The organism is Pseudomonas sp. S06B 330 (genome assembly GCF_002845275.2).
Lineage (GTDB): Bacteria > Pseudomonadota > Gammaproteobacteria > Pseudomonadales > Pseudomonadaceae > Aquipseudomonas.
The window spans coordinates 4973947-5030260 of record NZ_CP088149.1 but is presented as its reverse complement, the minus strand read 5'-3'; the positions used below and the strand labels follow the sequence as shown (position 1 = coordinate 5030260).

54 protein-coding genes and 2 tRNA genes (2 of these 56 running past the window's edge) are annotated in these 56314 nt (G+C 59.4%); 27 read left to right on the top strand and 29 right to left on the bottom strand.

Features of this window, described 5'->3' with window-relative positions; all coding sequences use genetic code 11:
• A protein-coding gene (locus CX511_RS22690; protein WP_101292797.1) for a methyltransferase crosses the window boundary here: on the bottom strand, positions 1 to 332 show its start. Its footprint begins 793 nt before the window's first position; the window shows 332 of its 1125 coding nt (coding positions 1-332); its start codon is at positions 330 to 332; its stop codon lies beyond the left edge, outside the window.
• Between the two features lie 87 nt (positions 333 to 419).
• The gene (locus tag CX511_RS22685; RefSeq protein WP_101292795.1) at positions 420 to 1127 is read right to left on the bottom strand and encodes an autoinducer binding domain-containing protein; all 708 of its coding nucleotides are present in this window, start codon (positions 1125 to 1127) and stop codon (positions 420 to 422) included.
• 187 nt (positions 1128 to 1314) lie between these two features.
• Here CX511_RS22685 and CX511_RS22680 point away from each other — a divergent pair, with 187 nt between their 5' ends.
• A complete protein-coding gene (locus CX511_RS22680) occupies positions 1315 to 2091 on the top strand; it encodes a ferredoxin--NADP reductase (RefSeq protein WP_045187936.1) in 777 nt (258 codons plus the stop codon).
• 51 nt (positions 2092 to 2142) lie between these two features.
• Here the strand turns inward: CX511_RS22680 and mscL are convergent, their stop codons facing one another.
• Positions 2143 to 2556 (bottom strand): large-conductance mechanosensitive channel protein MscL, encoded by a 414-nt coding sequence (gene mscL / locus CX511_RS22675; protein WP_045187938.1) that lies wholly within the window; start codon positions 2554 to 2556, stop codon positions 2143 to 2145.
• A gap of 176 nt (positions 2557 to 2732) precedes the next feature.
• Between mscL and radA the strand changes: the two genes are divergently transcribed.
• Positions 2733 to 4100, top strand: coding sequence for a DNA repair protein RadA (gene radA / locus CX511_RS22670; RefSeq protein WP_045187939.1), 1368 nt, complete (start codon positions 2733 to 2735; stop codon positions 4098 to 4100).
• A 69-nt stretch (positions 4101 to 4169) separates the two neighbouring features.
• On the opposite strand, the gene CX511_RS22665 is transcribed toward radA, so the two are convergent.
• Positions 4170 to 5690 (bottom strand): nucleobase:cation symporter-2 family protein, encoded by a 1521-nt coding sequence (locus tag CX511_RS22665; RefSeq protein WP_101292793.1) that lies wholly within the window; start codon positions 5688 to 5690, stop codon positions 4170 to 4172.
• A gap of 261 nt (positions 5691 to 5951) precedes the next feature.
• Complete coding sequence (locus CX511_RS22660) at positions 5952 to 6317, bottom strand: PilZ domain-containing protein (protein ID WP_045187943.1); 366 nt, start codon at positions 6315 to 6317, stop codon at positions 5952 to 5954.
• Positions 6318 to 6499: 182 nt separating this feature from the next.
• Here CX511_RS22660 and CX511_RS22655 point away from each other — a divergent pair, with 182 nt between their 5' ends.
• The 3 genes from CX511_RS22655 to yjiA all read left to right on the top strand — a co-directional run bounded on the left by CX511_RS22655 (position 6500) and on the right by yjiA (position 9835).
• Positions 6500 to 8566, top strand: coding sequence for a carbon starvation CstA family protein (locus CX511_RS22655; protein WP_045187945.1), 2067 nt, complete (start codon positions 6500 to 6502; stop codon positions 8564 to 8566).
• 18 nt (positions 8567 to 8584) lie between these two features.
• Positions 8585 to 8782: a YbdD/YjiX family protein gene (locus CX511_RS22650; RefSeq protein WP_028944033.1), complete on the top strand. Its 198-nt coding sequence runs from the start codon at positions 8585 to 8587 to the stop codon at positions 8780 to 8782.
• A gap of 87 nt (positions 8783 to 8869) precedes the next feature.
• Complete coding sequence (yjiA, locus tag CX511_RS22645) at positions 8870 to 9835, top strand: GTPase (protein ID WP_045187947.1); 966 nt, start codon at positions 8870 to 8872, stop codon at positions 9833 to 9835.
• 150 nt (positions 9836 to 9985) lie between these two features.
• On the opposite strand, the gene CX511_RS22640 is transcribed toward yjiA, so the two are convergent.
• From CX511_RS22640 to CX511_RS22630, 3 genes are all read right to left on the bottom strand, one after another.
• Positions 9986 to 10384: a hypothetical protein gene (locus tag CX511_RS22640; protein WP_143527726.1), complete on the bottom strand. Its 399-nt coding sequence runs from the start codon at positions 10382 to 10384 to the stop codon at positions 9986 to 9988.
• Between the two features lie 317 nt (positions 10385 to 10701).
• Positions 10702 to 11955: a serine hydroxymethyltransferase gene (gene glyA, locus CX511_RS22635; protein ID WP_045187951.1), complete on the bottom strand. Its 1254-nt coding sequence runs from the start codon at positions 11953 to 11955 to the stop codon at positions 10702 to 10704.
• A gap of 175 nt (positions 11956 to 12130) precedes the next feature.
• Positions 12131 to 15958, bottom strand: coding sequence for an EAL domain-containing protein (locus tag CX511_RS22630; RefSeq protein ID WP_101292789.1), 3828 nt, complete (start codon positions 15956 to 15958; stop codon positions 12131 to 12133).
• A gap of 266 nt (positions 15959 to 16224) precedes the next feature.
• On the opposite strand from CX511_RS22630, the gene ettA reads away from it, so the two are divergent.
• Positions 16225 to 17889 carry an energy-dependent translational throttle protein EttA gene (gene ettA, locus CX511_RS22625; RefSeq protein ID WP_028944037.1) on the top strand — a complete coding sequence of 555 codons (1665 nt, stop codon included), beginning with the start codon at positions 16225 to 16227 and terminating at the stop codon, positions 17887 to 17889.
• A gap of 185 nt (positions 17890 to 18074) precedes the next feature.
• Positions 18075 to 19412: an NADP-specific glutamate dehydrogenase gene (gene gdhA / locus CX511_RS22620; RefSeq protein WP_045187954.1), complete on the top strand. Its 1338-nt coding sequence runs from the start codon at positions 18075 to 18077 to the stop codon at positions 19410 to 19412.
• Here gdhA and CX511_RS22615 read toward each other — a convergent pair.
• From CX511_RS22615 to CX511_RS22600, 4 genes are all read right to left on the bottom strand, one after another.
• Positions 19409 to 19906 carry a GreA/GreB family elongation factor gene (locus CX511_RS22615; protein ID WP_045187956.1) on the bottom strand — a complete coding sequence of 166 codons (498 nt, stop codon included), beginning with the start codon at positions 19904 to 19906 and terminating at the stop codon, positions 19409 to 19411. The genes gdhA and CX511_RS22615 overlap by 4 nt on opposite strands.
• Before the next feature lie 66 nt (positions 19907 to 19972).
• A complete protein-coding gene (locus tag CX511_RS22610) occupies positions 19973 to 20329 on the bottom strand; it encodes a hypothetical protein (RefSeq protein WP_101292787.1) in 357 nt (118 codons plus the stop codon).
• A gap of 105 nt (positions 20330 to 20434) precedes the next feature.
• Positions 20435 to 22288, bottom strand: a complete 1854-nt coding sequence (locus tag CX511_RS22605) for an Lnb N-terminal periplasmic domain-containing protein (RefSeq protein WP_045187960.1) — start codon at positions 22286 to 22288, stop codon at positions 20435 to 20437.
• Between the two features lie 76 nt (positions 22289 to 22364).
• Positions 22365 to 22853: a DUF3015 domain-containing protein gene (locus tag CX511_RS22600; RefSeq protein WP_045187962.1), complete on the bottom strand. Its 489-nt coding sequence runs from the start codon at positions 22851 to 22853 to the stop codon at positions 22365 to 22367.
• A 280-nt stretch (positions 22854 to 23133) separates the two neighbouring features.
• Between CX511_RS22600 and CX511_RS22595 the strand changes: the two genes are divergently transcribed.
• The 5 genes from CX511_RS22595 (at position 23134) to bamJ (ending at position 27831) form a co-directional block, all read left to right on the top strand.
• On the top strand, positions 23134 to 25572 hold the full coding sequence (locus CX511_RS22595; protein ID WP_045187964.1) for a Lon protease family protein: 2439 nt from the start codon (positions 23134 to 23136) through the stop codon (positions 25570 to 25572).
• Between the two features lie 160 nt (positions 25573 to 25732).
• Entirely contained in the window at positions 25733 to 26074 is a 342-nt protein-coding gene (locus CX511_RS22590) for a PA4575 family protein (protein ID WP_045187966.1), read from the top strand.
• A gap of 126 nt (positions 26075 to 26200) precedes the next feature.
• Complete coding sequence (locus CX511_RS22585; protein WP_045187967.1) at positions 26201 to 26689, top strand: TIGR00645 family protein; 489 nt, start codon at positions 26201 to 26203, stop codon at positions 26687 to 26689.
• A 132-nt stretch (positions 26690 to 26821) separates the two neighbouring features.
• Complete coding sequence (locus CX511_RS22580; protein WP_045187969.1) at positions 26822 to 27127, top strand: DUF6482 family protein; 306 nt, start codon at positions 26822 to 26824, stop codon at positions 27125 to 27127.
• A gap of 86 nt (positions 27128 to 27213) precedes the next feature.
• Entirely contained in the window at positions 27214 to 27831 is a 618-nt protein-coding gene (gene bamJ / locus CX511_RS22575) for a BamJ family beta-barrel-assembly machinery protein (RefSeq protein ID WP_045187971.1), read from the top strand.
• 98 nt (positions 27832 to 27929) lie between these two features.
• Here bamJ and CX511_RS22570 read toward each other — a convergent pair whose 3' ends face one another.
• From CX511_RS22570 to CX511_RS22560, 3 genes are all read right to left on the bottom strand, one after another.
• Positions 27930 to 28178 carry a PA4570 family protein gene (locus CX511_RS22570; protein ID WP_045187973.1) on the bottom strand — a complete coding sequence of 83 codons (249 nt, stop codon included), beginning with the start codon at positions 28176 to 28178 and terminating at the stop codon, positions 27930 to 27932.
• Positions 28179 to 28311: 133 nt separating this feature from the next.
• A complete protein-coding gene (locus CX511_RS22565; protein ID WP_045187974.1) occupies positions 28312 to 28653 on the bottom strand; it encodes a zinc ribbon domain-containing protein YjdM in 342 nt (113 codons plus the stop codon).
• A gap of 100 nt (positions 28654 to 28753) precedes the next feature.
• Positions 28754 to 29722: a polyprenyl synthetase family protein gene (locus CX511_RS22560; protein ID WP_045187976.1), complete on the bottom strand. Its 969-nt coding sequence runs from the start codon at positions 29720 to 29722 to the stop codon at positions 28754 to 28756.
• Between the two features lie 251 nt (positions 29723 to 29973).
• Between CX511_RS22560 and rplU the strand changes: the two genes are divergently transcribed.
• The 5 genes from rplU to CX511_RS22535 all read left to right on the top strand — a co-directional run bounded on the left by rplU (position 29974) and on the right by CX511_RS22535 (position 33652).
• Positions 29974 to 30285 (top strand): 50S ribosomal protein L21, encoded by a 312-nt coding sequence (gene rplU / locus CX511_RS22555; protein WP_010225695.1) that lies wholly within the window; start codon positions 29974 to 29976, stop codon positions 30283 to 30285.
• 33 nt (positions 30286 to 30318) lie between these two features.
• On the top strand, positions 30319 to 30576 hold the full coding sequence (gene rpmA, locus CX511_RS22550) for a 50S ribosomal protein L27 (protein ID WP_045187979.1): 258 nt from the start codon (positions 30319 to 30321) through the stop codon (positions 30574 to 30576).
• 192 nt (positions 30577 to 30768) lie between these two features.
• Entirely contained in the window at positions 30769 to 31992 is a 1224-nt protein-coding gene (gene cgtA / locus CX511_RS22545; protein WP_045187980.1) for an Obg family GTPase CgtA, read from the top strand.
• A 75-nt stretch (positions 31993 to 32067) separates the two neighbouring features.
• A complete protein-coding gene (gene proB / locus CX511_RS22540; RefSeq protein ID WP_045187982.1) occupies positions 32068 to 33186 on the top strand; it encodes a glutamate 5-kinase in 1119 nt (372 codons plus the stop codon).
• Between the two features lie 10 nt (positions 33187 to 33196).
• Positions 33197 to 33652: a CreA family protein gene (locus tag CX511_RS22535; RefSeq protein WP_045187984.1), complete on the top strand. Its 456-nt coding sequence runs from the start codon at positions 33197 to 33199 to the stop codon at positions 33650 to 33652.
• 100 nt (positions 33653 to 33752) lie between these two features.
• On the opposite strand, the gene mksF is transcribed toward CX511_RS22535, so the two are convergent.
• Genes mksF through mksB form a run of 3 tightly spaced genes read right to left on the bottom strand, consistent with a single transcriptional unit; the run spans position 33753 to position 38549 of the window.
• Positions 33753 to 36584 carry an Mks condensin complex protein MksF gene (mksF, locus tag CX511_RS22530; RefSeq protein ID WP_101292785.1) on the bottom strand — a complete coding sequence of 944 codons (2832 nt, stop codon included), beginning with the start codon at positions 36582 to 36584 and terminating at the stop codon, positions 33753 to 33755.
• Positions 36581 to 37282, bottom strand: a complete 702-nt coding sequence (gene mksE / locus CX511_RS22525; protein WP_101292783.1) for an Mks condensin complex protein MksE — start codon at positions 37280 to 37282, stop codon at positions 36581 to 36583. The genes mksF and mksE overlap by 4 nt, the downstream gene beginning before the upstream one ends.
• Positions 37272 to 38549 (bottom strand): Mks condensin complex protein MksB, encoded by a 1278-nt coding sequence (gene mksB, locus CX511_RS22520; protein ID WP_045187990.1) that lies wholly within the window; start codon positions 38547 to 38549, stop codon positions 37272 to 37274. The genes mksE and mksB overlap by 11 nt, the downstream gene beginning before the upstream one ends.
• A gap of 179 nt (positions 38550 to 38728) precedes the next feature.
• On the opposite strand from mksB, the gene CX511_RS22515 reads away from it, so the two are divergent.
• From CX511_RS22515 to can, 3 genes are read left to right on the top strand one after another with little or no spacing between them, the layout of a single operon-like run.
• Positions 38729 to 39520: an energy transducer TonB gene (locus CX511_RS22515; RefSeq protein ID WP_101292782.1), complete on the top strand. Its 792-nt coding sequence runs from the start codon at positions 38729 to 38731 to the stop codon at positions 39518 to 39520.
• Positions 39513 to 39965, top strand: a complete 453-nt coding sequence (gene rimI, locus CX511_RS22510; RefSeq protein ID WP_045187994.1) for a ribosomal protein S18-alanine N-acetyltransferase — start codon at positions 39513 to 39515, stop codon at positions 39963 to 39965. Before CX511_RS22515 ends, rimI begins: the two co-directional genes overlap by 8 nt.
• Positions 39966 to 40011: 46 nt before the next feature.
• Complete coding sequence (gene can / locus CX511_RS22505; protein WP_010225713.1) at positions 40012 to 40650, top strand: carbonate dehydratase; 639 nt, start codon at positions 40012 to 40014, stop codon at positions 40648 to 40650.
• Positions 40651 to 40775: 125 nt separating this feature from the next.
• Here the strand turns inward: can and CX511_RS22500 are convergent, their stop codons facing one another.
• Positions 40776 to 41909, bottom strand: coding sequence for a hypothetical protein (locus CX511_RS22500; RefSeq protein ID WP_045187996.1), 1134 nt, complete (start codon positions 41907 to 41909; stop codon positions 40776 to 40778).
• An 83-nt stretch (positions 41910 to 41992) separates the two neighbouring features.
• Here CX511_RS22500 and CX511_RS22495 point away from each other — a divergent pair, with 83 nt between their 5' ends.
• The gene (locus CX511_RS22495; RefSeq protein ID WP_101292780.1) at positions 41993 to 42607 is read left to right on the top strand and encodes a D-Ala-D-Ala carboxypeptidase family metallohydrolase; all 615 of its coding nucleotides are present in this window, start codon (positions 41993 to 41995) and stop codon (positions 42605 to 42607) included.
• Here CX511_RS22495 and CX511_RS22490 read toward each other — a convergent pair.
• Positions 42595 to 43473, bottom strand: coding sequence for a LysR substrate-binding domain-containing protein (locus CX511_RS22490; RefSeq protein WP_045187999.1), 879 nt, complete (start codon positions 43471 to 43473; stop codon positions 42595 to 42597). The genes CX511_RS22495 and CX511_RS22490 overlap by 13 nt on opposite strands.
• A gap of 123 nt (positions 43474 to 43596) precedes the next feature.
• Here CX511_RS22490 and CX511_RS22485 point away from each other — a divergent pair, with 123 nt between their 5' ends.
• Together CX511_RS22485 and CX511_RS22480 are read left to right on the top strand one after the other, a co-directional pair.
• The gene (locus tag CX511_RS22485) at positions 43597 to 44214 is read left to right on the top strand and encodes a LysE family translocator (RefSeq protein ID WP_045188001.1); all 618 of its coding nucleotides are present in this window, start codon (positions 43597 to 43599) and stop codon (positions 44212 to 44214) included.
• Positions 44215 to 44233: 19 nt separating this feature from the next.
• A complete protein-coding gene (locus CX511_RS22480; protein WP_045188003.1) occupies positions 44234 to 45187 on the top strand; it encodes a FecR family protein in 954 nt (317 codons plus the stop codon).
• A gap of 73 nt (positions 45188 to 45260) precedes the next feature.
• Here the strand turns inward: CX511_RS22480 and CX511_RS22475 are convergent.
• Positions 45261 to 45337 (bottom strand) — tRNA-Met (locus CX511_RS22475).
• 304 nt (positions 45338 to 45641) lie between these two features.
• On the opposite strand from CX511_RS22475, the gene CX511_RS22470 reads away from it, so the two are divergent.
• The 4 genes from CX511_RS22470 (at position 45642) to CX511_RS22455 (ending at position 50457) form a co-directional block, all read left to right on the top strand.
• The gene (locus CX511_RS22470) at positions 45642 to 46859 is read left to right on the top strand and encodes an MFS transporter (RefSeq protein WP_101292827.1); all 1218 of its coding nucleotides are present in this window, start codon (positions 45642 to 45644) and stop codon (positions 46857 to 46859) included.
• 338 nt (positions 46860 to 47197) lie between these two features.
• Positions 47198 to 48355 (top strand): MFS transporter, encoded by a 1158-nt coding sequence (locus tag CX511_RS22465; protein ID WP_101292778.1) that lies wholly within the window; start codon positions 47198 to 47200, stop codon positions 48353 to 48355.
• 199 nt (positions 48356 to 48554) lie between these two features.
• Complete coding sequence (locus CX511_RS22460) at positions 48555 to 49361, top strand: MBL fold metallo-hydrolase (RefSeq protein ID WP_177327817.1); 807 nt, start codon at positions 48555 to 48557, stop codon at positions 49359 to 49361.
• 49 nt (positions 49362 to 49410) lie between these two features.
• Positions 49411 to 50457, top strand: a complete 1047-nt coding sequence (locus CX511_RS22455) for an MBL fold metallo-hydrolase (RefSeq protein WP_101292776.1) — start codon at positions 49411 to 49413, stop codon at positions 50455 to 50457.
• Between the two features lie 189 nt (positions 50458 to 50646).
• On the opposite strand, the gene ppk2 is transcribed toward CX511_RS22455, so the two are convergent.
• From ppk2 to lolB, 8 genes are all read right to left on the bottom strand, one after another.
• Complete coding sequence (gene ppk2 / locus CX511_RS22450; protein WP_045188012.1) at positions 50647 to 51459, bottom strand: polyphosphate kinase 2; 813 nt, start codon at positions 51457 to 51459, stop codon at positions 50647 to 50649.
• 154 nt (positions 51460 to 51613) lie between these two features.
• A complete protein-coding gene (gene ychF / locus CX511_RS22445) occupies positions 51614 to 52714 on the bottom strand; it encodes a redox-regulated ATPase YchF (RefSeq protein WP_045188014.1) in 1101 nt (366 codons plus the stop codon).
• Positions 52715 to 52735: 21 nt separating this feature from the next.
• Complete coding sequence (pth, locus tag CX511_RS22440; RefSeq protein WP_045188016.1) at positions 52736 to 53320, bottom strand: aminoacyl-tRNA hydrolase; 585 nt, start codon at positions 53318 to 53320, stop codon at positions 52736 to 52738.
• 74 nt (positions 53321 to 53394) lie between these two features.
• Entirely contained in the window at positions 53395 to 53994 is a 600-nt protein-coding gene (locus CX511_RS22435) for a 50S ribosomal protein L25/general stress protein Ctc (protein ID WP_045188018.1), read from the bottom strand.
• A 138-nt stretch (positions 53995 to 54132) separates the two neighbouring features.
• Entirely contained in the window at positions 54133 to 55074 is a 942-nt protein-coding gene (locus CX511_RS22430) for a ribose-phosphate pyrophosphokinase (RefSeq protein ID WP_009405962.1), read from the bottom strand.
• Between the two features lie 48 nt (positions 55075 to 55122).
• Positions 55123 to 55197 (bottom strand) — tRNA-Gln (locus CX511_RS22425).
• 34 nt (positions 55198 to 55231) lie between these two features.
• Positions 55232 to 56077 (bottom strand): 4-(cytidine 5'-diphospho)-2-C-methyl-D-erythritol kinase, encoded by an 846-nt coding sequence (gene ispE / locus CX511_RS22420; protein WP_101292412.1) that lies wholly within the window; start codon positions 56075 to 56077, stop codon positions 55232 to 55234.
• 1 nt (position 56078) lies between these two features.
• A protein-coding gene (gene lolB, locus CX511_RS22415) for a lipoprotein insertase outer membrane protein LolB (RefSeq protein WP_045188023.1) crosses the window boundary here: on the bottom strand, positions 56079 to 56314 show its end. Its footprint extends 382 nt past the window's final position; only the last 236 of its 618 coding nucleotides appear in the window; its start codon lies beyond the right edge, outside the window — the gene reads right to left on this strand; the stop codon is at positions 56079 to 56081.

Below are 56314 nucleotides of genomic sequence, written 5' to 3'. Positions count from 1 at the left end.
CGGTCGAAGGCACCCTGCCAGTGAAGATTGGCCGGAATGAACGGCACCGCGTCGAACGCCAGGCCGTTGCGCACCAGGTTTTTCTCCAATGCCAGGCGTGCCAGATGTGAATCGCCACTGCTGATGACGTGCAAATGGCGGCTCAGGCTGATGGCCAGTGCACCAAAGCTATCGTTGAGCACCATCACCCGTGCGCTCGTGCTTGGCGCTTGGTCGGCCAGGTGTTCGAGCAGGTACTCGTCGGCCGCATCGAAGGCTTGCAAGGGATCATTGGCTTGCTCGGGCTGGCGAAGCAGTTCGAGTTCGGCGAAGGGGCTGGTTAACAAAGGCATGGACTAAGGCTCTGGGGCATGGTCACACCGCGCACTCGGCGGCGCTTTACAGGAACGTGATTCTACAGGGCTTTGCCAACCAAGGGGTTACCCCAGCAGTCCGCTCATGGCGGCAATTGCAATGGCGCCGGCTTTGTTGCTGGAGTTCATCTTGGTGATGATGCTGCGGATATGGAAATTGACCGTGCTTCGCGACAGCGTAAGGATGCAGGCAATGTCAGCCGCAGTCTTGCCAGCGGCAGACCATTTCAGTACTTCAGTTTCACGGGTGGAGAGTCGGACTGAGAGGGAGGGGGTGGGTGCTTGTCTCTCAACTAGCAGCGTGTGTATCAGGTTGCACAACCAGATGGTTTGCCCGGCGCAATTGTAGAATTCAGGGGTATCAACGGGGGTATGGCTGCGAATCACGGTCAAGATGCTTTCGTTGTGCTGCAAGTCGTGTGCTGATTGGCTCCAGCCAAATCGTAGCCCATGCAGTTGGGCATGCTCCCAGAGCTCCGGCGTCTCTCGGAAGACCTGATCCTGCCAGAGGATGGGCTCTAATGAAATATGGCAATGGGCGACGATTGGGTCGACGCTGACGTAATTGCGAGCCTGGTATCGCTCGTTCCAGGCCGTGGGATAGGTGTTGAAGGTATGGATGTGTGATTTCTGTTGGGGGATGTGGATGCGAAGGGTGAATGAAAAGTATTCCATTCCAAGTTGTTCCACCAAGGATGCCGCCGAGTGAAACATCCGCTGATCATTGGTTTCACTCATCAGTTGTTGAAGCTGCTCTTCCTTCCAGTGGGGCATGGCAATGGTCTCCCTGAAGTGGATCCGAAATGGCAGTGTAGGAAATATCCTAGTGCTTCGCTGGGTCATTTCGTTACAAGCGAATGAATTTTTCGACCGGTTGGTTCTTTGAAATCACTACAAACCAACGGTGTTTATCCGGGTGCGTTTGCGCGACACTGGGCGTATCTGTTTTATGGAGTAAGTCATGACTGCCAGCGCTGAAAAGTTCACCCGCCAGACGTTGCTCGACGTCCAGCCGCTGACCCCCAGCCTGTTCAGCCTGCGTACCACGCGTGATCCGGGGTTCCGTTTTCGTTCCGGCCAGTTCGCCCGCCTGGGGGTAACGAAGGCCGATGGCAGTGTGGTGTGGCGCGCCTATTCGATGGTTTCGTCGCCGTATGACGAGTACCTGGATTTCTTTTCTATTGTGGTACCGGGCGGTGAGTTCACCAGTGAGCTGAGTCGCTTGAGCGAAGGCGACAACTTGCTGATCGATCGGCAGGCCTTCGGCTTTCTGACCCTGGATCGCTTTGTCGATGGTCGCGATCTGTGGTTGCTGGCCACTGGGACTGGCATTGCACCCTTCGTGTCGATCCTGCAGGACTTCGAAGCCTGGGAACGTTTTGACTCGATCAAGCTGGTGTACTCGGTGCGTGAGGCGAAAGAGCTGGCCTACCTGGACCTGATCGCCGGCCTTGAGCAGCGCGAATACCTGGCGCACTATGCGGGCAAGTTGCAGTTCATTCCGGTGGTTACCCGGGAGCCGCACCCTGGCGCCCTCACTGAGCGCATCACCACCCTGATCGAAAATGGCGAGTTGGAACAGGCTGCCGGATTGGCACTGACGCCGGAGCATTCGCGAGTGATGCTGTGTGGCAATCCACAAATGATTGATGACACACGCCAGGTGCTCAAACAGCGCGGTTTGAACTTGAGCCTGAGCCGCCGGCCTGGACAGGTGGCGGTGGAAAACTACTGGTAAATCCAGCAGTGGAAGAAACGGCGCCCTGGAGCGCCGTTTCTGTTCTTGAATTCAGGGTTGCCGATTCTGCGTCTTGAGCAAGTCGCGGATCTCGGTGAGCAGCTCTTCTTCCTTGGTGGGCACTGGCGGCAGGGTTGGCGCTTCTGCTTCTTCACGTTTCAGACGATTGATCGCTTTGACACCCATGAAGATCGCGAAGGCGACGATGATGAAGTCAAGAATGGTCTGAATGAACTTGCCGTAAGCTAGCACCACTGCCGGAATATCACCTTCGGCAGCTTTGAGGGTGACGGCCAGGTCACTGAAGTCGACACCGCCGATCAGCATACCGATCGGTGGCATGATCACATCACCTACAAAGGATGTAACGATTTTGCCAAAGGCCGCGCCGATGATGATACCGACGGCCATGTCGACCACATTCCCTTTGACCGCGAAGGCCTTGAATTCATTGAGCACGCCCATGGTTTATTCCTTGTAACAGATGAGGTTGGTAAACGCAGTGTAAATCAGCTGCGCGCTTCATGCTCCGCGCCGCTATTACAGACTGTGGTTATATCGAATAGTTTTGTCGTTTTCTGTGGCAGTCCGGGTCACACAGGTCGGCTATTATGGTCCCTTTTTCTCGAGGACTGTCTCCCATGGCCAAGGCCAAGCGCATGTACGGCTGCACCGAGTGCGGCGCGACCTTTCCGAAATGGGCTGGGCAGTGCGGCGAGTGCGGTGCCTGGAACACCCTGGTCGAGACCGTGCTGGAAAGTGGCGCAGCCGCAGCACCCAGCGGCCGTACGGGTTGGGCCGGACAGCAGGCACAGATCAAGACCCTGGCTGAAGTCAGCGTCGAAGAGATTCCGCGCTTTACCACCGCCAGCGCCGAGCTGGACAGGGTGTTGGGTGGTGGTCTGGTCGACGGTTCGGTGGTGTTGATCGGTGGCGATCCCGGTATCGGCAAGTCGACCATTCTGTTGCAGACCCTGTGTGCCATCGCCACGCGCATGCCAGCGTTGTATGTCACTGGTGAAGAATCCCAGCAGCAGGTGGCGATGCGTGCCCGGCGCCTGGGCCTGCCCCAGGACCAACTGCGGGTGATGACTGAGACCTGCATCGAGGCGATCATCGCCACTGCGCGAGTGGAAAAGCCCAAGGTCATGGTCATCGACTCAATCCAGACCATCTTCACTGAGCAACTGCAATCGGCACCCGGCGGCGTATCCCAGGTGCGCGAAAGTGCGGCCCTGCTGGTGCGCTATGCCAAGCAGAGTGGGACGGCGATCTTCCTCGTCGGTCATGTCACCAAGGAAGGCGCGCTGGCGGGGCCACGGGTGCTTGAGCACATGGTCGATACTGTCTTGTATTTCGAGGGCGAGTCCGATGGCCGCCTGCGTTTGCTGCGAGCGGTAAAGAACCGCTTTGGTGCGGTCAACGAATTGGGCGTGTTCGGCATGACCGACCGCGGCCTGAAGGAAGTCTCCAACCCTTCGGCAATCTTTCTGACGCGTGCCCAGGAAGAGGTCCCCGGCAGCGTGGTCATGGCTACCTGGGAAGGTACCCGACCGATGCTGGTGGAAGTCCAGGCCCTGGTTGACGACAGCCATTTGTCCAATCCGCGCCGGGTGACCCTGGGCCTGGATCAGAACCGTCTGGCAATGCTCTTGGCGGTACTCCACCGCCATGGCGGGATTCCCACCCATGATCAGGATGTATTCCTTAACGTAGTAGGTGGGGTCAAGGTGCTCGAAACCGCGTCCGACCTGGCGCTGATGGCGGCGATCATGTCCAGCCTGCGCAACCGTCCGCTGGACAATGGCTTGCTGGTGTTCGGCGAGGTTGGCCTGTCGGGGGAAGTACGACCGGTGCCCAGTGGCCAGGAGCGCTTGAAAGAGGCAGCCAAGCATGGCTTCAAGCGCGCCATCGTGCCCAAGGGCAATGCGCCCAAAGAAGCCCCGCCCGGCCTTCAAGTCATTGCTGTGACACGCCTGGAGCAGGCGCTGGACGCATTGTTCGAATAGTTGCCACGGCCGAAAAACAAAAAGGGCCGGTGATGCGCACCGGCCCTGCTTCAATTGCCTTGGGGTCGATCAATGCTCTGAAACGGTCTCTCGTCGCATGGGGGGTTCACCGTGCTCACCTTCGCCCATTACAGGTACTTCCTTGCCCTCAGCATTGAACAGCTTGCCATCCTCGAAGTAATCACCGTCACGCAGCGCGGAAATATCCGAGTAATGGATGGTGCGTTCGTAGGCAGCGGCGAACACTGACTGTTGGTCGGAGTTGCCAGCGGTGAAGTGGTTGAACACCAGGTTCAGGACAATGGCCATGATCGCTGCCGAGCTGATGCCGGAGTGGAAGATGGTCTCAAACCAGTTGGGGAATTGCGCGTAGAAGTTCGGTGCGGCAATCGGGATCATGCCGAAGCCCAGGGAGGCGGCGACGATGATCAGGTTGACGTTGTTCTTGTAGCTGACCTTGGACAGGGTACGGATACCGCTGGCGGCGACGGTGCCGAACAGAACGATACCGGCACCACCAAGTACCGAGGTCGGTACCGCAGCAATCACCCGGCCCATGATCGGCAGAAGACCGAGGACCACCAGAATCACTCCGCCGGTGGCTACCACGTAGCGGCTTTTCACCCCGGTCACGGCGACCAGGCCGACGTTCTGCGCGAAGGCGCTCTGGGTGAAAGAGCCGAAGATCGGCGCCAGGATGCTCGAGGCCATGTCGGCACGCAGGCCATTGCCCAGGCGCTTGGAGTCGACCTTGGTGTCGATGATTTCACCGACAGCGAGAATGTCTGCCGAGGTTTCCACCAATGTCACCATGATCACGATGCACATCGACAGAATCGCAGCGATGTGGAAGGTGGGCATACCGAAGTGGAACGGCGTCGGGAAAGCTACCAACGGACCTTCGAGTACCTTACTGAAGTCAGCCATGCCCAGCGACCAGGCGATCAGGGTACCGATGACCATGGCCAGCAGGATCGACAGGCGTGAGATGGTCGCGCTGCCCAGTTTGCTCAGCACCAGCACGATGACAAACGTCAGTGCCGCCAGGCCAATGTTGGCCATGCTGCCGAAGTCCGGTGCCTTGCTGTTGCCACCCATTACCCAACGCGCAGCGACGGGCATCAGGGTCAGGCCGATGGTGGTGATGACGATACCGGTCACCAGCGGCGGGAAGTACTTGGTGATCCGTGAGAACACCGGCGTGATCAGAAACCCGAGGAAAGACGCCGCCATGACCGCACCCAGAACACCAGGCAAACCGCCACCGCCTTCACTGCTGAGGATAGCGCCCATAGTCGCCACACCGGCAAACGAGACACCTTGCACCAGCGGCAGTTGGCAGCCGAAGAAGGGCAGGCCGAGGGTTTGCAACAGGGTTGCCAGACCACCGGCAAACAGCGATGCGGCGATCAGCAGGCCGATTTCCGCCGGTGTCAGTCCAGCTGCCTGACCGAGGATCAGGGGTACGGCAACAATACCGCCATACATGGTCAGAACGTGTTGCAGGCCGTACGCCAGGTTGGCACCTAGGCCCAGATTCTCGTCTTCGGGACGTGGGGCTGAAGACGTGCTAGAGGAGGACGTATTCATGGGGCGGGTCTCTGTTTTATTGTTGTGGCGCTACTGTAGACAAGTCCTACCCGAGAAGGCCAGAGGAATTGTATACAATATTTTGATTACGTAGGAACAGTCCTACCATGGTTGTGGATTAATGGCTGAATGCAGTTTCTGTTCCAACAGCGCAACACGAGCACCACAGGGCCTCTTGCAGGCACTGTGGTCTCGGGATTAAAGCTGTCTGATTGGACAGGAAAGGTAATCGCAGGCAGATAGGTAGGAAGCTAAGAGTTCCTAAACTTCGATCAGTTCGTGGAACTCGCGCTCCAGTTCAGTGCGATCGGCCAGGTTTAGCTCGATAAGGCGGCACAAGTGCTCAAGCGAGTGCAGGTCAATGTGCTGGCAGATAAAGCCTAACTGCTGATCATCGACATGCCGCAGCTGAACCTGCATCAGCACTTGGGCATCGGCATTCAGATGGATTACGGCGTCAAACAGTTGCTCAGGATCGGCGTTCCAGGGTTCGGGGGATTCGATCAATATGCCCTTCAGGGAAATATCCAGCAGGTTAACTGGCCAGCGTTGCTCGCCCTGCACCAGTTCGGTAGGCGCATCGAAGGGAACACGTTTGAAGCGTCGACGTTCTAGGTGGTCGCTCATGTTCAGGCACTCCGGGGTTCTTCCTGACTATAGCTCAGCACTTGCCAATGCCCGCACAAGGGCGCATAACGAGGTTTGTTCAGCCCCCGTTGAAGGCTCTAGACCAACGTGGGGGGTGGTCTTTCCTGTCAGGATCGCTAGACTCGAAAGGCTGTCTTTTATCCACTAGCTGGAAGCAAACCATGAACAACAATAATAGCCTGCTACGCCACATTCCGTGGCTGGTGCTGGCAGTCATAGGAGCCTGTGCGCTGGGTGTGGTTGCCCTGCGCCGTGGCGAGGCCATCAACGCCTTGTGGATCGTCGTCGCTTCGGTGGCCATCTACTTGGTCGCCTACCGCTACTACAGCCTGTTTATCGCCACCAAGGTGATGCAGCTGGACCCGCGTCGGGCCACCCCGGCGGTGCTTAACAATGATGGTCTGGACTATGTCCCGACCAACAAACACATCCTTTTCGGTCACCACTTTGCCGCTATCGCTGGCGCCGGTCCGCTGGTCGGTCCTGTACTGGCGGCGCAGATGGGCTACCTGCCCGGCACACTCTGGCTGATTGCCGGTGTGGTGCTGGCCGGTGCGGTGCAGGATTTCATGGTCCTGTTCCTCTCCACCCGCCGCAACGGTCGCTCGCTGGGTGACATGGTTCGTGAGGAAATGGGCCGGATTCCGGGCACTATCGCCCTGTTCGGTTGTTTCCTGATCATGATCATCATCCTCGCGGTGTTGGCGCTGATCGTGGTCAAGGCCCTGGCTGAGAGCCCTTGGGGCATGTTCACGGTGATGGCGACCATCCCGATCGCGATGTTCATGGGTATCTACATGCGCTACATCCGCCCGGGCCGTATCGGCGAGATTTCGCTGATGGGCGTGGTGCTGCTGTTGCTGTCGATCTGGCTGGGGGGCCAGGTTGCCGCAGATCCGGTCTGGGGCCCGGCATTCACCTTCACCGGTGTGCAAATCACCTGGATGCTAGTCGGCTACGGCTTTGTTGCTGCAGTTCTGCCGGTCTGGCTGGTGCTGGCACCACGTGACTACCTGTCGACCTTCCTCAAGATCGGCACCATCGTTGGTCTGGCCATCGGTATCCTGATCATCGCCCCTGAGCTGAAAATGCCGGCGTTGACCCAGTTCACCGACGGTACCGGCCCGGTCTGGAAAGGCACTCTGTTCCCGTTCCTGTTCATCACCATCGCCTGTGGCGCGGTGTCGGGCTTCCATGCGCTGATCTCCTCGGGCACCACGCCCAAGCTGCTGGATAACGAAACCAACGCCCGTTACATCGGTTACGGCGGCATGTTGATGGAATCGTTCGTGGCGATCATGGCCATGGTTGCCGCCTCGGTGATTGAGCCTGGCGTGTACTTCGCCATGAACAGCCCGGCGGCAGTGGTCGGCTCCGACGTCGTTTCGGTAGCACAGACCGTCAGCAGCTGGGGTTTTGCGATTACCCCGGATGCCCTGGAGGCGGTGGCCAAAGACATTGGTGAGCACACCATCCTCGCCCGTGCCGGTGGCGCACCGACCTTGGCGGTCGGTATTGCGCAGATTCTTCACCAGGTGCTGCCAGGTGAGAACACCATGGCCTTCTGGTATCACTTCGCGATTCTGTTCGAAGCGCTGTTCATCCTCACCGCAGTGGATGCCGGTACCCGTGCTGGGCGCTTTATGCTTCAGGACCTGCTAGGTAGCTTCGTGCCAGCGCTCAAGCGTACCGAGTCGTGGGGTGCCAACCTGCTCGCTACCGCCGGTTGCGTAGCCCTTTGGGGTTACCTGCTGTATCAAGGTGTGATCGATCCGTTGGGGGGCATCAACACCTTGTGGCCGCTGTTCGGTATCTCTAACCAGATGCTCGCCGGTATCGCGCTGATGCTCGGCACCGTGGTGCTGATCAAGATGAAGCGCCAGCGCTACATGTGGGTCACCTTGCTGCCAGCGGTATGGCTGCTTATCTGCACCACTACTGCAGGTTTCATCAAGCTGTTCGACCCGAACCCGGCGGTCGGCTTCCTGGCTCTGGCCAACAAGTACAGCACTGCGCTCGACGCTGGACAGGTACTGGCCCCGGCCAAGGACATCGGCCAGATGCAGCATGTGATCTTCAACGCCTATACCAACGCTGGTCTGACCATCCTGTTCCTGTTCGTGGTCTTCAGTATCTTGTTCTTTGCCCTCAAGGTCGGTATTGCCGCCCTGGGTAAAAAAGAGCGGACTGACAAAGAATCCCCGTTCCAGGCATTGCCGGATGCGTAACCGAAGAGGAATGCAGTAATGTTCAACGATCTCGGTCGACTGGGTAAGTACCTGGGGCAGGCAGCCCGCCTGATGGTCGGCATGCCCGACTACGACAACTACGTCGAGCATATGCAGACCAAACACCCGGACAAGCCGGTGATGAGCTACGAGGCGTTCTTCCGCGAGCGCCAAGAAGCACGTTACGGTGGCAAGGGTGGGCCCAAGTGCTGTTGAAAAACGGCGACTGATGGCATGTGACAAACCTGTGGGAGTCCGGTACGCCGGGCTCCCACAGTTATTTTCAGAACAGGAGATTTCCGATTGCACGCGCCCATTCCCGTAACAGTACTCAGCGGTTTTCTGGGAGCCGGCAAGACCACCTTGCTGCGCCATCTACTCAAGGCCGAGCATGGCCTAAAGATCGCTGTGATCGAAAACGAATTCAGTGATGCCGGCATTGACAGCCAATTGTTGGGTGACGAGCCGGTGCAGGTCATGACCTTGGCCAATGGCTGTGTCTGCTGCAGCATTCATGGCGACCTGACCCGCGCCCTGTTCCTGCTACTTGAGCGCCTGGACGCTGGCGAAATTGCTTTCGACCGCCTGGTGATCGAGTGCACCGGCCTTGCCGACCCGGCGCCGGTAGCGCAGACCTTCTTTATCGACGAGGAATTGCGTGAACGCTACATCCTCGACGGCATCATCACCCTGGTCGATGCGGCGCATGCCGAACAGCACTTGGCGCAAGCCATTGCACAGGCTCAGGTGGGGTTTGCTGATCGTCTATTGGTGAGTAAAACCGATCTGGTTGATAGCGACAGTTTCCAAGCGCTGAGCGAGCGGCTGGGGAGAATCAACCGCCGGGCGCCAATCCGGGTAGTGGATCACGGCAAGATCGATTTGGCTGAGATGCTCGACGTGCGTGGTTTCAACCTCAATGCTGATCTTGGGGGCGGTCTGAGCCTGCGTCCGGTCAGTCAGGCAGTCACCCCGGATCGCATCTCCAGCCTGGTGCTGCGCACCGATACTCCGCTGGATATCGATCGGCTCAGCGACTTCATGAATCAGTTGCTGGAAGATCATGGCAAGCAGCTGTTGCGCTATAAGGGAGTGCTCAATATCGCTGGGGAAGATCGGCGCTTGGTGTTCCAGGGCGTATTGAAACTCTATGGTTTTGACTGGGATACCGAGTGGGCCGAGGGGGAGGTACGCGAGAGCGTGATGGTCTTTATCGCCGATGAACTGCCGGAGGCGAAGATTCGGGCGGGGTTCGAGGCGTTGAGTTGATCTGCTACAGGTGAACCCCGGCTTGGCCGGGGTTCTTTTTGTGGACATTGTACTTTCACGCCTCATTTATGGGGGGAAGAAGGCCGCACCTTCCACACGTCCGGCAGCGAGCTGCGTCGAAGTCGTGAAAAATCTTTAGCCGCCCCCGATTCAAATTTCATAGGGGCTGCTGAGCCAGGGAACGCTGCGTTCCAGAACCTTCAATGTCCATACCGTCGATAGATCGCCTCGGGTTTTGAGGTACTCATACGGCGAGTTCGAACGCCGTCCCTTCGAGACGCTCAAGCCGTTGTGGGTCAGTGTGATCTGATGCTCATCACCTGCCAGGTCGCTCAGACTGACGATTTGGCCTTCAGAGCTCCTCAACGCGAAGGCGCTGGGATCGTTCTGGTCAGTCGATACCACGCCAAGGTGGGAGTGGTCATGGACCCATACACCCTTGCCGAAGTGGTCGCCTGGCTCCCGGACGTACAGGCGATAGCCAGCAGGCGTTTGGCGAAAATAGAACAGCATCGGTTTTTTGCTAATGCCAGCCTGGCAGCTGAGCATGTGTGAATCGTTGCGAACGGTGCTGGCAAGCTGGGGCAAGACCCCCGCGCCACCTAGTCTGTTGACCCAGGCGGCCTTGCCAATGAGGGTGTCTAGCGTGTTAATGGGCTGATCGTTCAGCCATAACGTGGCGAGAAATGATTGTTGCTTGTGCGTAAGCATCTTGACGTAGTCTCAACATGGGCGCCTGTGTGGTCTAAGCGCGGGATTTCAGACTATGTCTATCGACGTACCTTGTGCGCAGGGAATGCCCATACCGTCAAGGCAACAAAAAGCCCGGCACAAGGCCAGGCTTTTTTCACATCAGTGAGCTGCGATCAGTTGCCGTAAACCGGCAGCTTGGCGCAGATGGCCTTGACCTTCTCACGAACGGCGTCGATCACCGCTTCGTTGTTCAGGTCAGCCAGGATGTCGCAGATCCAGCCAGCCAGTTCTTTACATTCTGCTTCTTTGAAACCACGGGTGGTCACAGCCGGGGTGCCGAAGCGCAGGCCGGAGGTGACGAACGGGGAACGTGGGTCGTTGGGTACCGAGTTCTTGTTGACGGTGATGAAGGCCTTGCCCAGCGCGGCGTCGGCATCTTTACCGGAGATTTCCTGCTTGATCAGCGACAGCAGGAACAGGTGGTTCTCAGTACCACCGGAGACCACGTCAAAGCCGCGCTCGATGAACACGCCAGCCATGGCCTGGGCGTTTTTCACCACTTGCTGCTGGTAAGCCTTGAACTCAGGCTGCAGGGCTTCCTTGAAGCAGATTGCCTTGGCGGCAATGACGTGCTCCAGCGGGCCGCCTTGGGCGCCTGGGAATACAGCTGAGTTCAGCTTCTTCTCGATCTCGGCGTTGGCGCGGGCGAGGATCAGGCCGCCACGTGGGCCACGCAGGGTCTTGTGGGTGGTGGTAGTAACGACGTCAGCGAATGGCACTGGGTTCGGGTACACGCCTGCAGCGACCAGGCCGGCAACGTGGGCCATGTCGACGAACAGGTAAGCACCGACCTTGTCGGCGATTTCGCGGAAGCGTGGGAAATCCAGAATCTGCGAGTAGGCAGAGAAACCGGCAACGATCATCTTCGGCTTGTGTTCAACAGCCAGGCGCTCGACTTCGTCGTAGTCGATCAGGCCGTTGGCGTCGATACCGTACTGGACAGCGTTGTACAGTTTGCCCGAGGAGCTGACGTTGGCGCCGTGGGTCAGGTGACCACCGTGGGCCAGGCTCATGCCCAGGATGGTGTCACCGGCCGACAGCAGGGCCAGGTAAACAGCAGCGTTAGCTTGCGAGCCAGCGTGCGGCTGGACGTTGGCGTAGTCGGCGCCAAACAGTTCCTTGGCGCGGTCGATGGCCAGTTGCTCGACCACGTCGACGTATTCGCAGCCGCCGTAGTAGCGCTTGCCTGGGTAACCTTCGGCGTATTTGTTGGTCAGAACCGAGCCCTGGGCTTCCATGACAGCCGGGCTGGTGTAGTTTTCCGACGCAATCAGCTCGATGTGCTCTTCCTGGCGCTGAGCTTCTTGCTCCATGGCGGCAAAGAGATCGGCGTCGTACTTGGCAATGGTCAAATCACGGCTGAACATGGCGGTCCTCAAGGATCGTGCTGAAATAGGCGGGCATTCTACCTCATCAGCTTTTGTCTGGCATATGAAAGGGCATCATGTCGCAGACAAATGGGGCTCATGAGCGACAAGCTGCAAGCTTCTAGCACCAAGCTAAAGGCCGGTAACGCGGCGCTTCTCTCTTGCCGCTTGCAGCCTACTCAAACATGAACAAGGTTTCGTTGCTGAACTGCGCCTCGAACTGGCTGGCCGGCATCGGTCGCCCGAACAGGTAGCCCTGTACCTCGTCACAGCCGTGCTCACGAAGGAACTCCAGTTGCTCATGGGTTTCCACACCTTCGGCAATCACCGCCAGGTTCAGGCTGTGGGCCATGGCGATGATCGCCCGGGCGATCTGCGCGTCCTGTTCGCCTTCGGGCAAGCCGTCGACGAAGGTGCGGTCGATCTTCAGCACATCGATGGGGAACTGCTTGAGGTAGTTGAGCGACGAGTAACCGGTGCCGAAATCATCAACGGCAATGCTCAGGCCGAGTTTCTTCAGGCTGTCGAGGATCACCATGGCCTCGTTGACTTCACGCATCAGGATACTCTCGGTCAGTTCCAGCTCCAGGCATGCCGGCGGCAGACCGGTGTCCTTGAGGATCGTGGCGATACGCGTGCCCAGCTGGCCATCGGAGAACTGCCGGGCCGAGATGTTCACCGAAACCTTGGGTACCCGCACCTTGGTTTGATGCCAGGTTTTGAGCTGGCGGCAGGCTTCCTTGAGTACCCAGTCGCCGACATCCACCACCAGCCCCAGTTCTTCGATCACCGGGATAAAGTCGCCCGGCGGCACCAGACCGCGACGAGGATGGCGCCAGCGCAGCAGGGCTTCGGCACCGGTCAGGCGCTTGCCGTCGCCGCTGAACTGCGGTTGGTAATAAAGAATGAACTCGTTCTGTTCCAGGGCATGACGCAGGTCGCTTTCCAGTTCCAGACGTTCCAAGGCACTGGCGTTCATGTCAGCCTGGTAGAACTGGAAATTGTTCTTGCCACGTTCCTTGGCGTGGTACATGGCCGTGTCGGCGTTCTTCATCAGTTGACTGAGCTCGCTGCCGTCTTGCGGGCTCAGGGCAATGCCGATACTGGCGGTGACGAAGAACTCGCGGTTTTCCAAGACGAATGGCCGCACCAGGCTCGCGAGAATTTGCTCGGCGACATGGATGGCGCGGTTCAGGGCCATTTCCCGCGTCGCCCGTGGTTGCAGCAGCAGGGTGAACTCGTCACCGCCCATGCGCGCCACGGTGTCGTCATCATCAACACAATCGAGCAGGCGCTCGGCCATGTCCTTGAGCATACGGTCACCGGCGGCATGCCCAAGCGAGTCGTTGATCGGTTTGAAACGGTCCAGGTCGAGGAACATCAGCACCACCCAGGCCTTTTGCCGTTCGGCCTGTTGCAGCGCGGTGTGCAGACGATCCTGGAACAATGTGCGGTTGGGCAGGTGGGTCAGGGCGTCGTAGTAGGCCAGGCGGTGAATACGTTGCTCACTGGCCTTGCGTTCGCTGATGTCGGTGAAAAAGCACACGTAGCTGGCCAGGTCGCCTTCGTCATCAAGCACCGCAGTGATACCGACCCACGCGGGGTAGTGTTCGCCGTTACGCCGTTTGAGCCACACTTCACCTTCCCAGGTGCCGCGCTGGCTGAGCTGCTTGAGCACATAGCGCAAATGAGCTTCCTGGTGTTCGTCGACAGTGAGCATGCCCGGCAACTGATCGAGCACATCGGCCACCGCGTGGCCACTGACTCGGCTGAAGGCTTCGTTGGCCTGAACGATATAACCGGCAGGGTCGGTGATGAGGATGGCCGACGTCGAGTGTTCGAAAACCGTGGCGGCCATGCGCAAGTCTTTTTCGGCGCGGCGCTGTTGGCTGATGTCGCGACCGACACCGAGGATACCTTCGAAGCGTTCATGGTCGTCCCAGACCAGCACCAGACGCAATTCAATCGGAATCTTGCGCCCATCGGCGCGCAGGCAGTCGAACAGAAACAGCTGATTGGGCAGCTGTGTGCGCAGTTGCTCCAATTGTTCGGGGTTGCCCAAGGCACGATTGACTCGTTCGATCAGGGCGTAAATGCCGGTCAACTGCGCGGGATTGGCGATGGTCGAGTGCCAGCCGTTGTCAAAGATCCAGCTGACTTCATAGCCCAGCACTGTTTGCACGGAGGGGCTGACATAGTTGAGCTGCAAATGACTGTCGGTGGAGAAGATCACGTCGCTGATGCTTTCGGCGAGCATGCGGTAGCGCTGTTCGCTGTCGCGTAGCGATTCGCTGGCTTCGATTTGATCGGTGACGTCCTTGCCTACGCCGATAATCCGGGTGACAACGCCTTGGCCGTCGCGGGTCAGTGCTTGTTCGCGGATATCGAAGCGCCGCCAGCGTTGATCGAGGTGGCGGAAGCGCAGCTGACAATGCAGCTGTTCGGCACAATCAGAGCTGAGCAACTTTTGCCGGTTGTGCCGATACAGTTGAGCGTCGTCCGGGTGCAGTAGAATTTCCCAGAATCGCTCGCCCATTTGTGCCAGTTGCGTGCGGTCGTAACCCAGGGTCTGGCCCAGGTTGCGGTTACTGAAGATCATTCGCTGGCTTTGTACATCCTGCACGTAGAGCTGGTCAGGCACAGTGCGCACGACGTTCGACCAGAAACTTTCGCGCTCAAGCAATGACAGCTCCACCTGCTTGCGGCTGGTGATGTCGCTGATGCTGAGAATGACCGCTTCGTAATCGCGACGATGCTCGGGGAATTTCACCATCAGCCAGAGGTGCAGGTCCTGGCCCTCGACAATCGGCAGGCGCACTTCCAGCTCCAGCTGTTGCTGATTGTCCAGAATCGCTTCAAGCAGTTGCACACCGATGCCATCTGTACCGGCATCAGTGCCCTGCACCAGTCGCTGCCAAGCCTGATTGCAGCAGTTGACCCCGAGTAGTTGCAGGGCCACCTGGTTGACCTCGGTCACTTTCAATTCTTGCAGCAACGTGTGCAGCAGCGACTGGTCGAAAGCCAGGCGCTGCTGCAAGGCTTGGCGACTGCGCAGGCGATGGCGTTCAAATTGAGTGGATAATCCGGAAAGATCCAGCACGCACAGGGCAACGCCGGTACCTTCGAAAATATCGTGATAGCGCCGACGGCTCTCATGCAGCATGCGATGGCGACGACGCATGTTGATCAACGCGAGCAGGGGAATCAGGGCACAAAACAGGCCGAGCACGCATTTACCGATCAATGCAGGCAGCAGTTGTTGGCGAGCCAGCCCAGCGTCGAACAAGCCACGAAGCTGCCAGGTACTGTTGTCGAGGAACGCCAGCATAACGCTTTGCAAGGGTTCGTCACTGCCTGGAGCGGGTTGATGGCGATTAATGACCTCACCGGTACGGCTGTTTTCAAGGAGCCACAACGGGTGGTTGGGGCGGTCCAGGTGCGACGTCAGTTCGCTGTAGTACGCCGAGCTCAGGCGCAACAGCCAGTAGCCCGAGGCGTCGCCAGGCTGGCGCAGCAACAGGTAAATATGCTGATTGTCAGCGGTATTGCTGTAGTAGAAGTTGCGGCCCTGGTTCAACTGCACCAACGTTTCAAGGGCACTGCGATCCGGCGTCTGGCCGAGACTGTCGACGATGACATCGCCATGTGCGTCGATCCAGGCCAGGCTTTGCAAGGTCGGCATCCGTTCCTGTAGCCGCGCCAGTAACTCAGGCAGTTGCGCAGGGCCTGGCGACGAACGGTAAGGCTGAACAATAGTGTGGGCGACCTGCGCCTTGAGCGACATGTTCAAGGCCAAGTGGTCGGCCAGCTCGGCACTGGCATCGACGCTGTTTTGGTATTGATCGGCCTGGGTGTGGCGGTACTGGTCGAGCAGTTGCCAGAGCAGCAAGCCCAGAAGCAGCAGGACCAATACGGCCAGCGCGCTTTTCAGTGAACCACGCAATGCAGAGCCGGGCGCGTTGGACGGTTTGCGCAGGGATGTCGGCTGGATGAGATTGGTCAAGCGATGATCCTGCGGTATGGCTGGATGGCAGGTTTTGAGCTGCTGGTTGGCATAGGCCGCGGTCCTGGCGGCTACTCGGGCCTCGCACTATAAGCCCGACGCCCAGAGGGCGGCTAGCATGCCCGCAATTATGGCAAAGTGCCAGCCCTGTTCGTCGGCGGTTTGCCCAACAAGGCGCATTGCGGTAGCTTTGGCCCTTTCCAGGGGGCTGTGGCTCCCTTCATCTGTTTCGCGCTCATTTTTCGTCTCTGACGCTAGGTTTTTCCATGGCTCAATATGTCTACACCATGCATCGGCTGGGCAAAGTTGTCCCGCCGAAGCGGGAAATTTTGAAGAACATCTCCCTGTCGTTTTTCCCCGGCGCCAAGATCGGCGTGCTCGGCCTGAACGGCTCGGGTAAATCCACCTTGCTCAAAATCATGGCCGGCGTCGACAAAGAGTTCGACGGCGAAGCCCGTCCGATGCCGGACCTGAACATCGGCTACCTGCCACAGGAACCGCAGCTGGACCCGACCAAGACCGTGCGTGAAGTGGTCGAAGAAGCGGTGAGCGTAATCAAGGATGCCCAGGCGCGCCTGGACGAGGTTTACGCCGCTTACGCCGAACCTGATGCCGATTTCGACAAGCTGGCCGCTGAACAGGCCAAGCTGGAAGCGATCCTGCAGGCCAGCGACGGTCACAACTTGGAACGTCAACTGGAAGTCGCCGCCGACGCCCTGCGTCTGCCAGCCTGGGACGCCAAGGTCGAACACCTGTCCGGTGGTGAAAAGCGCCGTGTGGCCCTGTGCCGCCTGCTGCTGTCGGCTCCCGACATGCTCCTGCTCGACGAACCCACCAACCACCTGGATGCCGACTCTGTCGCTTGGCTGGAACACTTCCTCCACGACTTCCCGGGCACCGTAGTAGCGATCACCCACGACCGTTACTTCCTCGACAACGTCGCGGGCTGGATCCTCGAACTCGACCGCGGCGCTGGTATTCCATACGAAGGCAACTATTCGGGTTGGCTGGAAGCCAAGTCCGATCGACTGGCCCAGGAATCCAAGCAGCAGTCGGCCCATGAAAAGGCCATGAAGGAAGAGCTGGAGTGGGTGCGCAAAGGCGCCAAGGCCCGTCAGTCCAAATCCAAGGCTCGTCTGCAACGCTTCGAAGAGATGCAGTCGCAGGAATTCCAGAAGCGCAGCGAAACCAATGAGATCTACATCCCGGCCGGTCCGCGCCTGGGTGACAAGGTCATTGAATTCAAGAACGTCACTAAGGGTTACGGCGATCGCGTGTTGATCGACAACCTGTCGTTCAGCATGCCAAAAGGTGCCATCGTCGGTGTTATCGGCGGTAACGGTGCGGGTAAGTCGACCTTGTTCCGCATGCTGATGGGCAAGGAACAGCCGGACTCGGGCAGCATCGAGATCGGTGAAACCGTGCAACTGGCCTGTGTTGACCAGAGCCGTGAAGACCTGGACGGCAGCAAGACCGTGTTCCAGCAAATCTCCGATGGTTCCGACCAACTGCGTATCGGCACCTACGAGATTCCGTCGCGTACCTACGTTGGCCGCTTCAACTTCAAAGGTGGCGACCAGCAGAAGTTCGTCAAGGACCTCTCCGGGGGTGAGCGCGGCCGTCTGCACCTGGCACTGACCCTAAAAGAGGGTGGCAACGTCCTGCTGCTCGACGAACCGTCCAACGACCTCGACGTAGAAACCCTGCGTTCGCTGGAAGAAGCCCTGCTGGACTTCCCGGGTGCGGCCATCGTGATCTCTCACGATCGCTGGTTCCTGGACCGTGTGGCCACCCACATCCTGGCTTACGAAGATGATTCGCAAGCGGTGTTCTTCGAAGGTAACTACACCGAGTACGAAGCTGATCGCAAGAAGCGTCTCGGCGAAGCCGCTGCCCAGCCGCATCGGGTACGGCACAAAAAACTGGCATAACCTTCACGGTTTTGCACAAAAACGGGACCTTCGGGTCCCGTTTTTTTCGCCTTTAAATGTATACACTTATACAAATGCACCATTTAATTTCATAAAAACGACATGTCGCCCTGTTCCGGTGCGAGTGGTTCTTGGTAAAGTCGGAAAAAAACCAATAAGTCCAACTCTCTCTGGTGAATGTCTCCATGATCGAATCTGTCGAAGATTTCCTCGCGCGCCTGAAACAACGCGACCCGGCCCAGCCTGAATTCCATCAGGCAGTCGAAGAAGTGTTGCGCAGCCTCTGGCCTTTCCTTGAGGCCAACCCTCATTATCTTCAGGCCGGCATTCTCGAACGTATGGTTGAGCCTGAGCGCGCGATCCTGTTCCGTGTGTCGTGGGTCGATGATGCGGGCAAGGTCCAGGTCAACCGCGGCTACCGTATACAGATGAGCAGCGCCATCGGCCCGTACAAGGGCGGTCTGCGTTTCCATCCCTCGGTGAACCTGGGTGTGCTCAAGTTCCTGGCCTTCGAGCAAGTGTTCAAGAACTCCCTGACCTCGCTGCCCATGGGCGGCGGCAAAGGCGGCTCGGACTTCGATCCGAAGGGCAAGAGTGATGCTGAAGTCATGCGCTTCTGCCAGGCCTTCATGAGCGAGTTGTACCGTCACATCGGTGCGGACCTGGACGTACCAGCCGGTGATATCGGCGTTGGTGCTCGCGAAATCGGCTTCATGTTTGGCCAGTACAAGCGTCTGGCCAATCAGTTCACTTCGGTACTGACCGGCAAGGGCATGACCTACGGCGGCAGCCTGATTCGCCCTGAAGCCACTGGCTACGGTTGCGTATACTTCGCCGAAGAAATGCTCAAGCGTCAGGACCTGCGCATTGACGGTCGCCGCGTGGCGATCTCCGGCTCCGGCAACGTCGCCCAGTACGCTGCACGCAAGGTCATGGACCTGGGCGGCAAGGTGATCTCGCTGTCCGACTCCGAAGGCACCCTGTTCTGCGAAGCCGGCATGACCGATGAGCAGTGGGATGCACTGATGGAACTGAAGAACGTCAAGCGTGGCCGCATCAGCGAGTTGGCTGAGCGTTTCGGCCTGGAGTTCCGCAAAGGTCAGACGCCATGGAGCCTGGCGTGCGATATCGCCTTGCCGTGTGCAACCCAGAACGAACTCAATGGCGAAGACGCCCGTACCTTGCTGCGCAACGGCTGCATCTGCGTAGCTGAAGGCGCCAACATGCCGACCACCCTCGATGCTGTGGATATCTTTATCGAGGCCGGCATCCTCTTCGCACCGGGTAAGGCGTCCAACGCCGGTGGTGTCGCGGTGAGCGGTCTGGAAATGTCGCAGAACGCCATGCGCCTGCTGTGGACTGCCGGTGAAGTGGACAGCAAGCTGCACAACATCATGCAGTCGATCCACCACGCCTGTGTGCACTACGGCGAAGAGAACGGCCGGATCAACTACGTCAAAGGCGCCAACATCGCCGGCTTCGTCAAAGTCGCCGATGCCATGCTGGCGCAGGGCGTGGTTTAAGGCTCTGGGGTAATGGCGACGATCTCGATCGACAGATCCCCTGCCGGTCGTCGCCACAGCACTTCGTCACCGGGCGCAGCACCCAGCAGGGCGCGGCCCAAGGGTGATCCCCAATTGATCAGGCCCTTGCTGGCATCGGCCTGATCTTCACCCACCAGTTGCACATCATGCTGCTGGTTCTGTTCATCGATAAAAATCACCCGACTGCCAATCTGCACTTTATCCACCGCGCTTGCCTTGGGCACAACCTGGGCGCTCTGGACGCGGGCAGTGAAGTAACGCAGGTCACGCTCCGCGTCGGCCAGACGTTGCTTGTCGGCGTGTTCGCCTTGAACCTGCAGTTCGTTGCGCAGCGCATTCAGCGCATGGACCCGTTGTTGCAATTGGGCCAGGCCTAGGGCGGTGACATAGTTGGGCTGTTCGCTGACCTTGCGCTCCACCGGCTGGTCGGCCTGGTCGGCAGCTTGGTCTTCGTTGACGAATGCTCGGCTCATGATGGCCTCCTTTCACAGGAGACCATGCTTGCACATCACGCGTTGCATTGGCTGTCTGCGTGCGACCTATTTACGTCGATAGGCGCGCGCGGCATCGCGGTCCTTTTCTTGCTGCCATTGCTCATCGCGTTCATCCCAATGGTGTGCACGATAATCCTGCAGGTCCTGGTTTTCCTGCATCGCCTGACACTGGCGCAAGCCATCGTCCCAGCCGGTTTCGTACTGTGGATTGTGCAAGTAGCGGGAGACATCCTTACGAAAATCCCCGGCCATCACTCCGGCAGCCTGACGACCGCTGCTGCAGCCGTCCTCAAAGCCGTCGGCATAGGCCGGGGGATAGCCTTGATTGATCAACTGCTCGTGGGTTGGTTGGCAACCTGTGAGCAAGACTATTATCCACACCGCCACCCAGTAACGCCGCATGTCCAGACTCTCCGATTGTCAAGGAGAGTCTATGGGAGGATTTGTCGTTGCCGCGTCAAAACGGTGTGACTGCGGTATTGGGGTAAATAGCCCCATGGAGTGGACTCAGTAGTGATACCACTTCAATTCCAGCATCACCTCATTCTGCGCCCTCGCCAGTTGGCTGAAGTCGCGCCTGGCACTGAGCCTCAACCCCAGGTCACGGGACAGTTCCCACTGCTGATTCAAGCTCAGGCTACGGCGTACTTCGCCATTGGTGAAGTAATCACCCTTGGCCTCCAGGCTTAGGGTACCGAGTGGATTGCGCCACAGCAGGCCGGTGTTGAAGCCGGCAGCCGGGGAGATGAACTCGGCAAAGTCATTGTTGTGTTCGACGCGCACCGTACCCAGGGCGAAACCGAGCATGTCGTCAGCCAGTTGCCAGGTGCCGCCCGCGCCGCCATTGACGTGACTGACCAGCACTTCGTCCTCATGCTTGCCCAGCACCCGCTCAAGGCCGCCAGTAACCTGCCAAGACCAAGGCTGCAGCAGATCGTTGCGCGGTGTCAGCGAGCGGATGGTGGCCAGGTCAAAGCGCTGCACCTGCCAGTCGTTGTTTTCGTACTGGCGCACCTTTAGCTGGAGGATCTCGATCTGGGCACCCAGCGGGAAACCGTAGGCGTTGTCGTTGAGGTCGTGGTAGGCCATGCGCAGCCCGTATTCAGCAAAGGCGCGATCCTCGCGGGTGCCCGCGCCCAGCTGCCAGGTGCGCGACTGGTGGCCGTCCTCGGGCAGCCCCGGGCGCTCGATGTCCAGCGCTGGTGGTGGATTGCGGTTGATTGCCCGCAGCAATTCGAAGCTGCGCTTGGTGCGCGCCGGATCGCGTTCCCGGCCATTGGCCCGGTAGCGTTCAAGGCGATACGCAGCGTCTTGCACCAGTGCTTGGCGATCGCGGGGCAGGGCGGTGAATTCGGGATTTTGCAGGTAAGCGGTATCGGCACTGACCGCCAGTACTTGTTGCTGCTCATCAGTGCTGAGCGGCTTGGCGCGCTCCAGCAGTTCACGCTCGCGCGATGGGCGATAGTCGATTCGCTCCACCAGGCCGGACTGCTTGACCGCCTTGACCGTGTCGGTGGGGATTGCGGTCAGCGGGAACTGTGAGGTCAGGTCCAGGCTCGGGCGAGCCACCTGGAGCAATTCGAGCAGGCGGTAGGAGCAGTTTTCATCGAAGAAGAAATAGTCGAACTGGATCTGCTTGAGTTCCCAGATATGTTCGACCATGCGCCCGGTTTCCTCCGGTGTCAGGTTCAGTCGGTATTCCCACAGGTCGCGGTTTTCCAGGCTGCGGTACTCGGAGAGTTTTTCCTGATAAGGCACCAGGGCAAACAGGCCCGGATAGCCGCCCATCAGGCCTTTCCAGGCATAAAGGATGCTGTTGTCGTTGCCTTCGATGTAGGCACCGAAGTTGATCGCATAGCTGAGCAGGGCGGTGTCGTTGCTTTGCACGTCAGCCTGGTCGATGCGCAACAGGGTGTGACCGAACATCGACGAAGGGCTGTTGAGGTAGGCTGCGGGGAAGATCATCACCGCGCTATGCGGCGAGACGTCCTTGTACCACTGGGTGAATTCCTTGCAGTCCGGTGCGGGCAGGTCATCGAGCTGCAGTTGTTCGCGCAGCCAGCGCGTTCGCGCCGGGAATACACACTGGGCATGTTTATCGCCGAGACTGGCCGGCGCATAAAGCGCGCGAACAGTGGCGCGTAACTCTTGATCGGGATGGTGGGCACCGTCTTCGGCGAGGAAAAAGCGCCGATCATCGACATAGCTGCGCCAGCCACCGAGCTTGGCCGTTTCATAGTGACCCAGGGAAATCCAATAGTGGTCAGCAGCCAGTTGCGCCAGACGCGGGTCATCGAACGAGGGAGCAGCATGCAGCGGGGCGCAGGCACAGAGCGCCAGGTAGGCAAGGCGTTTGAGCATGTCGGGCAACTAAGTCTGAATGATGCCGATAGAGGCAGGAAACAACCCGCCCCGGTCAGGGGCGGGTGGGCCGAGCTTAAGCCTGGGTTGCGTATTTTGCCAGGCGTGGATCGCTTTTCAGCACCGCCAGGGTGTTGGTATGGACATCTTCGGCAGTCACATCCGCCGTCTTGAAGATTTCCTGGAAGTGTTGGTGAGTGACAGCGGCAAAGTGCGCACGGTCTTCTGGAGCGACACCGAGCACTACAGCATAGGTGGTCAGCGCTTCACCTTTGCCCATGGCCATGTCTTCGGAAAGCTCGTTCATCATGCCGTTCATGGCGAACCAGGATTTACCACCGTAGGTCAGCGCCGAGTTGGTCGAGCAGCCATTGGTGCCTGAGGTCATGCCGAAGGTGGCGTTGCCGGAGGTGCCGTTGGTGGTGGAGGCGAGGAAGTGAGCAGGGGTGCCGCGTTGGCCCTCGAACAGCATGTTGCCCCAGCCGCAGTCCGGTCCGCCAGGGGCCTGAGCCATGGCATTGAGTGATACCGCGGTGAACAGAGTACCCAGAAGAATCCGTTTCATAGCGTTTGTTCTCTTTCTAGTCGTACATACCAAAGGTCAGGGTTGTCTGGCTTGGCTTCGGGAGCGTTTACCAGGGGCGGGTCGGTTGTTTACCCAGCCGCGCAGTAATGGAGTTTAGGCACGATCTAAGGGTTCCGTGATTTATTGCCAAAAATTGCTTGAGAATATTGACGTGGATCGGGTTTTCGACCCTGCGAAGTATTGTGCCGATGAGCCTTGCAACACGCGTGCAGGCGGCGCCAGAATGCCGTCATCTGCCCCGCCGAAGTAAGGAAGCCCGATGCCCGATCCTGTTGCTGCGAGCCTGCGTCTTGCGCCAGAAGCCTTGACCCGGCCGTTTTCCGCCGAACAGTTCGCCTTTTCCACCACCAATGATCTGGAGCCTTTTCGCGGTGTGCTTGGCCAGGAACGTGCTGTCGAAGCGCTGCAGTTCGGCGTCGCCATGCCGCGTCCTGGGTACAACGTATTTGTCATGGGCGAGCCCGGTACAGGGCGTTTCTCGTTCGTCAAACGTTACCTCAAGGCCGAAGGCAAGCGCCTGCAGACGCCGTCGGACTGGGTCTACGTCAATAACTTCGACGAACCACGTGAGCCGCGGGCACTGGAACTGCCACCCGGCAGCGCCGGTGCTTTCATCAGCGACATTGGCGGCCTGATCGACAACCTGCTGGCAACGTTTCCGGCGGTGTTTGAACACCCGTCCTACCAGCAGAAGAAGAGTGCCATCGACCGTGCCTTCAACCAGCGTTATGACCGCGCCCTGGATGTGATTGAACGCGCCTCGCTGGAAAAAGACGTCGCCCTGTACCGCGACAGCAGCAACGTTGCATTTACTCCAATGGCCGATGGCAAGGCACTGGATGAGGCGGAGTTTGCCCAGTTGCCGGAAGCCGACCGCGAACGCTTCCACGACGACATCGCCGCCCTGGAGGAGCGTCTCAACGAAGAGTTGGCCAGTCTGCCGCAGTGGAAGCGTGAGTCGAACAATCAACTGCGTCAGTTGAATGAGGAAACCATCACCCTGGCGCTTCAGCCGCTGCTGGCACCGCTGTCTGAAAAGTACGCAGAAAATGCTGCGGTCTGCGCCTACTTGCAGGGCATGCAGGTTTACCTGCTACGCACAGTGGTCGAGCAACTGGTCGATGACAGCAAGACCGACGCCCAGGCGCGCAAACTGCTTGAGGAGCAATACGCACCAAGCCTGGTCGTCGGCCATCACGTAAGTGGTGGTGCGCCGGTAGTGTTTGAGCCGCACCCAACCTATGACAATCTGTTTGGTCGGATTGAATACAGCACCGACCAGGGCGCGCTTTACACCACCTACCGTCAGTTGCGCCCCGGCGCCTTGCACCGGGCCAATGGTGGTTTCCTGATTCTTGAAGCAGAGAAGATGCTCGGCGAGCCTTTTGTCTGGGATGCGCTCAAGCGTGCCTTGCAATCGCGCAAGCTGAAGATGGAGTCACCGCTGGGTGAATACGGCCGCCTGGCCACCGTCACCCTCAATCCGCAAATGATCCCGCTGAACATTAAAGTGGTGATCATCGGCTCGCGTCAGTTGTATTACGCCCTGCAAGATCATGATCCGGACTTCCAGGAAATGTTCCGGGTACTGGTCGACTTCGACGAAGACATCCCCATGGTCGACGAAAGCCTGGAGCAGTTCGCCCAGTTGCTCAAGACCCGCACCAGCGAGGAGGGTATGGCGCCTTTGAGCGCAGATGCCGTGGCTCGCCTGGCAACCTACAGCGCACGCCTGGCCGAACACCAGGGGCGCTTGTCGGCGCGTATCGGCGACTTGTTCCAGCTGGTCAGCGAGGCGGACTTCATTCGTCACCTGGCCAACGATGAGATGACCGATGTTGGCCATATCGAACGGGCACTCAAGGCCAAGGCCACCCGCACAGGTCGAGTTTCGGCGCGGATTCTCGACGACATGCTCGCCGGAATCATCCTCATCGACACCGAAGGGGCTGCAGTCGGCAAGTGCAATGGCCTGACCGTGCTGGAAGTTGGTGACTCGGCCTTCGGGATACCTGCGCGGATCTCTGCAACGGTGTACCCCGGTGGCAGTGGCATCGTCGACATCGAGCGTGAGGTCAACCTCGGCCAGCCGATTCACTCCAAGGGGGTGATGATCCTCACCGGATACCTGGGCAGTCGCTATGCCCAGGAGTTCCCTCTGGCGATTTCGGCGAGTATTGCCCTGGAACAGTCCTACGGTTACGTGGACGGTGACAGTGCCTCGCTGGGTGAGGCTTGCACGTTGATCTCGGCCTTGTCGAAAACTCCGCTCAAGCAGTGTTTCGCCATCACTGGTTCGATCAACCAGTTTGGTGAAGTACAGGCGGTCGGAGGGGTCAACGAGAAGATCGAAGGCTTCTTCCGGCTCTGTGAGGCGCGAGGCCTGACGGGTGAGCAGGGCGCGATCATTCCGAAAGCTAACGTCGCCACCCTGATGCTCGATGAACGGGTGCTGCAGGCGGTGCGGGCCGGGATGTTCCACGTCTATGCCGTGAGTCAGGCGGACGAGGCGTTGAGCCTGCTGGTCGGCGAGCCGGCCGGTGAGCCGGATGAAGAGGGTGAATTTCCTGAGGGTAGTGTCAACGCCCGCGTGGTCGAGCGCTTGCGGGTCATCGCCGAGATGATCAGTGAAGAAGACCTCAAAGAGGCCGAGAAAGAACAGGCCGAGCAAGCCTTGGCCCAAGTAAAACCGACCTGAGTCAAATTATCGGCGCCGCAGCGACCATGACCGCTCGGCGCCGGTTTTTCCACGCGACAGTAGATTTCTTCTATTCTTCACTTCAGGGATTGTAGTCATTACAGGAACGAAACAGCCTTGCCTGTAAGGCTGAACAAGGGTTTTACCGAGGATCGTCGCCATGCCGCGCAGCCTCAGCCTCACTCGCCAATGCCTGGGCCTGGTGACCCGCATTGAATGCAGTATTCGCCCACTGGCCGGTGACAACGGCATGTGGACCCTCCTGTTCGCCGCCGGTATGGCTGGCGAGCAACCGTCTGCGATCAAGGCCCAAGGGCCGTTTCATGGACCCTTTGTGGCTGAGTCGGTACTCGACGCGATTGTCGATAGCCTAACCCTGCACGGTTACCAAGTGGCTGATGACCCGCAGATCTGGTGCGTGCATCTGCAAGCCCAGCTTCGTCGGATCAATGGTGAACGTGTACATCACGTCGGTGATTTCCAGTTCCATCCGGAAACCTGAAGCGTTCATCCGGACTCACCTGCACCATGCCCAACACAGCCCCTGTGGCAGCGTGCCACGGGCTTTTTCTGTCATGCCTGGCTGTTATACTCGCGCTCGCTTTTTTCGCCACCTGACGAGTTTTCAATGGAACGTATTATCGAAAATGCGATGTATGCCTCGCGCTGGCTGCTCGCCCCGATCTATTTTGGTCTGTCGTTGGGCCTGCTGGCGCTGGCACTGAAGTTCTTTCAGGAGATCTTCCACGTCCTGCCCAACGTCTTCGCCCTGGCTGAAGCCGACCTGATCCTGGTGCTGCTGTCGCTGATCGACATGGCTCTGGTCGGTGGCTTGCTGGTGATGGTGATGATCTCCGGTTACGAGAACTTCGTCTCGCAACTGGATATCGACGAAGACAAAGAGAAGCTCAGCTGGTTGGGCAAGATGGACTCATCTTCGCTGAAGATGAAAGTCGCTGCCTCCATCGTGGCGATTTCCTCGATCCATCTGCTGCGGGTGTTCATGGATGCGCGCAACATCGAGACTGAGTACTTGATGTGGTACGTGATCATCCATATGACTTTCGTGGTCTCAGCCTTTGCCATGGGCTACCTGGACAAGGTCACCAAGCACTGATCGACCGCTGGTGCAGTAATCTGCCGCCCGTCCGTTGCAAAACGGACGGGCGGTTGCGTTTTGGCTTGTGCTTTGGTCGTGGTTGTACAAAAAATGAACCGTCACTCGAAGTGCCAGTCACGAGGTATCGCAATGAACCTTCAACAACTGAACACCGAGGCCAAGGCCGGTCATGTCGAAGAACTCAACCTGATAGCCATCGAGGGCGGAGATTTCATTCTTGAGGCCCGGGTTAAAGGTCATGCCCATCCACTCTCAGATGCACGTGGCGAGCGCCTGAAAGTCCATTCAGTGGTCGATGCGCAGCGCCTGCTCAATGGCTTGCCTGCCGTGCCGGTACACCTGGTGCACTGGTCGATGGATGACGAGATGTGCGGAGGCAGTAGCACCGGTGATGGCGACCTGAAAATACCGATGCCCCGGCGTTCTGCCTGGTAGCTGAACTGCCACGCCGCAGTGTGCTAGGCTGCTCGCCCTTTTCATAAAGGGCGCGGTTGTCATGCGCCCTGCTGCGGAGCAAGCAAATGTCCGAAATCAATCTGTCTACCGACGAAACTCGCGTCAGCTACGGTATTGGCCGTCAGCTGGGTGGCCAACTGCGTGACAACCCGCCACCGGGCGTGAGCCTGGACGCCATCCTGGCCGGTCTGACCGACGCCTTCAATGGTCAGGCCAGCCGCGTTAGCGAAGAAGACCTGTCGGCCAGCTTCAAGGTCATCCGCGAAATCATGCAGGCTGAAGCTGCAGCCAAGGCTGAAGCCGCTGCTGGCGAAGGTAAGGCCTTCCTGGTTGAAAACGCCAAGCGTGACGGCATCACCACCCTGGCCTCGGGTCTGCAATTTGAAGTGCTGACCGCAGGTGAAGGCGCCAAGCCTAGCCGTGACGACACCGTTCGCACTCACTACCATGGCACCCTGATCGACGGCACCGTGTTCGACAGCTCCTACGAGCGTGGCCAGCCAGCAGAGTTCCCGGTTGGCGGCGTGATCGCTGGCTGGACCGAAGCCCTGCAACTGATGAACGCCGGTAGCAAATGGCGCCTGTACGTTCCGAGCGAGCTGGCCTACGGCGCTCAGGGCGTTGGCAGCATCCCGCCGCACAGCGTTCTGGTGTTCGACGTCGAGCTGCTCGACGTACTGTAAGGCCCTCATCGCCGGCAAGGCTGGCTCCCAACAAAGATTGCACTGATCTGAAGATCAACGGGGTCTCTGTGGGAGCTGGCTTTGCCAGCGATGCCTTTTCAGTTCCATTCGGCCCCACCACCTGGGCGCAACGCCCGCGCATAGCAGAACAGGAACAGGTTCCTCACCAGTTCCTTGAGCACAATAGGCTCGCTCGAATTCAAACCATTGAGGTCCAGGTCACCCTGGTCGCGCAGCTCGTCCAGTGCTTCTTCTTCAAGCACGGCACAGACTTCACCGGTTTCCCGATGCAGGATGCGCAAGTACGGATGGGGGCGGTCAAGCCAGGCGTCGATCAGATAAGTCATGGCTATTCTCCTTGGAAGCGTCCAATGAGAATAATTCTTATTATCAAAATAGCAAGGGGCTATTGGCAAAAAATTGCCCAATGGTGCAGCGAGGTGGTTCGAGGCTGATTGCCAGCCCCGAAACCATGGGCATTCAGACCTTGCGGACGAATTCCGATTTCAGCTTCATCGGGCCGATGCCGTCGATCTTGCAATCGATATCGTGGTCGCCATCGCACAAGCGGATGTTCTTGACCTTGGTGCCGACCTTGACCACCAGCGAGGTGCCCTTGACCTTCAGGTCTTTGATCACGGTAATGGTGTCGCCGTCCTGCAGGACGTTGCCTACCGAATCCTTCTTGACCGCTTCATCGCTCACTACCTCGGCGTCACCGGCGGCGGACCACTCATGGGCGCACTCAGGGCAGATCAGCTGAGTGCCGTCTTCGTAGGTGTATTCGGAGTTGCATTTAGGGCAGGGTGGCAAAGTGCTCACTAGGGTTCCTCAAGACGTACAGGTACAAAACCTACATTGTATAGGGTTTTGTCCGTCAGAGGTTAATCGGGCCCATCGAGCGATGGGCCGCGGGGCAGGATCAGTGGGTACGGGCGACGGCGAATTCGCTCAGTTCTACCAGCGCATCGCGGTATTCGCTGGCTGGTAGCACGTTCAGGCAGGCGATGGCGCGGGCCACGTAGTCGCGAGCCAGTTGTGCGGTGTAGTCCAGGGAACCGGAGGCCTCGACTGCAGCACGGATGCTTTCGAGGTCTTCGATGCCGCCTTTCTGAATCGCCTGACGCACCAGCGCAGCTTGTTCGGCGGTGCCTTCGCGCATGGTGTAGATGAGTGGCAGGGTTGGCTTGCCTTCGGCCAGATCGTCACCGACGTTCTTGCCCAGGGTCGCTGCATCGCCCTTGTAGTCGAGCAGGTCGTCGACTAGCTGGAAGGCTACGCCCAGGTGATCACCGAAGGTGCGCAGGGCTTCACTCTGCTCAGGGGTAGCCTGGGCGAGGGCGGCAGCGCTGTGGGTCGAGGCCTCGAACAGCATCGCAGTCTTGCCGCGGATGACGTCCATGTAGACTTCTTCGGTGGTGCTGGCGTCGCGAACCTTGGACAGCTGCAGGACTTCGCCTTCGGCGATGACCCGGGTGGCCTTGGACAGGATCTGCATGACGGGCATCGAGCCCAGCTCGACCATCATCTCGAACGAGCGCGAATAGAGAAAGTCACCGACCAGCACGCTCGGCGCGTTGCCCCACAGGGCATTGGCCGTGGAGCGGCCGCGGCGCATGCCAGACATGTCGACGACATCGTCGTGCAGCAGGGTGGCGGTGTGCAGGAACTCGATGGTGGCAGCCAACAGGCGCACGTCGTCGCCTTCGCGACCAAGGGCCTTGCCACACAGCAGCACCAACAGCGGGCGCAAGCGCTTGCCACCGGCTGAAGTGATGTAGTCGCCGATTTTCGATACCAGCGGTACACGCGAAGTCAGCTGTTTCTTGATAATCTCGTCAACGGCGCTGAAGTCGTCCGCTACCGCGCGGTAGAAAGCTTGGGGTTGCATCGGCCACAGGTGCTCCATAAAGGTTGCGCGGCATGCTAGGTCGCGGGTCCCGGCGTGTCAAGGCGCGGTCCCGGCAGGCTAGGGTCGGGACTTGCAAGGGGCGGGCGCGTTGCGTACAATCGCGCACCCTGAACTTCCTGGGCAGCACCTGCCTTACGCAATTGCACTGGGCCGTTCCAGCCCTATGCAGCCATGCCAGCCAATACTCTTCCTATAAAGAGCTGGGTGAGCAGGATTATCGGAGAAATACCATGTACGCAGTAATTGTTACCGGTGGCAAGCAGTACAAAGTCGCCGAAGGTGAATACCTGAAAATCGAAAAACTGGAAATCGCCACTGGCGAATCCGTGACTTTCGACCGCGTTCTGTTGGTTGCCAATGGCGACGACGTGAACATCGGCGCTCCAGTCGTTGCTGGTGCTAAAGTTGTCGCTGAAGTGATCTCCCAAGGTCGTCACGACAAAGTGCGCATCATTAAGTTCCGCCGCCGTAAGCACCACATGAAGCGTATGGGCCACCGCCAGTGGTTCACCGAAATCAAGATCACCGGTATTTCGGCGTAATCGCCTAAATCCCCATTTCTGGAGAATTGAACCATGGCACACAAAAAAGCTGGTGGTAGTACCCGTAACGGTCGCGACTCAGAAGCCAAACGCCTTGGCGTGAAGATGTATGGCGGCCAGGCTATCGTTCCTGGCAACATCATCGTGCGTCAGCGCGGCACCCAGTTCCACGCTGGCTACGGCGTTGGCATGGGCAAGGATCACACCCTGTTCGCCAAGATCGAGGGTAAGATCAAGTTTGAAGTAAAAGGCGCCTTCGGTCGTCGTTACGTGAGCATCGTCGCGGCCTGATCGCGTTGACGCTGGAAAAGCCCTGTCTCGCGACGGGGCTTTTTCGTTTGTGGGGTGAGTCTCTTGCAAAACTGTTTGTATGGGCTGCCGGCGTGGGTTGTTACTGTCGTGACGGGGCCGCCGCGCTCACTTTTGCAAGAGCCTTATGTCTTTGTGTCACTCAGCTCGTCCAGCTGACGAGAGGCGATTTTTATGAAGTTTGTTGACGAAGTATCGATCCGGGTCAAAGCCGGTGATGGCGGTAACGGTTGCATGAGCTTCCGCCGCGAAAAATTCATTGAGAACGGTGGTCCTAACGGCGGTGACGGTGGCGACGGTGGTTCGGTGTTCATGGTGGCCGACGAGAACCTCAATACCCTGGTCGACTACCGCTACACCCGTCACTTCGAAGCCCAGCGCGGCTCCAACGGCGGCAGCACCGACTGCACCGGCAAGAAGGGCGACGACCTGATTCTGCGCGTCCCGGTCGGCACCACCGTGATCGACTCCGCGACCCAGGAAGTCATCGGCGACCTGGTCAAGCCTGGGCAGAAGCTGATGGTGGTTCAGGGCGGCTGGCACGGCCTGGGCAACACCCGCTTCAAATCCAGTACCAACCGTGCACCACGCCAGACCACGCCGGGCAAGCCAGGCGAACAGCGTGACCTGAAACTGGAAATGAAAGTGCTGGCCGACGTCGGCCTGCTGGGCTTGCCGAACGCTGGCAAGAGTACCTTCATCCGTTCGGTTTCGGCCGCCAAGCCGAAAGTCGCCGACTACCCGTTCACCACCCTGGTGCCAAACCTGGGTGTGGTCAGCGTCGACCGTTGGAAGAGCTTCGTTATCGCCGACATTCCCGGCCTGATCGAAGGCGCCTCTGACGGTGCGGGTCTGGGTATCCGTTTCCTCAAGCACCTGGCGCGTACCCGTCTGTTGCTGCACCTCGTCGACCTCGCACCGCTGGATGAAAGTAGCAGTGCCGATGCCGCCGAAGTCATCGTCAATGAGCTGACCCGGTTCAGCCCGTCGCTGGCCGAGCGTGATCGTTGGTTGGTCCTGAACAAGACCGACATGCTGATGGACGATGAGCGTGACGAGCGCGTCAAGGAAGTGGTCGAGCGTCTGCAGTGGGAAGGTCCGGTCTACGTGATCTCGGCCATCTCCAAGCAGGGCACCGAGCAGCTCAGCCGCGACATCATGCGTTACCTCGAAGACCGCGCCGACCGTCTGGCCAACGACCCGGCTTACGCCGAAGAGCTGGCAGACCTCGATCAGCGCATCGAAGACGAAGCCCGTGCCCAGCTGCAAGCCCTGGACGATGCCCGCGCCCTGCGCCGCAGTGGCGTCAAGAGCGTGCATGACATCGGCGACGACGATGACGACGATTGGGATGATGACGACGAAGACGGTCCGGAAATCATTTACGTGCGCGACTGATTCGTTGCAGTACACTAAACGCCGCTCTCTGGAGCGGCGTTTTAGTATCTAAAGATCTCTATAGGTTGGAAGAAGATGCGGAGCAAGGTGACGGGTGCGCAGCGCTGGGTAGTGAAGATCGGCAGTGCCCTGCTGACAGCAGATGGCAAGGGCCTGGATCGCGCGGCCATGGGTGTCTGGGTCGAGCAGATGGTGGCGTTGCATGAGGCTGGTGTTGAATTGGTGCTGGTGTCGTCCGGGGCGGTTGCCGCCGGGATGAGCCGCCTGGGATGGGCCAAGCGACCGAGTGCGATGAACGAGCTGCAGGCTGCAGCATCGATCGGCCAGATGGGCCTGGTGCAGGCCTGGGAGTCGAGCTTTGCCGAGCATGGCCGGCACACGGCGCAGATTCTGCTGACCCACGATGACCTCTCCGACCGCAAGCGTTACCTCAATGCGCGCAGCACCTTGCGCACCTTGGTCGAGCTGGGCGTCGTGCCGGTAATCAACGAGAACGACACGGTGGTCACCGACGAAATCCGTTTCGGTGACAACGACACCCTGGCCGCGCTGGTCGCCAACCTGGTCGAAGCCGACCTGTTGGTGATCCTCACCGACCGCGACGGCATGTTCGATGCCGACCCGCGCAACAACCCTGATGCGCAACTGATCTACGAAGCCCGTGCCGATGATCCGAGCCTGGATGCCGTGGCCGGTGGTACCGGTGGTGCGCTGGGTCGTGGCGGCATGCAGACCAAGCTGCGCGCTGCACGCCTGGCAGCGCGTTCCGGAGCGCACACCATCATCGTCGGTGGTCGTCTGGAGCGCGTGCTGGATCGCCTCAAGGCTGGCGAGCGCTTGGGTACCCTATTGTCGCCTGAGCGCGGCATGCTGGCTGCGCGCAAGCAGTGGCTGGCCGGGCATCTGCAGACCCGTGGCACCCTGGTGCTCGACGACGGTGCGGTGAAGGCCTTGCGCCAAGCCAACAAGAGCCTGCTGCCGGTTGGGGTCAAGACTGTGCAGGGCAGCTTCCGCCGCGGCGAAATGGTTGTCTGCGTCGGTCCCGATGGTTTGGAAGTCGCTCGCGGCCTGGCCAACTACAGCGCCTTGGAGGCGCAAAAAATCATTGGTCAGTCGTCGGAAGCCATTGAAAGCCTGCTGGGCTATAGCGCCGAGCCGGAGCTGGTACACCGCGACAACCTGATCCTGGTCTGAGGAAGTAATTGTGTTCAAAGGAATAGTGACAGCCGCGCTGCTGGCGTTGCCGGTGCTGGCCTCGGCCGAAGAAATTGGCCAGGTCTCGACGGTGTTCAAGTTTGTCGGACCAAACGACCGCATCGTCGTGGAAGCGTTTGATGATCCGAAAGTGGAAGGGGTGACCTGTTACCTGTCGCGTGCCAAGACCGGTGGCGTCAAGGGTGGCCTGGGCTTGGCCGAGGACCGTGCGGAAGCCTCGATCGCCTGTCGCCAGGTGGGGCCGATTCGCTTCAAGGAACAGCTCAAGGACGGTGACGAGGTATTCAAGGAGCGCACCTCGTTGGTGTTCAAGACCATGCAGGTGGTGCGCTTTCTCGACAAGAAGCGCAATACCCTGGTCTATCTGGTGTACTCGGATCGCTTGATTGAAGGCAGCCCGCAGAATGCGGTGACGGCGATTCCGATCTTACCGTGGGCTCAGTAACACTGGGGTGACCGCATCGCTGGCAAGGCCAGCTCCCACAAGGGCCCTGTGGGAGCCGGCCTTGCCGGCGATGGGGCCTGAAAGGCCCCCGAAAGAGGCTTCAGACCGAAGCTTCTTCCTCTTCTTCGCGCACCACTGGCTTCTCCACATCGCGGCGGCTGATGTACTTCCAGTCCGCCTCGTCGATGTAGATCCCGTTCGGGCCGCTGCCGCCTTCCAGGTCGATGGCGACATGTGCCGAGACCTGGGGTTTCACGCTTGCCAGAATCGGCACAAAGCCCAACTGCAAGCTGGTTTCCAGCAGCGCTGCCTGGTTGCGTTCGTCGATGTCGGCCGCTTCGTCCAGGTAGTACGGCAGGCGCACACGACCGGCCAGGTCACGGTCCATCAAGTGCAGCAACAAGTACATGTTGGTCAGCGCCTTGATGGTCATGGTGGTGCCGTTGGATGCCGCGCCGTCGATGTCGGTGTGGATGACCGGCTGACCACCGACCTTGGTGATCTCGAAGGCCAGTTCGAACAGGTCCTTCAAGCCCAACTGGTTGTGGTTCGCTGCTACCAGTCGCGCCAGGTATTCCTTGGCCTCTTCGTTCTTGTTGTCCTGCTCGGCACTGGCGCTCAGGTCGAACACCGACAGCGTCTCGCCTTCTTCGTACTGGCCAGCGCTGTGGATGATCTGGTCGATATGCTTGAGCGCTTCCTTGTTCGGTGCCAGGACAATACGGAAGCTCTGCAGGTTGGACACCTGACGTTTGTTGATCTCGCGGTTGAACAAGGCAAGTTGGTGTTCCAGGCTGTCGTAGTCGCTGCGAATGTTGCGCAGGGTCCGAGCGATGTCAGTGACGGCCGCACGGCGCGCCTTGCCCAGGGTCAGGGCTTCTTCGGTACGGTGCGAGTAAGCATTGATCAGTAGTTGCAGGCGACGCTCCATGTCGTCTTCGCTGTCGAACTTGGCCACACCCTTGAGGCGCACCTGGGCGTACAGCGCTTCGATCTGACCGTCGACGCGCAACAGACCTTGCCAGCTGTCCTGGTAGTCGTTGAGCAGCGGCAGCAGGTTGTCCATTGTGTCGTCGACCGGCTCCATGAACGGCGTACCGAACGGCAGGTCGGCCGGCAGCAGCTGGCGGCGGCGCAGGGCGTCATCGAGGGTGCGCTGCTTGGCTTCCATGTCGGCGATCTGGCGGCCGACCAGTTGCAGCTTGGCCGACAGTTGCTGGACGCGTTCGGTGAAAGCGTCGCTGGAGCGTTTGAGTTCGTCCTGAGCGGCTTCCATCTGCGCCAGTTGCTCGAGCTTGTCGCCTTCCTCGGCGGCCAGGGTCTGGCTGCGGCGGAAATCTTCCAGGGCCTTTTGCGCGTCCAGCACCTGCTGGTACAGCGCTTCAGTCTGGGTCTTGCTCGCGGCGCGGTCGGCGGCTACGGCTTGCTGGGTCTTGAGCTGCTTGAGCTCTTTCTCCAGGCGTTCCTTCTGGTCACGCAGGGCGGCACGGTCAGCCAAGGCCTGCAGGGCAGGAGGCTCGATGTGGGTCAGGTCGATGGACAGACCGGGTGCTTCAAAGCGCTCACCTTTGAAACCGTCGAGGACTGCTTCCAGGGATTTGACCCAGACGTCGCTGTCATCCAGCTCGATGCCACGCTCGCCCAAAGGCAGGCTGAACAGGGCGCCGTTGAACAGACGCATCAGACGCTCGACATCCTGTTGCGAGAATTCTTCGCGCAGACGGGCGTAGCTGTTGTTGTCGGCATGATCGAGCTGTTGCTTGACCGACTTCAGACGCTTTTCCAGGTCGCGCAGACGCTCTTCGAGGTCTTCAGCGCTGAACTGACGGGACTGGGCCAGGGCGCCGGCCAGTTCGTCGTGGGCGTCCTTGGCAGCCAGCAGTTGCTGTTCCAGAACCTTGACGTCGTCGACCAGGGCAAAGCGGTGCTTGAGCACCGACAGCTCGCCAAGCCAGCGTTGCACGCCAGTGATTTCCCGCTCCAGGCGCATCAGCTCCTGGGTGCCACCGCGTTGGTCGTTCTGCAGGCTGTCCTGTTCGTTCTTGTAGTGCTCGGCCTGGATCACCAGCTCTTCCTTGCGGGCGCTGGCGTAGTCCTGCCAGGTGCCGAGCAGCGAGTCGAGCAGGGGTGACAACCGGTGCAGCTTGCCGCGCAGGATGTCGCGCTGGGCTACACCGTTGGCCAAGGCTTCTACCAGTGGTCCGGCGGCAACCAGCGAGTTGTAGTCCTGTTCCATGCGTCGAACATCACGGAAGGCTTCTTCACACGCGGCGATGTAGTCGACGCTGCCTGAACGCAGGCTGTGCTCGAAGGCATCGAGGAACAACTGCTTGAGTTTGGCGGCGGTGATCTCGCGCATGTGCAGCAGGTTGATGAACAGCGCGCGGAAGGTTTTCAGGCTCTGCTCGCTGGTGGACCGCAGCGGGATCAGCGTCAGGTCCAGCGGGATCGAGGTATGGCCACCGACCAGCAGGCGCCGCAGTTCGTCGGGCTTGAGTTCGTAGGCCTTGAGGCCGTTGCGCTCAAGGTTGTTGAACAGCTCCTTCTGGCGCAGGCAGGTGTCATTCTTCTGGTAGTGGCCCAGGTCCAGCTCACCGGCATAGGCGAAGAACTGGTGACCGAAACCGCCACCCGGGCCGCGCCCGACCACACCGATCACATGTGGGCCGTGAGGCAGGTTGACCTCGCAGAGGATGTAGCTGGTATCGCTGGCGAAGTAGAAGCGCCGTGACTGTTCCAGGCTGTACTTGCCGAAGCTCATGTCCGACATGCGCGCCAGGATCGGGAACTGCAGGGCGTTGATCGAGGCGGACTTGCCCAGGTTGTTGGCACCGTAGACCGACAGCGGGTGTTCCAGGGGGAACAGGCCGAGGCTGTAGCCGGCGGTGTTGAGCAGTGCGAAGCGGCGAATGCCGTAGCGTTCCTGGCTCATGCATCAATCTCCTGTTGCTCTTCGGCGATGGCCCGGGCCAAGGCGTCTTCTTCACTTTCTTCGAACGGGCTCAGGTCGAGCGGGTCGTCGGTGCGGTTAAGCTCCTCCGGGCTCTCTTCTTCGACCAGTACCGGCGTTGGCAGCGGCAGAGCACTGTGCAGGCTGGCGGCGAGGTCACGGTCCTGCTGCACCGAGAGACAGACATCAAGGAAGCGGTGCATCGGCGGCAGGAAGCGGTAGATGCCGTTCTCTTCGTGGGCAAAGCCGAGCTGGGTCATGCGGCGCATGATCTTTTCTTCCAGCTCGTCGGGAGTCTGTACTTCGGCCTGGATGAACAGGTCGCGGTATTTCTCCAGCATCGACGGCAGTTCATCGCGGCCCAGGCTGCCACCGTCGAGCACCGACATTGGGTCACGGCCCTGGTCGGCCAGGTGCTCAACCAGAATGAAGGTGAACAAGGACAAGCGCTGGGCAGTCTTGTTGACCTGGGCGGCGGCCTGGTCCGGGACGAAGTAGTAGAAACCACGGGTATCGCAGACCAGCTCAAAGCCCAGGGCCTTGAACAGGCCGCGGTACTGGTCCTGGAAATTCGACAGTTGGGCGTACAGCTCCGGATCACGGCGGCTGATATGAAAACCCTTGAACAGCTCGCGGAAGATCGGTGCGAGCTGGGGCAGTTCGGAAAGATCAAGATGCATGGGCAGGGCTCGCAGTAGTCTCAGGCGATGGTGCGCGGCTCGATGTCAGGGCGAACGAGCGCAAGCTGACCAGGTGTTCGCGGGTGAGGTATTCGCGGCGGTCGAGGCGCTCGCGGGCAAAGCGTTTTTCCCGCGACAGGCGCGAGAACCAGTACAGCAGCTCATCGGTGGCGCCTTCGGGCTCCTGTTCCAGCAGCCAGACCATCAGGTCCGGCAGCGGCAGGGCGCCTTCGCAGCGTTCGAGCATTTCCTTGACCGTGCGCGGTGCGCGTGGGGCGTCGCCCCGGTGGCTCTTGTGCGCCTTGGGGAACTGCGCAGGCTTGGGTTCGAAACGGGCCAGGGCATATACATAGGCCTCGACCTGGCTGGCGCTGCCGAGGAAGGTACTCTGAGGCCTTGTGAACATTGGCATCGCGGCCTGAGGCACGGCGTCCAGGCCCTTGCGGCGGATGACCGACAGGGCCAGGGCGGCGCCGCGGGTCACGGCGTTGTGCCGGCGTGCTTCTTCGCGCAGTGGCAGCAGCAGTTCGCGGGCGTGGCGCAGGGTCAGCTGGGCGCTGGTCTGCATTTCAAGGATGCGCGCGTGGGTGCGCAACAGCATGTCGTCATCGACCAGGTGGCCGAGGCGCGCTTGCTCACCGAGCAAGCGCAGCAGCACGGTCTCGACCTTGCGCACGCCTTGCTCGAAGGCACCGTCGGCGTTGACCAACTGGATCATCGGCTCGACGTATTCGTCCCAGGTCGCCAGTACTTCGGCATACCGCTGGCGCAGGGGGATCTGCCGGTCACTGGTCTTGGCCCGTTCGGCCACGGCGACTAACGCCTGTTCGTCGTTGTCGAGTTTTTTCAGGACATCGCGTACGCGCATGTCGAGCAAACGCAGCTGGCGCGCCAGGTCGTTGCCATCACGAATCTCGAAGGCATCCTGAATGTGCCCGGCCAGACGCTCCAGGTGACGCAGGTAGGCCTCGATCTCCAGGCACAGGCCTAGGCGGTGTTCACGGCGCAGGTAAGCGAGGAAGTCGTGGATCTGCGCGTTAAGCTCGAAGCGGTTCGGGCTTTTGGCCACCGGTACGAGGATATCCAGGCGAATCCACACGTCGAGCAGGCTGGTGATGTCCTGGGGCGTGCTCTCCAACTGCTGGTTGGCCAGTTGCTGGCGCAGTTCGGCGAGGCTCAGGGTGCCCCCGTCGAAGCGCTCGCACAACGGCTCAAGCAGGGCCCAGTGTTCGGCTAGGGCGCGCAGGACGCGCTTGGGTTCGATCATTGGCGGGTCGACTCGTTGCCAAATAAAAGCGCCGATTGTACTGCATCAGGCGCCTGTCGATTCACCCCCTGATCGTTTCAAGCTGCTGTCGGGCGGTTTTATGCCGATCAACAGCGGCGCGCAGCGGCGAACAACGTTAGAATATCGACCCTGACTTATCCACAGATGGCCGATCTTTCTTGTTAATCGAGTCCCGCCGCCGCGCTTACCTTAATGCCATGCAAGTGGTGCACTGGCTGCCGCGTACCGAACTGCCGTTCGCTGCCCCTTCGCGCCCGGAGCTGTTGCTACCGCTGGTGCCTGAGGGCGTGCCCGAGTTCGACGTGCCGTCAGTGGAGCCGGCTCGGGTGGCAGTGGCTGCGCCTGTGGCGCGCAGTGGCGAGCGACCAAAGATCGAGATTCCGCGTCCAGGCACTCTGCCTAAAGTGGCCAGCAAGAAGGTTGAAGAGGCCGATGCCGCACCGGTTCCGGCCAAACCGAAACCCGTGTCGCCACCGCGCTTTGCGCTGCAGTTGCTGCGAGCCGGCAGTTGCCTGTTGTTGGTTGAGCTGGCCACTGGTGAACCGTTCCAGAGTCGCGACCCTTCTTATCTGTTGCTCAAAGACATGCTGCGCGCCGCCGGCTTGCCCGACAGCCCGCAGATCATTGGTGAGCCGGTGCGCTGGCCGTTGTTGGTGCGCGGCAATCTCGACCAGGGGCCGCAGGCCGCCACCGATTTCGTGCAGGGCTTTATTCAGGCCAGACTTGAAGAAGCACCTTGTGTCTGCTTATGGCTGATTGGCCTGCCTGCCGTGCGTTTTGCCGGCGAGGCCGATGCCGAAGCTTATTACCGCGAGTTGCCGGTTGAAGGACTGGGCACCGCCTGGGCCTTGCCCGGCCTCGAACTGTTGATGGACGAGCCGCAACGCAAGGCGGACGTCTGGCAAGCCATGCGCCGGCTAATGGCGCGCTGGAAACCAAGCGATGAGTGACACAATCAGTTTCCGCCGGATGACCGAGGCGGATCTGGAAGCCGTACTGAAGATCGAATACGCCGCCTTCAGCCACCCCTGGACCCGGGGGATCTTCCTCGACGGGCTCAAGTCTTACGAAATCTGGCTGATGTTCGAAGGCGAGCAACAGGTCGGGCATGGCGTGATCAATGTGATCATCGACGAAGCGCACTTGCTCAACATCACTGTCAAGCCGGAGAGTCAGGGGCGCGGCCTGGGGCTGCGCTTGTTGGAGGAGCTGATGAAACGCGCCTACGAGCTCAATGGCCGTGAGTGTTTCCTTGAAGTGCGCGCCAGCAACCAGTCGGCGTATCGCCTGTACGAGCGTTACGGCTTCAATGAAATCGGTCGACGCCGTGACTACTACCCGGTTGCCGGTGGTCGCGAAGATGCGCTGGTGATGGCCTGTACCCTGATTGAGTGAACTAGCGTCACAGTAGCCAGGCAACGACCACTGATGAGAAGCGACCATGCACGATCTACAAGAACTGATTGATAACAACGCGCGCTGGGCCGATGCGATCAAGCAGGAAGATCCGGATTTTTTTGCAAAGCTTGCTCGCCAGCAGACACCTGAATTCCTTTGGATCGGCTGTTCCGATGCGCGGGTGCCGGCCAACGAAATCGTCGGCATGTTGCCGGGCGATCTGTTCGTACACCGCAACGTGGCCAACGTGGTGCTGCACACCGACCTGAACTGCTTGTCGGTGATCCAGTACGCGGTGGATGTGCTCAAGGTAAAGCACATTCTGGTGACCGGCCACTATGGTTGTGGGGGCGTGCGGGCATCGATGCAGGACCGCCAATTGGGTTTGATCGATGGCTGGCTGCGTTCGATCCGCGATCTGTATTACGAAAACCGGGTAGAGCTGGCCAAGCTGCCGACCGAAGAAGAGCGGGTTGACCGTTTGTGCGAGCTGAACGTGATTCAGCAAGTGGCCAACGTCGGACATACCACCATCGTGCAGAATGCCTGGCACCGAGGCCAGAGCTTGTCGGTGCATGGTTGCATCTATGGCATCAAGGATGGTCGCTGGAAAAGCCTTAACGCGACCATCAGTGGCCTGGATCAGTTGCCGCCACAGTATCGGTTGCGTCCGCAGGACTGATGCGACGGTGTTCTGTGAGCAGTAGCCACTCCCAAGGCACGAAGCTGCGATCGACTGCGCAGCCGTCGCAACCAGTGAGTGGTTAGACGGCCGTTTCACGGCCGATCGCAGCCTAGCGGCAGCGGCTACTGCAGAGTGCGCAGGCTTCGGCGCATGACGCCGGTATTGCACTTGGCCCTGGCCTGTTCCGGCGTCATGTCGCGAATGGTGCGGAAAAACAGTTCACAGGTCTGTTTCTTCGCGGTTACTTGCCATTTCTGCGTACAGGCCTGTAGCGTCGCCTCGGCATCCGCCGCCGGGTTGCGCCCCATTCCCGCTTGCCAACAGGCGGCGCTCAGATCCTGCCCCATCATTTTCAAGCCGGCTTGGTCGGCCTTGTCCTGATCGTCCTCATTGTTTTTTTTGTCGGCGGCATACCAGATCGCACTCGGATGGTTGGCTCCCAGCACCGGCACCTGGTGTCCGGCGCCTGGGTTGATGCTGACCAGCCCCAGCACGTTGAGCGTTGGCCCGTACTGCTGCTTGATCCAGCTGCGTACCGGTGCGCCGAAGGCAACCATGGGCAGTGAGGTGCCACTGTGGCTGCGGGTGACTTCCTTGACCATGCGTACCTGATAATCCTTGAAGTAGTCATAGACGCCTTCCAGGTCCTTGCCCGCGTTGGCCGGCGCGGCAATCGGGGCGATGTCGACGATGGTCTGGTAAGCCGGCGTATGCTCGGCGGGCACGCCATTGAACGTCAGGAGCGTTGCCCAGCGATCTGTAGTGTTGGAGCGCAGGTAATCCTGGGCCTGGGTCAGCGAGTAGTCCGGCGGGAAGTGCAGCAGTTCGATGCTGCGGCGATTCTCCAAGGCCATTCCCAGCGGTAGAAACAGGTTCCAGTTGTAGGCCCATTTGCCGTCGCTGTTCAGGCGACTGGCGCCTTGATAGGCCAGTTCGCCGGTGTCGAGTAGCGCTTGCAGCGGTTGGCTGTAGTGAGGGGGGACACCTTGTATGTCGGCATGCAGCGTATCGTTGTCACGGCTGACCCGAACCGTGGCACCGGGGTAACCGTCGCGCTGCACGCTCTGGGTCAGGTAGTGCTCGACGGTTTGTTCCAGCGTCCAGTTGCGAAAGCAGATCACAGTGCAGTTGTTGGGGTAGGCGAACAGCCGGGTCACGCGCTCCTGGTTACCCAGGTTCAGTTGGGCATCGGCCACGGCCGCTGCACTGGTGCCGAGGATTGTCAGGCCCAGCAGCAGTCGAACACTCGAGTACATGCTTAACTCCTTGTCAGAACCTCCCCATAGCGGGAGGACGGTCATAGTGGAGAGATTTTCTGTCAATTGGGAGGGGGGTGCAGATGGGGGCATGGCACAGGCGTGCAGTCCAGGCTGGATTGTTACTGACCTTGTTGAGTGGCGTTTCGGTGCACGCTGATGAACGTGATCTGTATATGTTCGCGCAGTGGGCAGGTGATCATCAGACGCGGGCCTTCCGAGAAATGCTGGTGGACGCGCGGCTGTATGGCATAGTGCCGATCGCACAGTTGCTGCGCTCGGCCAGTGATTGGCGCCTGTGTTCGGCGCAGCCTTTTGCAGTGGCACCGGCGACGCAGTGGCCAGCCGTACGCTCGACCTTGCAATTGCTCAAGACCCTGGGTGATAAGGGCATACTCAAACGTTATGAAGTCGTGTCGGCGTATCGCGACCCGCGCCTCAATCGCTGCGCTGGCGGCGCTATCGGCAGTGCACATACCCGTGCATTCGCCGTTGATGTGTTGCTGCCGTCCTGGGCTGATCCAACGCCGCTGTGCCAGTTCTGGCAGATCGAAGGTAAGGCCTGGAACATGGGGCTGGGCCGCTACCCATCGGGGCGCATTCATATCGACACCGCCGGTTTCCGTACCTGGGGTGGGGATTTCAGTGCCGGCTCATCCTTCTGCGCCGTGCCTGTGGATAAACCTCAAAGCAAATGAGCCAGGCCCGCCGCTGCTTGCGCGCTGACCCAATCGGCAAAGCGCCGGCATTTGTCGTCGCCAAGCAGCGGGTGCGGGCACAGCAGGTAGTACGCTGACTGGTCCTGTACAAAGCCACGCGGCGCTTGCAACTGGCCGCTGTCGAGTTCGTCCTGAACCATCAGGAATGAAGCCATTGCCACACCCAGGCCAGCCGCGGCGGCCTGGATGCACAAATAGAAATGCTCGTAGTCGGCGCGATGGCTGTTTTTGGCCGACTCTTCCGTCAGGCGCAACCAGGTGTTCCAGGCACTGGGCCGCGAGGCGCTGTGCAGCAAGCGCTGGCCGTCCAGGCCCTGGCGCGGTAGGGCCAGGTTGCTGCTGCACACCGGTCCGACCCATTCGTCACAGATCTTCAGCGCGTGTAAACCGGCATCCCAGCGAAAGTCATCGCGGCGCAAGGCCAGGTCGACGCCGCTGCGGGAAAAATCAATCGGGCCACCGGCCGCGACCAAATGCAGATGGATGTCCGGGTGGGCGGCATGAAAGGCCGGCAGGCGTGGAATCAGCCATTTCATCGCAATGGTCGGTTCGCAGGACAACACCAGTACGTTCTCTCGAGCCTGTTGTTGCAGGCGATACACCGCACCTTGCAGCTGCTCGAACACTGACAAGGTGGTGCCGTGCAGCGCACGACCGGCTGGGGTGAGAAAGATTGCGCGGTTACGCCGCTCGAACAGTTCCACCCCCAGCGCCTCCTCCAGCAGACGCACCTGGCGGCTTACCGCGCCGTGGGTGACGTTGAGCAGCTCGGCGGCGCGAACGAAGCTTTCGGTCTGCGCAGCAACATCGAAATAGCGAAAGGCGGAGAGGGCGGGCAGTTTCATATCTGTGAGGAAAACTAGCGGATTTGTTGCACTATAAATCGCTTTTGGCCTTGTACGAAGCTTTCGATAATGGCATCGCACCGAACTATCTGTGCAGTTACCTAGCAGATCGAGGAGCTTTTTGTGAACGAACTCATTGCCGTTGCCCTGTTTACTGTCCTGGCGGTGATCAGCCCCGGCGCAGACTTTGCCATGGTTACCCGCAGCAGTTATGCCTTTGGGCGACGCGCTGGGTTATCTGCGGCGCTGGGCATCGCCCTGGGCGTACAGGTGCATGTGCTGTACACGGTACTGGGCATCGCCCTGATCATCAGTCAGACCCCGGCGTTGTTTCTGGCGATGAAGGTGCTGGGGGCGGGTTATTTGATCTATCTGGGCTATAAATCGTTGACCAACACCACACGGATTTCCCTGGAAGGCGGCACCACTACCCGCCAGCTCGGGGTGATCGCCGCGTTTCGCTCGGGTTTTCTGACCAATGCCCTGAACCCCAAGACCATGCTGTTCGTGGTCAGTGCCTACACTCAGGTGGTGCAGCCGGGCAGTTCGCTGGCGACCAGTCTGGGTTATGGCCTGTTCATGTCCGTGGCTCACTGGCTCTGGTTCAGCCTGGTTGCGCTGTTCTTTTCCTCGTCATCTTTGCGTCGGGTCATGCTCGATCGCCAGTTGCTGGTCGACCGGGTGATTGGTGTGGCGCTGATCGGCCTAGGACTGGCGGTGGTGCTGGCTAACGTGCGTTGAGGGGCAAGATGGCGTGCCGATGAGCAAATCACCGTCTGCGCAAGCGTTGCAAGAGGCCGCCGAATGGCTGGTGCGCCTGGAGGGCGACGTGGGGGCGGCCGAGCGTAATGCGTTTCGGGTCTGGCTTGCAGCTGACCCGGAACACATGGAGGCTATCGAGCGCTTGCAGGCCAACCTCGCCGCGCTGCGCTATGCGCCCCATGAGCCTGCGCAGGCGGCCCTCGACCACATGGCCCGGCGACGTGTGCGGCGTCAGCCAATCAAGGCGCTGGCACTGGTAGCGTTATTGCTGTTGCCGGTAGGGGTGGCATTGCAGCAGTTCCCACCGTCTTACCTGCTGGCCGACATTAGTACCAGCAATGGCCAGCGCAGCAGCCAGCCACTGGCCGATGGCAGTCGCATCAGTCTGGACGGCAGCTCGGCGGTGGATCTGCAGTTTGATGGCCAAGGGCGTACGGTGCGCCTGGTACAAGGGGAGATCCGCTTGGAGGTGGCCATGGATACGACACGGCCTTTACGGGTTTTGACCGAACACGGCAGTGTCCATACCTACCGTGGCCGTTTATTCGTAGAGCAGTTGCCCGATGCCAGCCATGTGTCGGTGATCGATGGCACGGCCGAAATCAACAGTGGTGGCAAACGCATGACGGTTGCAGCCGGGCAAACGCTGCGCTTCGATACGGCAGGTCCTGGCGTGTCACAGGGCATCGATGCAGCGGAGTTGGAGCAGGCCTGGGAGCGGCATCAGTTGTTGGTGCGCGACCAATCACTGGATCAGGTGCTTGAGCGCCTGGCGCGTAACCATCATGGCTGCCTGCTGTTTGATGCCAGGGCCTTGCAGCTACTGCGGGTCACAGGGCTACTGCCGACCGATGACAGTCAGCGAGCATTGCGCCTGCTGGCGCGCAGCTTGCCGATCAAGGTCGAGCACTATACGCCGTGGGTGACCCGGGTCTCGCTTGAGCAGCCCTAAAGGGGGCAGGCGAAGGGAAGGAGTATCAGGCAAAAAAAATGGCCTACCTTGCGGTAAGCCATTTTTCGGTACTTGGTGGCTACACAGGGACTTGAACCCCGGACCCCAGCATTATGAATGCTATGCTCTAACCAACTGAGCTATGTAGCCAAGTGGCGCGCATTATTCGCTCGAAACGAAGTTGTGTCAACACTTGTTTTGAAAATTTTTTACGCGCGATCAACCGCTTAGCCGCACATCTGCTCAGGCTTCGTATTTGCACGTGTTCATCAGTGGGTATTATCCCCAGTCCGCCACGTTTGCTCCGGCGTAGGTTCTGACTGCTGAGCAGGGCAGTGATCGCGCTGCCGGGCTGATCGAGGCCGATTTAAATTAACGCCCGTCGAAAAGAATAGTGCGCTTGCTAACGAATTCTGGATAATTGGATCCCACCTACCGGATGGAAGACCATGCCATGGCTGTAAGCAGTGCCGCGTCCACTTCTCCCATAAGCACCTCAAGCGCACAGAGCAGTCCGTTGGTCATGCGCATCATCGCCGCATGCGCCTTGGCGCACCTGATCAACGACTTGATCCAGGCCGTACTGCCGTCGATCTATCCCATGCTCAAGGCTAACTACGGGCTAAGTTTTGCCCAGGTGGGGATGATTACCCTGACCTTCCAGATCACCGCCTCGCTGTTGCAACCTTGGGTAGGTTTTTATACCGACCGCAAGCCGATGCCGAATCTGCTGCCGCTGGGCACCTTGTGCACGCTGGTGGGGATCGTAATGTTGGCGTATGTCGGCAGCTTTCCAATGATTCTGTTGGCAGCAGCGCTGATCGGCATTGGTTCGTCGACCTTCCACCCGGAAACCTCGCGGATTGCCCGCCTAGCCTCGGGCGGGCGTTTTGGTTTGGCGCAGTCGACCTTTCAGGTCGGAGGCAATGCCGGTTCCGCATTGGGGCCGCTGCTGGCGGCGGCGATCATCATTCCGTTCGGCCAGGGTAATGTGGTCTGGTTCGGCCTGTTTGCGGTGTTTGCGGTGCTGGTAACCTACGGCTTGAGCCGTTGGTACCGTGAGCACCTGAACCTGTTCAAGGCCAAGCAAGGCCAGCGTGCAACGCATGGCCTTTCTCGCCAGCGCGTGATTGGCGCGTTGGTGGTGCTGGGGCTGCTGGTGTTCTCCAAGTACTTCTACATGTCCAGCTTCACCAGTTACTTCACCTTCTACCTGATCGAGAAGTTCGACATTTCGGTGGCCAGCTCGCAATTGCACTTGTTCCTGTTCCTTGGTGCGGTGGCAGCGGGAACCTTCTTCGGCGGACCGATCGGTGACCGCATCGGACGCAAGGCGGTGATCTGGTTTTCGATCCTTGGCGTCGCCCCGTTCACCTTGCTGCTGCCTTATGTCGACCTGTTCTGGACCAGCGTGCTTAGCGTCATCATCGGCTTTATCCTGGCTTCGGCGTTTTCCGCCATCGTGGTGTATGCCCAGGAGCTGGTACCGGGTAATGTCGGCATGATTGCCGGGATTTTCTTCGGCCTGATGTTCGGCTTCGGCGGGATCGGTGCGGCATTGCTTGGCTACCTGGCGGACTTCAAAGGTATCGAGTATGTCTACAGCCTGTGCTCGTACCTGCCGCTGTTCGGTCTGCTGGCGATCCTGCTGCCGTCCACCGGCAAGCGCTAAGGGCTCAAGCACGGGCTATTGACGGGTGGCATGGGTTCTCCTAGAGTGCCGCCCATTCTTTCCTGTGTAACCGACGTATGAGCCGCTTCAGCCTTACATTCGCGCACTGCCAGCCGGTCATCCTGACCCGCTGCTGCGATTGGCCGAGCGACACCGTGCTCAAGCGTCGGCGCAGCGTGTTGTTCGCCTTCACCTTCTCCCCACCCGCATTTAGCTGCTGACCGGCAGCCTTGCGCCCGGCACTTGGCCGTGGCCGGGCTTTGCTGCACCAACATTTTTAGGGGCATGTTTGAGCGGGCCAGGGTGATGTCGTCCCTGCGCCTGTGGGTGAAGTTGTGATGGACAAGCGTTTTCTGGCGGGCCTGTTGTTCGCCGTGTCGGTGGTGGGTTTCAGCCTTGGGGCAAGCCTGCCACTGGTGTCTTTGCGTCTGCTTGAAGCGGGCGCCAGTACCTTGCAGATCGGTATCGTTTCGGCCATTCCGGCGGCGGGGATGATGCTCTCGGCGTTCATGGTTGACGCCTGTTGTCGGCACCTGACCCGACGTACCATCTACCTGCTGTGCTTCGGCTTGTGCACCTTGAGCATCGGTCTGCTCGAATGGGCGTTCTCGTCGATCTACCTGCTGGGTGTGCTGCGTCTGGGCTTGGGGATCGGCATGGGGATCGCGATCATTCTGGGCGAGTCATGGGTCAATGAGCTGAGCCCGGAGCATAACCGTGGCAAGGTTATGGCGTTGTATGCCACCGCCTTCACCGGCTTTCAGATGCTCGGCCCAGCCATGTTGGCGCTGGTCGGGGCGCAGAGCGTGTGGGTAAGCGCAGTGGTCACGGCCTGCTATGGCTTGGCGCTGGTCTGTATTGTGCTGACCGTGCCTAGTGATCACGTTGAGCACGGAGAAGAGGGCGGGAAGAGTTTCTCGCTGGCGGGCTTCTTTCGCGTCGCACCGGCGCTGTGTATGGGCGTGTTGTTCTTCTCCTTCTTTGATGCGGTGATCCTGTCGTTGATGCCGGTGTATGCCTCCAGTCATGGCTTTGCTGTTGGTGTCGCGGCATTGATGGTGACGGTGATTCTGACCGGCGACATGTTGTTCCAGCTGCCCCTGGGCTGGCTCGCCGACCGTAGCGAAAGGACCAAGGTGCATTTGGTATGTGGTGTGGTGGCGATGCTGATTGGTATCGCCTTGCCCTGGCTGTTGCAGGTGCAGTGGCTGCTATGGCCAGCACTGGTGCTATTGGGGGCGGTGGCGGGCGGGGTATATACCCTGGCGCTGGTGCTGATCGGTCAGCAGTTCAAAGGCCAGGACCTGGTCACGGCCAACGCCAGCGTCGGCTTGTTGTGGGGCGTGGGTAGCCTGGTGGGGCCGTTGGTCAGTGGCGCGGCGATGAATGTCGCACCGCACGGTTTGCCCATGGCATTGGCGATCATGGCGGCGTTGTTCGTTTGCTTTGCCCGCGGTGCCCATCGCAAAGCTTACCGGCTCAGGGCGGCGGAATAGTCACTGGGCAGGCCCCACCCACCCACTCCATGCGGGTGGGGCGCTGGCGCATGCTGGGGCACTAGGCTGCAATTATTCGTCAAGCGTCGACCTCATGCCGTGGCCAGGCGCGCGAATGGCTTGAATTAAAGAGGTGCGCGCAGTGAACCGGAGTATTTCTACCCTTTCCAGCGGTAGTCGAACGCTTGATGGCGGCGTCATGTTCGGTAGCACCCCGCGAAAATGCTGGGCTGACTGGATCGAGCCAGACCACGAGAACCAGGTGGAGCTGCCTTCACGCGGGCTGCTGGTGCAGCAAGATGGCATGAACATTCTGGTTCTGGCCGGCAGCGATGCGCTGTTGGCACCGTTGCCACGCACCTGTCGTTGCCAGAAACACCCACCTGGCCTGCTGGATAGTTTGGCGCGACATGGTTTGGGCGAGAGCGATATCCATGCCGTGGTGCTGACTCATCTACATGCCTTGCTGTCAGCAGAGTTGCACCACGCTATCAAGGAAGGCGATGCACCGCGCCTGCTCTTTCCCGCGGCGCGTTACATCACTGGCAAGCGTCACTGGCTGCGAGCGTTGCGTCCGCACCCGCGTGACCGGGCGTTGTTCCTGGCGCCGATCCTCAGCCAATTGCAGAGCAGCTCTCGCCTGGAACTGGTCGATGAGGAAGGTAGAGACGTGCTTGGCAGCGGTTGGCGCTTTCACTTCAGCGATGGCCATACGCCTGGGCAACTGCTGCCTGAAATAGACCTGCCTGGAGGTTGTGTGGTGTTTGCCGGCGACCTCATTCCTGGCACCCACTGGTTGGCATTGGAGGTCGGCACGGGGTACGACCGTAATCCTGAATGCCTGGCTGAAGAAAAGGAGCGCCTGCTCGATCATCTGGTGGCTAACCGCGGCCGTCTGGTGTTGGCCAGGGACCCGCAGGTGGCGATGATCAAGGTGATGCGCGACCGTCAGGCACGTTATGCTGCCTTTGACCGGTACGCGAGACTGAGGTCGTTCGACAGCTGAGCTGCGTGGGTGGTTTGCGGTGAATCAAACAGCATGAACCGGAGTTCCAATGAGCGAAGAGCGCAAACCGCTGGTCTATCCCTGCGGCCCGACTCCCGATCCTGGCGCGGCTGTGGAAGTCGTGCCAGGGGTACTGTGGCTGCGCATGCCACTGCCGATGTCGCTGGATCACATCAACCTGTGGGCGGTGCGTGACGACGCGGGGTGGGCGATCTTCGACACCGGTATGCACACCCCTGATACGGTCAGTGCCTGGCAGGCGTTGCTCGCCGCTGATGGGCCGTTGGGTGGCCTGGCCATTACCCGGGTGTTCGTCACTCACATGCACCCCGATCATGTCGGCATGGCAGGGTGGTTGAGCGAGACACATGGCTGTGAATTGTGGATGACCCTTGGCGAGTACATGAATTGCCGAGTGCTGGTTGCTGACTGTGGGCGTGCCGCACCTGCGCTGGGCGTGAACTTCTACCGGCGCGCCGGGTGGAATGCGGTGGCTATCGAGAACTACCGCTTACGCTTCGGCGGTTTTGGGCGTTACATCTCGACCATGCCGCAAGGTTATCGACGTTTGCGTGATGGCGACACCCTGCGTATTGGTGAGCATGAGTGGCAGGTGGTGGTGGGCGAGGGGCATTCACCTGAGCACGCCTGCTTCTATTGCCCGGCCCTGCAATTGCTGATTTCTGGTGATCAGGTGCTGCCGCGCATTTCATCCAACATCTCGGTGTTTCCCTCCGAGCCCAGCGCCGATCCGCTGGCATTGTGGTTGAGCTCTCTGGAAAAACTGCGGCAACAGATCCCCAATGATGTCCTGGTGCTGCCGTCGCACAACGAACCGTTCAAACCGTTGCATGCAAGGCTCGATCAGTTGCATAACAGTCAGTACCGGGCAGTCGAGCGACTGCAGCAAACGCTGCTTGAAGGGCCAAAGCGGGCGGTGGATCTGTTTAGCGTATTGTTCAAGCGCACCATCGATGACTCGTTGTTGACCATGGCAACCGGTGAGTGTCTGGCCAACCTCAATTTTCTGCTGCACCGTGGGCAGGTGCGGGTGAGTGATGATGACGATGGTGTTGCCTGGTATCACAGTGTCTGAGTGTTTATAGCGTGAGTTGATGGCCCTTGCGCTCTTACAGCGGGGTGCTGCTGTGGGTTCTCGAGAATCTGTTTCGGCCTGCCCTGTAGTCTTGAGCGTGGCATGGTTGGCTGAGCGATATCGCAGGCGTGGAAGCACAAAGCCCCGTCTCGGCAAGCGCAGGCGGGGCTTTGTTAACGATCGACTTGATCAGGAGCGTTCGGGAACCATCCGGAACGGATAATTAGCCTCTTTGTAGGAGCCGATTTTTCCGCGCTTGGGCAGCTTGATCTTTTGATCTTGGGTGATGTCTTTGTAAGGCACTTGCTCAAGCAAGTGTTGGATGATGTTCAGGCGTACTCGGCGCTTGTCTTCTGAGTTCGCCATGTACCAAGGCGCCCAGGAGGAATCGGAAGCGGCGAACATATCATCGCGTGCGCGGGTGTATTCATCCCAGCGGCTGAACGACTTCAGGTCCATTGGTGACAGCTTCCAGATTTTGCGACCATCGGTGATACGTTCCTCAAGACGCCGCTGCTGTTCTTCAGCGCTCACTTCCAGCCAATACTTGATGAGGATGATGCCGGACTCGACCAGCATCTTTTCGAACAGCGGCACCACGGTGAGAAACTTCTTCGCTTTGTCTTCGGAGCAAAAGCCCATGACCCGTTCGACGCCAGCGCGGTTGTACCAGCTGCGGTCGAAGATCACTACTTCGCCCGCCGACGGCATGTGCTGAATGTAGCGTTGGGCATACATCTGGCTTTTTTCCCGCTCGGTTGGTGCCGGCAGGGCGACAACCCGGAACACCCGCGGGCTGACTCGCTCGGTAATGGCCTTGATGGTGCCACCCTTGCCGGCGCCATCGCGGCCCTCGAAGACCACGCAGACTTTCAAACCCTCGGCTACAACCCACTGCTGCAGCTTGACCAACTCGACGTGCAGGTCCTTGAGTTGCTGATCGTAATCCTTACGCGGGAGCCGCTCTACGCTGTGTTCTTTGTTCTTCTGCTTTTTGGCCATGCGCTGAGTCCTCGTGATTGAAAGTGGGTCTGAGTATAGGCATGGACACGGGCAGGGCGTCTGATTGAGGGCAATAGAAATGAAAAACCCCTTGAGGCAGATTGGCCTCAAGGGGTTTTGTGTTCAGCGGGCTCTAGCAGGAGCCTGGAGCAGCTTAGACGTTGAAGCGGAAGTGCATCACGTCACCGTCTTTGACGATGTAGTCCTTGCCTTCCAGGCGCCATTTTCCGGCTTCCTTCGCGCCGCTTTCACCCTTGTACTGGATGAAGTCGTCATAGGCGACCACTTCGGCACGGATGAAGCCTTTTTCGAAGTCGGTGTGGATCACACCGGCTGCCTGAGGGGCCGTTGCGCCGACACGGACGGTCCAGGCGCGAACTTCCTGCACGCCAGCCGTGAAGTAGGTCTGCAGGTTGAGCAGGCCGTAACCAGCGCGGATTACACGGTTCAGGCCAGGCTCTTCCAGGCCCAGGGCCTCGAGGAACATGTCTTTTTCTTCGCCTTCGTCGAGTTCAGCGATTTCTGCTTCGATCTTGTTGCACACCGGCACTACCACAGCGCCTTCTTCTTCAGCGATGGCGCGCACGACATCCAGGTGCGGGTTGTTGTCGAAGCCGTCTTCAGCGACGTTGGCGATGTACATGACTGGCTTGCTGGTCAGCAGGTGGAAGCCACGGATCAGCGCTTTCTCATCGTCACCCATGCTTTTCATCAGGCTGCGTGCCGGCTTGCCTTCAGTGAAGTGCGGGATCAGTTTTTCGAGGACGGCTTTCTGTGCCAGCGCGTCCTTGTCACCACCCTTGGCATTGCGCGCGACTTTCTGCAGTTGCTTCTCGCAGCTGTCGAGGTCGGCGAAGATCAGTTCCAGGTCGATGATTTCGATATCGCGCTTAGGGTCGACGCTGTTGGAGACGTGAATCACGTTCTCGTCTTCGAAGCAGCGCACCACGTGGGCAATGGCGTCGGTTTCACGGATGTTGGCCAGGAACTTGTTGCCCAGGCCTTCACCTTTCGAGGCGCCGGCTACCAGGCCTGCGATGTCGACGAATTCCATGGTGGTCGGCAGCACGCGGTTCGGCTTGACGATGGCTGCCAGCGCATCCAGGCGCGCATCAGGCATCGGTACGATGCCGCTGTTCGGCTCGATGGTGCAGAAGGGGAAGTTCTCTGCCGCGATGCCCGATTTGGTCAAGGCGTTGAACAGGGTGGACTTGCCGACGTTGGGCAGACCGACGATGCCGCAATTGAAACCCATGGTGAATCCCTCTTCGTGGAGTCAGGCCTTCTGGCTGTGCAGCTCTCTCATCGCACGCGTCCAGTCGCCGGCGAGGATGTCCGGCAGCACGCCGAGGGCAAAATCGATACTGGCGTCCAGTTTCTCCTGTTCGGCGCGTGGCGCCTTGCCCAGGACAAAACCGGAGACCCTACTGCTGTCACCCGGGTGGCCAATGCCAAGCCGCAGACGGTGAAAGTCGTTGTTGTTGCCGAGCTGCGCAATAATGTCGCGCAAGCCGTTGTGCCCACCATGGCCGCCGCCTTTCTTGAGTTTGGCGACGCCGGGGGGCAGGTCGAGTTCGTCGTGGGCCACCAGGATGGCATCTGGCGGGATGCGGAAAAAATTCGCCAGTGCAGCAACGGATTGACCGCTGCGGTTCATGAAGGTGGTCGGGATCAGCAGACGAACGTCGTTGCCCTGAAAGCTGAATTTAGCTGTCAGGCCGAAATATTTGCGGTCAGCAGTCAGATTGACACGCTGGGCGCTGGCAATGCGTTCTACGAAAAGAGCCCCTGCGTTATGCCGGGTCTGTTCGTATTCGGGGCCAGGGTTTCCCAGGCCGACGATCAGTTGGATGGCGGTCACGTCAGGGGCTCTTCCTTGGAGTTGGGGGTTACAGTGCGGGGCACTGTAACCCGATCAACGCCGGCGTGCTGAGATTACTCAGCAGCGCCTTCTGCAGCTTCAGGCGCAACACGCGGAGCGTGAACGTTGGCAACAGCCAGGTCGTTACCGTGAGCCAGAGCGACGAACTCGACGCCTTTCGGAGCTTTGAGGTCCGACAGGTGAACGATGGTGCCGACTTCAGCCTTGGCCATGTCGACTTCGATGAACTCAGGCAGGTCTTTGGCTTCGCAGGAAACTTCGATCTCGGCCACTACGTGGGAGATTTCGCCGCCTTTCTTGACCGGTGCTTCTTCGTTGATGAAGTGCACAGGAACGATAGCGGTCAGCTTCTGGCCAGCAACAACGCGAACGAAGTCAGCGTGCATGATGAACTGCTTGGCTGGGTGACGCTGCATGGCTTTAACAACGACGTTTTCTTTTTTGCCGTCGATGTTCAGTTCGATAACGTGGCTGAAAGCCGCTTCGTTTTCGAACAGTTTGGCCACTTCTTTAGCCAGCATGGTGATGGATGCAGGCTCTTTGTCGCCACCGTATACAACGGCAGGGACTTGGGCGGCGAGACGACGCAGGCGGCGGCTCGCACCTTTCCCCAGGTCGGTACGCGCTTGGGCGTTCAGAGTGAAATCAGTCATTTTGTATCTCCAAAATAGCCATCTCCCGAAGGCGTTTGCGACCAGCGCCAAACGGGGTGGGCAAAAAAGCCCCGCCCCAACAGCAAGTGTTGGGGCGGGGCGCTTTTCGTCAACGAGAGGTTCGCGAGGGCAGGACCCTCAGCGGAACATCGCGCTGATCGATTCTTCGTTGCTGATGCGGCGAACCGCTTCAGCGACAACCGGTGCGATATCCAGTTGACGGATACGATCACAGGCTTGTGCAGCAGCGGACAACGGGATGGTATTGGTAACCACCAGTTCGTCCAGCACGGAGTTCTCGATATTCTCGATCGCCCGACCCGACAGGACAGGGTGCGTGCAATAGGCGTAAACCTTGGCAGCGCCGTGCTCTTTCAGGGCTTTGGCCGCGTGGCACAGCGTGCCGGCGGTGTCGACCATGTCGTCGACGAGAATACAGGTACGTCCTTCGACGTCGCCGATGATATGCATCACTTCGGAGTGATTAGCCTTTTCACGGCGTTTGTCGATGATACCCAGATCAACACCCAGGGACTTGGCAACAGCACGTGCACGCACGACGCCGCCGATGTCCGGGGACACGATCATGAGGTTCTCGAAACGCTGGTCTTCGATGTCATCCACCAGAACGGGGGAGCCGTAGATGTTATCTACCGGAATATCGAAGAAACCCTGGATTTGGTCAGCGTGCAGGTCGACAGTGAGAACACGGTCGATACCTACGACGGTGAGCATGTCAGCGACGACTTTGGCGCTGATAGCTACACGCGCCGAACGCGGACGACGATCCTGGCGGGCATATCCGAAGTAAGGAATCACGGCAGTGATTCGGGACGCTGAGGAGCGGCGGAAGGCATCGGCCATCACAACCAGTTCCATCAGATTATCGTTGGTTGGCGCGCAAGTCGGCTGAATGATGAAAACGTCCTTACCGCGAACATTTTCATTAATCTCAGTGCTGATTTCGCCGTCGGAGAATTTACCGACAGAAACATCACCCAGTGGGATATGCAGCTGACGTACGACACGCCGAGCCAGATCGGGGTTGGCGTTCCCCGTAAAGACCATCATCTTGGACACGCGCAGTACCTGAAGGCTGAGGGTATACCTGGATGAGTATAAGGAAAATGGCAGGGGCGGCTGGATTCGAACCAACGCATGGCAGGATCAAAACCTGCTGCCTTACCGCTTGGCGACGCCCCTGTATCTGTTGCTGCGAGTACCTTGTACTCGATTCCTAGAGCAGACTTTGAAGCTTGCGATGCAACATCGAAACGTTGCTTCCCTTTGCTACAAATCCTGTTTGGGTATCTGCAAGAAGGGCCAAAACTTTATCAGCTTCAGCTTTGCTTGGGAAGGCCCCAAACACACAACTTCCAGTTCCGGTGAGTCTAGCGTCAGTGAATTTGCTTAGCAAACTCAGTGAGTTACGTACTTCTGGGTAACTCTGCTCTACTACCGGTTGGCAGTCATTTCGACTGTTTCCCTTGGGAACGGGGCGCATCTTAATGGGCAAGGAATCACGTGTCAACTGCGGATGTGAAAAAATTTCTGCTGTACTAACAAATACTTGCGGGACCAGCACAACATACCAGGGTTCTTCCGGGTCGACCGGGGTCAACTTTTCGCCCACACCTTCGGCGAACGCCGCGTGGCCGCGAACGAAAACCGGGACATCGGCACCCAGCGAAAGGCCCAGTTCAGCCAGTTGATCTTCGCTGCAATCAAGCTTCCACAGATGGTTCAGGCCGAGCAGGGTGGTGGCCGCATCAGAGCTGCCACCACCGATTCCGCCGCCCATGGGCAGGATTTTGGTCAGCCAGATGTCGGCGCCCAAGGGGCAGCCGGACAGTTGTTGCAGCTTGCGTGCAGCCTTGACGATCAAGTTGCTGTCGTGGGGCACGTTTTCAATGTCGCTGTGCAAGCGGATCTGGCCATCGTCGCGGACGGCGAATTGCAGTTCGTCAGCATGGTCGAGGAACTGGAACAGAGTCTGCAACTCGTGATACCCGTCAGGGCGGCGACCGAGGATGTGCAGCATCAAGTTGAGCTTGGCTGGAGCGGGCAGGGTCAGGCGGGTCATTTCAATGTCCCAGCTGGCGTGGCTGCCAGTCCTTTACCACCACCGTCACGTCGATATTCTGGCCGTGCAACTTGAGGCGCTCGGGCAACCAGTAGCCGTTCTGCTCGGTATAGCTTAGGTATTGCACATCCCAGCCATCTTGTTTGAGGCGTGCCAGGCGGCTGTCGCTGTCCAGGGTCAGCTGGCTCTTGCTGTCAGGCGCGGGCAAGCCGCGAACCCACCAGACCAGGTGCGAAA

What these genes read in the sequence shown, in the direction of transcription:
- CX511_RS22595 (WP_045187964.1), top strand. Translation starts at nt 23,134, where the DNA reads ATGCCCGATCCTGTTGCTGCGAGCCTGCGTCTTGCGCCAGAAGCCTTG.
- CX511_RS22660 (WP_045187943.1), bottom strand. Translation starts at nt 6,317, where the DNA reads ATGAGCGACCACCTAGAACGTCGACGCTTCAAACGTGTTCCCTTCGAT.
- mksF (WP_101292785.1), bottom strand. Translation starts at nt 36,584, where the DNA reads ATGAGCCAGGAACGCTACGGCATTCGCCGCTTCGCACTGCTCAACACC.
- CX511_RS22585 (WP_045187967.1), top strand. Translation starts at nt 26,201, where the DNA reads ATGGAACGTATTATCGAAAATGCGATGTATGCCTCGCGCTGGCTGCTC.
- CX511_RS22590 (WP_045187966.1), top strand. Translation starts at nt 25,733, where the DNA reads ATGCCGCGCAGCCTCAGCCTCACTCGCCAATGCCTGGGCCTGGTGACC.
- ettA (WP_028944037.1), top strand. Translation starts at nt 16,225, where the DNA reads ATGGCTCAATATGTCTACACCATGCATCGGCTGGGCAAAGTTGTCCCG.
- CX511_RS22665 (WP_101292793.1), bottom strand. Translation starts at nt 5,690, where the DNA reads ATGAATACGTCCTCCTCTAGCACGTCTTCAGCCCCACGTCCCGAAGAC.
- CX511_RS22470 (WP_101292827.1), top strand. Translation starts at nt 45,642, where the DNA reads ATGGCTGTAAGCAGTGCCGCGTCCACTTCTCCCATAAGCACCTCAAGC.
- CX511_RS22435 (WP_045188018.1), bottom strand. Translation starts at nt 53,994, where the DNA reads ATGACTGATTTCACTCTGAACGCCCAAGCGCGTACCGACCTGGGGAAA.
- can (WP_010225713.1), top strand. Translation starts at nt 40,012, where the DNA reads ATGCACGATCTACAAGAACTGATTGATAACAACGCGCGCTGGGCCGAT.
- CX511_RS22480 (WP_045188003.1), top strand. Translation starts at nt 44,234, where the DNA reads ATGAGCAAATCACCGTCTGCGCAAGCGTTGCAAGAGGCCGCCGAATGG.
- CX511_RS22500 (WP_045187996.1), bottom strand. Translation starts at nt 41,909, where the DNA reads ATGTACTCGAGTGTTCGACTGCTGCTGGGCCTGACAATCCTCGGCACC.
- proB (WP_045187982.1), top strand. Translation starts at nt 32,068, where the DNA reads ATGCGGAGCAAGGTGACGGGTGCGCAGCGCTGGGTAGTGAAGATCGGC.
- ppk2 (WP_045188012.1), bottom strand. Translation starts at nt 51,459, where the DNA reads ATGGCCAAAAAGCAGAAGAACAAAGAACACAGCGTAGAGCGGCTCCCG.
- CX511_RS22490 (WP_045187999.1), bottom strand. Translation starts at nt 43,473, where the DNA reads ATGAAACTGCCCGCCCTCTCCGCCTTTCGCTATTTCGATGTTGCTGCG.
- CX511_RS22650 (WP_028944033.1), top strand. Translation starts at nt 8,585, where the DNA reads ATGTTCAACGATCTCGGTCGACTGGGTAAGTACCTGGGGCAGGCAGCC.
- CX511_RS22610 (WP_101292787.1), bottom strand. Translation starts at nt 20,329, where the DNA reads ATGCGGCGTTACTGGGTGGCGGTGTGGATAATAGTCTTGCTCACAGGT.
- CX511_RS22640 (WP_143527726.1), bottom strand. Translation starts at nt 10,384, where the DNA reads ATGCTCAGCTGCCAGGCTGGCATTAGCAAAAAACCGATGCTGTTCTAT.
- CX511_RS22495 (WP_101292780.1), top strand. Translation starts at nt 41,993, where the DNA reads ATGGGGGCATGGCACAGGCGTGCAGTCCAGGCTGGATTGTTACTGACC.
- glyA (WP_045187951.1), bottom strand. Translation starts at nt 11,955, where the DNA reads ATGTTCAGCCGTGATTTGACCATTGCCAAGTACGACGCCGATCTCTTT.
- rimI (WP_045187994.1), top strand. Translation starts at nt 39,513, where the DNA reads ATGAGTGACACAATCAGTTTCCGCCGGATGACCGAGGCGGATCTGGAA.
- mscL (WP_045187938.1), bottom strand. Translation starts at nt 2,556, where the DNA reads ATGGGCGTGCTCAATGAATTCAAGGCCTTCGCGGTCAAAGGGAATGTG.
- CX511_RS22460 (WP_177327817.1), top strand. Translation starts at nt 48,555, where the DNA reads ATGTTCGGTAGCACCCCGCGAAAATGCTGGGCTGACTGGATCGAGCCA.
- rpmA (WP_045187979.1), top strand. Translation starts at nt 30,319, where the DNA reads ATGGCACACAAAAAAGCTGGTGGTAGTACCCGTAACGGTCGCGACTCA.
- CX511_RS22615 (WP_045187956.1), bottom strand. Translation starts at nt 19,906, where the DNA reads ATGAGCCGAGCATTCGTCAACGAAGACCAAGCTGCCGACCAGGCCGAC.
- radA (WP_045187939.1), top strand. Translation starts at nt 2,733, where the DNA reads ATGGCCAAGGCCAAGCGCATGTACGGCTGCACCGAGTGCGGCGCGACC.
- CX511_RS22465 (WP_101292778.1), top strand. Translation starts at nt 47,198, where the DNA reads ATGGACAAGCGTTTTCTGGCGGGCCTGTTGTTCGCCGTGTCGGTGGTG.
- mksE (WP_101292783.1), bottom strand. Translation starts at nt 37,282, where the DNA reads ATGCATCTTGATCTTTCCGAACTGCCCCAGCTCGCACCGATCTTCCGC.
- gdhA (WP_045187954.1), top strand. Translation starts at nt 18,075, where the DNA reads ATGATCGAATCTGTCGAAGATTTCCTCGCGCGCCTGAAACAACGCGAC.
- CX511_RS22680 (WP_045187936.1), top strand. Translation starts at nt 1,315, where the DNA reads ATGACTGCCAGCGCTGAAAAGTTCACCCGCCAGACGTTGCTCGACGTC.
- CX511_RS22605 (WP_045187960.1), bottom strand. Translation starts at nt 22,288, where the DNA reads ATGCTCAAACGCCTTGCCTACCTGGCGCTCTGTGCCTGCGCCCCGCTG.
- CX511_RS22580 (WP_045187969.1), top strand. Translation starts at nt 26,822, where the DNA reads ATGAACCTTCAACAACTGAACACCGAGGCCAAGGCCGGTCATGTCGAA.
- mksB (WP_045187990.1), bottom strand. Translation starts at nt 38,549, where the DNA reads ATGATCGAACCCAAGCGCGTCCTGCGCGCCCTAGCCGAACACTGGGCC.
- CX511_RS22600 (WP_045187962.1), bottom strand. Translation starts at nt 22,853, where the DNA reads ATGAAACGGATTCTTCTGGGTACTCTGTTCACCGCGGTATCACTCAAT.
- ispE (WP_101292412.1), bottom strand. Translation starts at nt 56,077, where the DNA reads ATGACCCGCCTGACCCTGCCCGCTCCAGCCAAGCTCAACTTGATGCTG.
- CX511_RS22655 (WP_045187945.1), top strand. Translation starts at nt 6,500, where the DNA reads ATGAACAACAATAATAGCCTGCTACGCCACATTCCGTGGCTGGTGCTG.
- ychF (WP_045188014.1), bottom strand. Translation starts at nt 52,714, where the DNA reads ATGGGTTTCAATTGCGGCATCGTCGGTCTGCCCAACGTCGGCAAGTCC.
- CX511_RS22560 (WP_045187976.1), bottom strand. Translation starts at nt 29,722, where the DNA reads ATGCAACCCCAAGCTTTCTACCGCGCGGTAGCGGACGACTTCAGCGCC.
- bamJ (WP_045187971.1), top strand. Translation starts at nt 27,214, where the DNA reads ATGTCCGAAATCAATCTGTCTACCGACGAAACTCGCGTCAGCTACGGT.
- cgtA (WP_045187980.1), top strand. Translation starts at nt 30,769, where the DNA reads ATGAAGTTTGTTGACGAAGTATCGATCCGGGTCAAAGCCGGTGATGGC.
- CX511_RS22685 (WP_101292795.1), bottom strand. Translation starts at nt 1,127, where the DNA reads ATGCCCCACTGGAAGGAAGAGCAGCTTCAACAACTGATGAGTGAAACC.
- rplU (WP_010225695.1), top strand. Translation starts at nt 29,974, where the DNA reads ATGTACGCAGTAATTGTTACCGGTGGCAAGCAGTACAAAGTCGCCGAA.
- CX511_RS22570 (WP_045187973.1), bottom strand. Translation starts at nt 28,178, where the DNA reads ATGACTTATCTGATCGACGCCTGGCTTGACCGCCCCCATCCGTACTTG.
- CX511_RS22455 (WP_101292776.1), top strand. Translation starts at nt 49,411, where the DNA reads ATGAGCGAAGAGCGCAAACCGCTGGTCTATCCCTGCGGCCCGACTCCC.